The following is a 47140-nucleotide window of genomic DNA, read 5'->3' as shown; positions in this document are numbered from 1 at the left end:
AACGCAACATTCAATGTGAACACGAGCAAACTAAACCTTGCCCCCGTTCGCACAAAAGATCATCTTCTCCTAACAAACCCGGCCCAAAGCCATAAAAGGGCCGCTCAACGCGGCCCTTTCTGTCTTTGAGACAACACATGTCGGTACACCGGCATCGACTTCCGCGGGGTGGAGCAGCCCGGTAGCTCGTCAGGCTCATAACCTGAAGGCCGCAGGTTCAAATCCTGCCCCCGCAACCAAACCAAAACAAACCCAAAAGCCCGCAATGTCGCAAGACAAGCGGGCTTTTTGTCGTTCGGGGGACACGGATGTCGGGATGGTGAAGGCCGGTCAGGCAAGGTAGTGCTTCAGGTAGACTGGACCGAGCAAGCGACTGAAGTCCAACACCCAAAACAAAATCAAACAGCAGCCCGCTGCCATGCACAGGTTGAGTTCCTAAGGCGACGGCTAGAGGGAGCGGGATATTGTTGGCGCCCCTTCGACCGCAGACCGGTATTGCCTCCGTCCTTGCCACGACGACGTTCATCCCGTACATTGAGGCCATCGATCTTGCTGGACGAATTTTGTTCCCGCGCACCGGCGCCCGAACTCCCTTTCAACATCGGTCTCCAATACCGTCGGGCTGTGCCCGCGGTTCTTCTTCTATGTCAGCCAAAAAGGAAGATCGTCGTGGCTACAGGTACAGTCAAATGGTTCAATGCAGCAAAGGGCTTCGGATTCATTCAACCGGACGACGGCTCTCAGGATGTGTTCGTTCATATCTCGGCAGTGGAGCGGGCTGGCATGAGTAGCCTGAGCGATGGTCAGAAAATTTCCTATGAACTGACGCGCGACAAGAAATCCGGCAAGATGTCGGCTGATACGCTGCAGTCCGTCTGACGAAAACTTTGACGCGCGCCGGCGACGCGACGTCACTGCGCGAGAATATTGGCTGAAACGGGATTGCCGTTTCTTCCGCCGCTGCAGTTCAACCCAACGAAGGAAATGCGGCATGCCAAAGAGTGGCAAGGACAATTTGTTTAACCCGGAAAAGATTGCCAAGCGCGAAAAGGCGGCTGCCGATAATCCACCGTTTCGGGCAATCGCAAGCGAAGAGATGGCCGCACGTCTCAAGAAGACCGCGCACTTGAAGGAGTTGCGGCTACAGAAGGAAGCTGAAGAGGCGCTCCTCGAGCCTGCTCAAAAGACCAAGGCTGCTCCGGCAAAGCGCGCAACCAAGCGCTGATCCGCACGCACGGCAGTATCGAGCGTGACGAATACCGGAGCGATATCCGGTTAAAGAATAGCCCGCGATCAAACATGATCGCGGGCTATTTTCATCTGCGGCAACACCCGAGTGGGCCGCGAGTGTTAGAATACGTGGCGCAGCATCACGAAGAGAATGAAGGCCAGAGCAATCGACGCCGGCAGCGTCAGGACCCATGCCATCAGCATATTGCGAACGGTAGACCACTGCAGACCGGAGCCGTTGGCGGCCATCGTGCCGGCAACGCCTGAGGAGAGGACATGCGTCGTCGAGACCGGAAGGCCGAGATGGTCGGCGGCGCCGATGGTGATCATCGCCACTACCTCTGCGGCAGCACCCTGACCATAGGTCAGATGTGACTTGCCGATCTTCTCGCCGACGGTAACGACGATGCGCTTCCATCCGATCATCGTCCCTAGGCCGAGTGCCAGCGCGACCGCGACCTTGACCCAGAGCGGAATGAACTTCGTCGCGTTGTCGACCGACTTGTGATAGGCAGTGACCGCCTGCAGATCGGCGGGGTTCATCGGCAGCAGCTTCTGCTTGTCGATCAGCTTCAATGCTTCGCCGATCAGATAGATGTCATTGCGGATATTGCCGACCAGGCCGTTCGGAAGCCTTTCGATCGTCGGGTATCCCGAAACCTCTTCACTTGTCGAATGAATATAGGCCTGCAGCGCCGGCGTTGTTGCATCCGACCAGGTCTTGTTCTTGACGGCATCGCTGACAGCGGCCTTCGGATCGGCCGGAGCTGCAACACCCGGCTTCACATATTTTCCAAGAGCTGTCTCGACCTGTGCGGACGTCGACTTGTACGCGTCGAGATAGTTGATATCGGGGGTGCGATTGAGCGCGAAAGCAGTAGGTACAAGGCCGATCAGGATGAGCATGATGAGACCCATGCCCTTCTGACCGTCGTTGGAGCCATGTGCGAAACTGACACCCGTACAGGTGAAAATCAACAGCGCGCGGATCCAGAGCGGCGGCGGAGCGTTCGTCTTGGGGGCCTCATAGAGCGCCTTGTTGCGAACGAGAGTTTTCATCACCAGCAGAAGAACGGCCGAAAGACCGAAGCCGATGACAGGCGAAATCAGGAGTGACAGACCGACATTGCTGACCTGCCCCCATTCGACGCCGCTTGTGGCACTGCCAGTGGGTGCAAGAAACTGATTGGCGAGACCGACGCCGATGATCGAGCCGACAAGCGTGTGCGAGCTGGAGGATGGGAGGCCGAGATACCAGGTGCCGAGATTCCAGACGATCGCGGCGATCAGCAGCGCAAAGACCATGGCGAGACCGGAGCCGGAGCCGACCTGCAGGATCAGCTCGACTGGAAGCAGCGCCAGGATGCCGAATGCGACAGCGCCGCTGGACGTCAATACGCCGAGGAAGTTGAAGAAGCCTGACCAGATGACCGCCAGTTCGGCCGGCATCGAGCGCGTGTAGATGACGGTCGCAACGGCGTTGGCGGTGTCGTGGAAACCATTGACGAACTCGAAGCCGAGCGCGATCAGGAGAGCCAGGCCGAGCAGAATCCACGGAACGGCGCTGGCCGTTGCAAGGTCGCGGCCGAGCGCGTAGGCGATGTAGCCAAGTCCACCCACCACCACCAAACCGAAGAGCGGAAGGAACCATTTAGGCGAACCGCCTGATCGGTGGACTGGATGCGAAGCCTCGCTGCTTCCACTACTGCCCGAAACGACGTCAACCATGACCAGTTCCCCATATGGTAAATAACATTTTTCACTTAAACCCGATTGATGAAGCTGTTGTGACGCTACAACGCCTGCGATCAAATCCTTGCCCGCCATCATAGAACGGGTAGTGACTATGACCTTGATTTCGCCACGAAAATGTCAATTTTGGTTCAGCCTCGGTTCATGCATCCGGGCTTTTACTGGATGCCGCAAGGGACTAAGGATAAAGGGTCTACCAAGATGAAATCGTCCGTGATTGTCAGCGCTGTCCTGTTGGGTGGACTGGCCGCCACTTCTGTCGAGGCCATGCCGATCGCCAAATCCGCCACTACCGAAAGCGTATCCTCCGTCGTGACGGTCGACTACGCCTGTGGCCGTGGATGGCACGCAACCCCTTGGGGCGAATGCCGTCCGAATGCCTGGCGTGGCCCGCCGCCGCGCTATTGGGGACGTCGCCCGCCGCCGCCTTACGGCTGGGGCTACTACCGTCCGCGCTACTACGGTTGGCACTACGGGCCGCGCTGGTAACAAATTCAGACTGGAAGCTGGACACCGCTGTCGCAAGACGGCGGTGTCGTCGTTTCAGGACCTCGTGCGGCGCCGTTCGGAGCGAACGAGATAGACGGTCATCCCCAGCGTCATCGCCGCCATGCCGAACCATGTGATGGCGTAGACAAGATGGCTGTTCGGAAAGACCAGCTGCGTCAGGCCGCCAACCGGAAGCCCGCCGATATTGGGCGTCGCATCTGCGTCCATGAAATAGGGCGCGACGTTTGTCAGGCCTCGGCTGCGGGCAATCGCCGCGACGTCGCGTGAATACCAGCGCTCGGCGGCGGGCACGTTGGACCGCAGCAGCGTGCCCAAGGGTTCGCTGAGGCGCAGCAGGCCGGTGATGGTGACCTGGCCAGACGGGTTGCCGTCCGTTCGCTTTGCTCGGTCTCGACGATCGGTCGGCACGAAGCCGCGGTTGATAAGGATGATCGTACCGTCGGCAACCTTCAAAGGTGTCATGACCCAGTAACCCGGTCCGAGATCGGTGACGGCGTAGACCTGCGCCTCGTCATCGTTCAGCAGCGTGCCGGTCGCCTGGATGCGGCGATACTCGTCGTCTTTGGCATTGACGGACGGCCATTCCGACGGCCCGGGTGCCGGCTGCGGCGGCGCATGCACACGTGCGTCGACCCGCGCGATCAGGTCGAGCTTCCAGTGTAGCCGCTCCACCTGCCAGACGCCGAGTGCGATCAGCACGGCAGTGAGCACGAGCAGCGAAGCGACCCATATTCCAAGCGTGAGCAGCGAACGGGATCGGGATTGAGCAGCGGTGGATGGGGGACTGTCTGTCATTATGCGCGAGGCTCCGTCGGAGGCGCGGGCCGGACGGCATCGGCCGGGGGGCGAGCGGCGGGCGATTTGTAGTCGCCCGCGCCATCTTCAAGGCACGTTGCGCATCATCTCGGGAGACATCGGCATCATGTTGACGTTGAGGTTGTGCATCACCCAGAGGGAGCCGCTGAGTGCGATCACCACGAGCACCACCGTGAAGATCAGGGCCATCATGTTCCAGCCGCCTTCGGACTTGGTGTCCATGTGGAGGAAGTAGATCATGTGCACGACGATCTGGATGGCGCCGAGCGCCATCACCAGCGCCGCAGTGGTGACGGGGCTTTCGAATACCTTGGCCATGACCAGCCAGAAAGGAATGGCGGTCAGAATGACGGAAAGCACGAAGCCCGTCATGTAGCTCTTGAACGTCCCATGGCTGGCCTGATGGCCATGCGCGTCGTGCCCATGCGTATCGTGAGAATGGCCGTCGCCCGAATGATGTGGCGTGTGTGCGTTCGAGCTCATCCGAGGACTCCCATGAGATAGACGAAGGAGAAGACGCCGATCCAGACGACGTCGAGGAAGTGCCAGAACATCGACAGACACATCAGGCGGCGCTTGTTTTCGGCAATCAGCCCGCGCTGCCCGACCTGGATCATCAGCGTGATCAGCCAGACGATGCCGACGGTAACGTGCAGGCCGTGGGTCCCGACCAGCGTGAAGAATGCGGACAGGAAGGCGCTGCGCTGCGGGCCTGCACCCTCCTGGATAAGGTGCCAGAATTCGTTGAGCTCGAGCCCGACGAATGCGGCACCGAAAATCCCCGTGACGGCGAGCCAAAGGAGCGTCGCCTTCATGTTGTTCTTCTCCATCGTCAGCATGGCAAAGCCATAGGTGATCGAGGAGAGCAGCAGCATCGAGGTGTTGACCGCGACGACCGGCAGCTCGAACAGATCGGCCGGAGAGGGGCCGGCCGCGTAGCTGCGGCCGAGCACTGCGTATGTGGCAAAGAGCACCGCGAAGATCAGGCAGTCGCTCATGATGTAGATCCAGAAGCCGAGCATGGTGCTCCCCTCCGGATGGTGCTCTTCCGTCAGATAGAAGGCCGGGGCTTCGCCCTCTGCGGTCATGTCAGCATGCGTTGTCGTCATCGTCCTATACCTGTCCTGCCAGCAGCTTCGTGCGCGCATTTTCGGTTCTGACGACATCGTCGACAGGAATGTAGAAGTCGCGCTTGTAGTTGAAGGTATGCCCGATCGCGATTGCCAGCATGGCGACGAAGCACAGCCCGGCCAGCCACCAGATGTGCCAGATCATGCCGAAGGCGAAGGCAACGCTGAGGCCGCCGAGGATGATCCCCGTGCCGGTGTTCTTTGGCATATGGATCGGCAGATAGCCTCCGGTCGGACGAACGTGCCCGCGGTTCTTCATGTCCCACCATGAATCGTGATCGTAGACGATCGGCGTCATGGCGAAATTATATTCCGGAGGCGGCGAGGAGGTCGACCATTCGAGCGTTCGGCCGCCCCAGGGGTCGCCGGTGAAGTCGCGCAGGGCTTCGCGGTTCTTGATGCTGACGTACAGCTGGATAATGAACGAACCGATGCCGCATGCGATCAGAACAGCGCCGAAGGCAGCGGTGACGAAGTAGATCTGCAGCGAGGGATCGTCGAACTGGCTGACGCGGCGGGTGACGCCCATCAGGCCGAGGACGTAGAGCGGCATGAACGCGAAGTAGAAGCCGGTCAGCCACAACCAGAAGGACATCTTGCCCCAGAAGGGATCGAGCTTGAAGCCGAATGCCTTCGGGAACCAATAGGTGATGCCGGCAAACATCCCGAAGACCACGCCGCCGATGATGACGTTGTGGAAATGGGCGATGAGGAACAGGCTGTTGTGGAGCACGAAGTCGGCCGGGGGAACGGCGAGCAGCACGCCCGTCATGCCGCCGATGACGAAGGTCACCATGAAGCCCATCGTCCAAAGCATCGGCACCTCGAAGCGGATGCGGCCGCGATACATCGTGAAGAGCCAGTTGAACATCTTGGCCCCCGTCGGGATCGATATGATCATCGTCGTGATGCCGAAGAACGAGTTGACGCTTGCACCCGAGCCCATCGTGAAGAAGTGGTGGAGCCAGACGAGATAGGAAAGGATGGTGATGACGACGGTGGCGTAGACCATCGATGCATAGCCGAACAGCCGCTTGCTGCAGAAGGTGGCGACCACTTCCGAAAACACACCGAAAGCCGGAAGGATCAGGATGTAGACTTCCGGATGGCCCCAGATCCAGATGAGGTTGACATACATCATCGGATTGCCGCCGAGATCGTTGGTGAAGAAGTTCGTGCCGGCGTAGCGGTCGAGCGACAGCAGGGCGAGCACGGCGGTCAGCACCGGAAAAGCGGCAACGATCAGCACGTTGGTGCAGAGCGCGGTCCAGGTGAAGATCGGCATCTTCATCATGGTCATGCCGGGCGCACGCATCTTGACGATGGTGGCGATCAGGTTGATGCCCGAGAGAAGAGTGCCGATACCGGCGATCTGCAGGCCCCAGATGTAATAGTCGACACCGACATCAGGGCTGTACGCGGCTTCCGAAAGCGGAGGGTAGGCAAGCCAGCCCGTGCGTGCGAACTCACCGATGAACAGCGAGATCATGATGATGATCGCGCCCGCTGTCGTCATCCAGAAGCTGAAATTGTTGAGGAACGGGAAAGAAACGTCGCGGGCGCCGATCTGCAGCGGCACGACGAAGTTGATCAGTCCGGTCACCAGCGGCATCGCCACGAAGAAGATCATGATGACGCCGTGCGCCGTGAAGACCTGGTCATAGTGGTGTGGCGGCAGGAAGCCGTCGGAGCCGTTGAAGGCCATCGCCTGCTGCAGGCGCATCATCAGCGCGTCGGAAAAGCCGCGCAGCAGCATGATGAGCGCGAGCACGACATACATGATGCCGATCTTCTTGTGATCGACGCTGGTGAACCACTCGCTCCAGAGATAGCCCCAGAGGCGGAAATAGGTGAGCGCACCGAATACCGCAGCTCCGCCGATAGCCACGGCGATGAACGTGCCAACGAGGATAGGCTCGTGGTAGGGAAAGGCATCGAGCGTCAGCTTGCCGAAGATCAGTTTCAAGAGGTCCGGGTTGGAAAACATGGATTGCCTCTGTCCTTATGAATGTCTTGTTCTTGATTGCACGACGAGATCAGTTGCTCGGCTTGGCGGGGGCATCGCCGCCCATCTTCATGCCAGATCCCATGTCCATGCCTGGCATCGAATGGTCGTCGTGTTGCGCCTCGCCGGCAGCGGGCGTGATACCGCCAGCGTCCGCGTCGCGATTGTCGTAGATCAGCCGGGCGCGGTTATGCTCGCTCTCCTTGCCGCCGCCGCCCTTCATGTCGATCATCATCATCTCGTTCATGCACATCTTGTTGGGATCGGCACACATGTTGAGGATCGCGTTGTAGAGGCCGTCGTCGACCGTGGAGAAATAACGAACCGGCACCCTCTCGCTCGGCTTGGCCAGCTCGAGGTATTCCGGGCGACCAAGGGCAGACCCCTCCGACTTGGCCTTCTGAACCCACTGGTCGAACCCAGCCTGGTCGAGACCGTGGAACTTGAAGCGCATGTGCGAGAAACCGGCGCCGCTATAGTTCGCCGACAGCCCCTCGAATTCGCCGGGCTTGTTGATGACCGCATGCAGCTTCGTTTCCATGCCCGGCATCGCGTAGATCTGGCCTGCGAGCGCCGGAATGAAGAAGGAGTTCATGACAGCGGAAGACGTGATCTTGAAGTTGATCGGCGTGTTAACGGGTGCCGCCATCTCGTTGACGGTGGCAATGCCGAGGTCGGGATAGAAGAACAGCCATTTCCAGTCGAGCGCCACGACCTCGACGGTCAGAGGCTTGACGTCCTGCGCCAGAGGCGTCGTGGAATCGATACGGTCCAGCGGCCGGTAGGGATCGAGCTTATGCGTGCTGATCCAGGTAACGGCGCCAAGCGCGATGATGATCACCAGCGGCGCAGACCAGATCACTACCTCGAGACGGGTCGAGTGGTGCCATTCGGGATCATACTTCGCATCCGTGTTCGCCTGGCGGTATTTCCACGCGAAGAACAGCGTCAGGAAGATCACCGGGATGATGATCAGCAACATCAGCACCGTCGAGATGATGATGAGGTCACGCTGCTGAACGGCGATATCGCCAGATGGAGCCATGACCACCATGTTGCAGCCCCCGAGCAGAAACAGCAGGGACAGAACGGAAAAACGGCTTAAAATCTTTGATACTCTGGGCACGTCTCAAAGCTCTTTTTGTTTCGACCTCACGGCGACTAAAGGACCGGGGTCATGAACGATATGAGGTGTTTCGTCGCACCGCAGCAAACATACTGCAATGCGGTAACTCCGAATTTTCGGACGTACCGACAAAATCCTGAAAAATCCAGAAGGATTTATCCAGGCGATAATTGTTCCTGGAATGCTAATATATCCGCGTCGACGAAAATGGCTACCGGCAGGCTGCGAACAAACTGAGGCCGGGCAAAAAGTCAAAAACATGGGAGCCAGGGACGAAATTTGTGAACTATTTCCGGCCTCAACACTTGATAAGCCTGTAGCTTAGTTCAACATCTCTCTTGGTGGTGGATTCTTGGAGGGATCCACCTCAGCAGGGGAGGCTTTTTATGGCAGCAGTAACACATCAGTCCGTGGAGCCGACATCGTCCGGCTTCGAGCGCGATGCGCGCAAGATCCATTCCGACAAGCCGGTAGCGCCTGGCAACATTGCCATCGGCGTGGTGATTGGCCGCACCTCGGAATTCTTCGATTTCTTCGTCTATGGCATCGCGTCGGTGCTGGTTTTCCCAAAACTGTTCTTTCCCTTCGCTGATCCCCTGCATGGCACGCTTTATTCGTTCCTGATCTTCTCGTTGGCCTTCATCGCCCGCCCGATCGGTTCGGTGATTTTCATGGCGATCGACAGGACCTATGGTCGCGGCGTCAAGCTGACGATCGCCCTCTTCCTGCTCGGTGGCTCGACGGTCTCGATCAGCTTCCTTGGCGGATATAACGAGCTCGGAACTTCGGCAATCGGCCTGCTTGCGGCCTTCCGTATCGGCCAGGGCCTGGCGCTGGGCGGCGCCTGGGATGGCCTGGCCTCCCTCTTGGCGCTGAATGCGCCTTCGAAGCATCGCGGCTGGTACGCGATGATCCCGCAGCTCGGCGCGCCGATCGGCTTTATGATCGCGAGCGCCCTGTTTGCCTATTTCGTCTTCAGCCTATCGGATGCCGACTTCCTCGAATGGGGTTGGCGCTACCCGTTCTTCTGTGCGTTCGCGGTGAACGTCGTTGCACTTTTCGCACGTCTTCGCATCGTCGCGACGCCGGAGTTCGGCGCGCTGCTCGAGCGTCACGAATTGGAAGCGACCCGCGTCATCGACATGCTGCGGGCCCATGGCCGCGATGTCGTGATCGGCGCCTTTGCCCCGCTCGCGAGCTTCGCGCTCTTTCACCTGATGACGGTTTTTCCGCTCGGCTGGGTCACCCTCTATAGCGAGCAGACGCCTGCAGCCTTCCTCATGGTCGAGTTTATCGGCGCGATATTCTGCATTGCCGGTATCGTCGTTTCCGGCCTGGTGGCCGACCGCATCGGCCGTCGCGGCCAGCTTGCCGTCTGTGCGGTACTGATCGCGATCTTCAGCTTCATTGCCCCGTTGTTGCTGAGTGCGGGTCAGACCGGCCGATACACCTATGTTATCGTAGGCTTCTCGTTGCTCGGCCTCTCTTTCGGCCAGGCTGCCGGTGCACTGGCGTCGCGCTTCGGCCAAACCTATCGCTATACGGGCGCCGCCATGACGTCGGACCTTTCCTGGCTGATCGGGGCGGGCTTCGCGCCTTTCGTGGCGCTTAGCCTCTCCAGCCAGTTCGGCATCGCATTTGCCGGCTACTACCTTTTGTCCGGTGCTCTCTGTACATTGGCCGCACTCGCTTTCAGTCGCAAACTCGAAACGCTCGACAGCTGATCGAGCGTCGTTACACAGCAAAAAAGCCGCGGCGCCGGAAGTGCCGCGGCTTTTTGCTGTCTGGCTTACTGTCAGTTGATGATCGTGACGCTCGCTGTGCGCCCCGCGACCAGGGCCGTATCGGTAGGCATGGCGTCCAGTGCCACCCGCACAGGAATACGCTGGGCGAGGCGCACCCAGGTGAATGTCGGGGTGACATTGGCAAGGGAGCTCGCCGTATCGCTGCGCTCGCGATCCTCGATGCCGCCGGCAACGCCGACGACGTGACCCTTCAGGCCGTCCCTGCTGCCCATCAGGTGGATGACGGCAGCATCGCCGACCTTGATGCGATCCAGCTTGTTCTCCTCGAAATAGCCGGCAATGTAGTAGCTGTCGGCGTCGATCAACGCGGTCACGGCACTGCCTGCGGTCACATAGTTGCCGGGCTGCAGCGAGAAGTTGGTGAGGATGCCGTTGACGGGCGCGCGGATGGTCGAACGGTCGAGGTTCAGCTGAGCCGTGTCGCGGCTGATGACCGCCTGTTCGTATGCAGCCTGGTCCTGCGCGACGGTCGTCTGCGCCTGCTGCAGCTTCTGGCGTGTCACGGAGCCGTCGCCGAGCCTCTGGTAAAGGTCGACGTCGCTCTTGGCCATGTCGAGAGCGGCTTGCGCGCTGTCGATCTGCGATTGCGCCTGGCGCAGTGCGAGTGCAAAGCGGGCCTGGTCTATGCGGAAGATCACATCGCCTTTCTTGACAGTCTGGTTGTCCGTGACCGCGACATCGCTGACGAAGCCGGAGACATCGGCGGCGATGTGCACGACATCGGCGCGCACCTTGCCGTCGCGGGTCCAGGGTGCGTTCATGTAGTAGTCCCACAGGTGCCATCCGAGCACGCCGGCGAGCACAAGCACGACGCCGGTCAGCATAAAGCGACCGGAAAGGGCAAGAAGCGATTTCATAGCGGTATCCGATTGATTGAAAGCGTCAGTGCGCCAAACAGGCAAAAATACATTGCCGTGTCGAACAGCGGTCGATGCCAGACAAGGCGGTAGAAGCCGATGCGAGCCAGCAGCCGCCTGACGACGACGTTGAGGAAGAAGCTGAAGAAGGCGATAGCGCCGAGCGTCGGGACAAAGACGCCATAAAGGTTGAGTTCCGGGCTCATGCTGCTTTTTCCTTCGCATCAATTTCCCCGACAGGCTGGTTCTCATTGGCGGCGAATATGATTGCCTCGGGGAAAAGGCTGTAGCGCAGCCCGGTCAGTGCGCGCCGGGTGCTCGCAAGGGCCGGCGAATCCTCGCTTTTGCCAAGGGCGACGAGCGATCGATCGAGCGCGGCAAGAAAGGCGTGGCCCGGATCATTCGCAGCCTTTCGGCGCTTGCCGTCGTAGTAGGCCGCAACCGAATCGAGCACCTCGTCGACTGCGGCGCGATCGTCGCGGGACAGAAGCGTCTTGTGTCGTTGCAGCTCAACGGTGTTGAGACCGTTTCGAAGATCCTTCAGCACATCGCTTTGCGCGACATATGAGCCGGCCGGGATGGCCGCAAGCCGCGGTGCGATCAACCCCAGCCGATCGACCATGCGGTGAAGCAGTCCGGTGATATCGTCGCCTTTCGGTTTGCGGGCAGCGGCTGCGACGTCCGACCAGCCGGCGCGCAGCAGGCGATGCGCGCTCCATTCCGCACCGACGGAGCGAACCAGGGCGGTGGTACCGCAGGCGATCACAAGGCCGGTAATGAGTGCGATATTGGAATTGACGAAAGTCTCGAAATCCAGGTTGAGCCGGCCCTGCAGCGAAAGCATGTTCGGCAGGTTGACGCAGAATCCCATGCCAAGCAGCATGGTTGACGGACGTGCCATGAAAACCCCGGCGGGGATAAGAACGAGACCGAGCGCCGCGGCGAGAGGCAGATAGCCGTGGAGCAGCGGCATCAAGCCGAATTCGAACGCGAAGGCGGCAGCGACCGCAACAAGGCTCGCGATCAGAAAGCCGCGCATTGCCGGAACAGGATCGTCCATGGAGGAAAAGATGCAGCAGAGGACGCCCGCCATCATCGCCGCTGCAGCGCCCTGCGGCCAACCGGTCACGATCCAGAAGGCAGAGGCCACGAAGGTGGCGAGCATCGCGGAAAGACCGGAGTGCAAGGCCATGCCGTAGTCTCTGTGCATCGGCCGCCTGTCGAGCGACGTGCCGAACCTCTGCCAGCGCAGATCGTGCCGCGAGCCCGAAACGATATCGCTTTTCAGGTCGACGCAATCGCTCCAGATCTGAATGAGGTCCCGTATCCGGGCAACGACGTTCTGAACCAGAAGCCGGTCCCATTGCAGCATCGGGACGGCTTCGATTTCAGCCTTCGCCATCAGATCGAGAAATGCCTGGCGCTTGTCTTCCAACAGCGGCGTGCCGCTTTCGAGCCAAGGGGAGGTCTCCTCGATCAGCCGGCAGATCGCCGGCGTATAGGAACCTCCGGTTGCCCGGGAAAGCGTCGACAGCACATCGGCAAGGCCGGAAGCGATCGGCAACATTGCCACCATGCGCCGTTGCAGCGTGCGCGCAAGACCGACGATCTCGCGATGACCCGAGGTGTCGTAGGAGACGTGGGTGGTAAAAGTTCTGAGGTCGACCGCGTCGGCGGCAAGCTTCTGGACCAGGCAGGTAAGTGCCGGATCATGATGGCGCCCATCCAAGGTGCCTATCGCCAACGCAGCACCATCCTTCAGCCAGTTGTCTATACGGTTCGCAAGGACCGGTCCGGCATGTCGCGGAAACACGACCCGGCTGACAACTGCCGCGCAGATGATCCCGAGCGCAATCTCGATGACCCGCGCTGTCACATAAGTGAATGCGGTATCCGGGCTCGCGACGATGGGAAAGCCGGTGAGCGCTGTCGTATATCCCGCCAGCATGAAGGTATAGCTGCGCGGCGTCCGGTCGAGCAGGCTGATAGCCAGGCAGACACCCATCCACACCGAGATAGCAAGGGTCAGCAGTTCAGGTGAATTGATCAGGTTCGGTACCAGAACGACGGTCATGGCACCACCTATTCCAGTGCCGAGAAGCCGGTAGATCGCCTTCGACGTACTGGCGCCGGAGAGCGGGTGCGAGACGATGTAGACCGTGCCGACCGCCCAATAGGGGTTTTGCAGGTCGAAGCAAAGCGCGATGAACAATGCCAGCATCGCCGCGGCGAATGTCTTCAGCGAAAAGACCACATCCAGGAATTCGGGTCGGAGCGGAGAAATCGCAGATATGCTCTTAGTCGTCATTGTCCTCAGTCCCGGTGAAGGCGGCTGCCTTGGCCGCAACGCTGCGCATGACCTCGAGCGCGGCGTGCATTTGCTCGGGTTCGATGTCCCCAAGCATGATCTTGCGCAGTTCGGCAGCGCAACGTTCGCAGCGTTCGGCAACCTTGGTGCCTTCGGCCGTCAATTGAACCAGTTTAATGCGGCGATCGGCGTCATCAGGAACGCGGCAGATCAGGCCGTCGCTCTCCAGTCCGTCCAGCACCCGCACCAGCGTCGGCCCTTCGACCCCGACCCGCTCGGCAAGGACACCTTGCGGGACCAGGTCTCCATGCCGCAGCAAGGTAATCAGCGGTGCAGCCGTAGCATCGGAAAGATTGTGCTCCGTCAGCATTATGTTGAGCGCCCGTCGCCATCCCCGCCCGCAAATGACCAGCAGCGGCGCGAATTCGGCCCACGATGTCTTCAGATCCGTTTCCATGCTATTCGTTAGCATTCTATTGATTTGAATACAATGCTTTTCGCATTCCTAATGTTTCCGGGTCGGGTTCCGCCGCCTCAAAATTTCGTGATGTCCTGTAACGCGAAGAAACTTGAAAAGAATAATCATGTTAAATATAGGCTAACCCGTCGCCGTCGATGACGGGGTGTTACTAGCAAGAGGACGTCCATGACATTTTCATTTTCGCATTTCTCCGGTGCTTTCGCACTGGCGGTCGGCCTAGCTGCCGCTCCGCTCCTTTCGACTGCTGTTAACGCCGCGGACAGCGAAGGCATCGTCGTCTATAACGCCCAGCATGAATCGCTGGCAAAGGCCTGGGCTGATGGCTTCACCAAGGAAACCGGCATCAAGGTCACGGTTCGCAACGGCAGCGACATGCAGTTTGCAAATCAGATAATCGAGGAGGGCGCTGCCTCTCCCGCCGACGTATTTCTGACGGAAAATTCCCCCGCGATGACCCTCGTGGACGCCTCGGGCCTGTTCGCGCCGGTCGATGCCGATACGCTTGCCCAGGTGCCGGAAACCTTCAAGTCGGCCGACGGCAAGTGGACCGGCGTTGCCGCCCGTTCGACCGTCTTTGCCTATGACAAGACCAAGCTCAAGGAAGCCGACCTGCCGAAGTCGCTGCTCAATCTCGCCGATCCCAAGTGGAAGGGCCGCTGGGGCGCATCTCCCGCCGGCGCCGATTTCCAGGCGATTGTCAGCGCTCTGCTCGAATTGAAGGGTGAGGATGCCACGGCCGCCTGGCTGAAGGCCCTGAAAGAGAACGCGACCCCATACAAGGGCAACAGCGTCGCCATGAAGGCGGTCAACGCCGGTGAAGTCGAAGGCGCGGTGATCTACCACTACTACTGGTTCGGCGATCAGGCCAAGACCGGTGAAAACAGCAAGAACGTCGCGCTGCATTACTTCAAGAACCAGGATCCGGGCGCGTTCGTCAGCATTTCGGGCGGCGGCGTGCTCGCCTCCAGCCAGCACCAGAAGGACGCCCAGGCATTCCTGAAGTGGGTTACCGGCAAGGGTGGACAGACCGTGCTGCGCGATGGCGACAGCTTTGAATACGCCGTGGGCAATGGCGCACAGTCGAACCCCAAGCTCACCCCTCTCGCAGACCTTCAGGCACCGAAGGTCGAGCCCTCGAAGCTGAACAGCAAGAAGGTTACCGACCTGATGACGGCCGCAGGCCTCATCTGATAGGTCTTGCGCGAGGATCGCCTGCCCTGCTAGAGCATTTTCCGGGAAGACGGACGCCGGTTTCTCGATAGAAAATGCGACAAAACAAAAGGTTAGAGTTTCCGATTTGACAGTATCAAATCGGAAATGGCTCAGGGGCAGCGATAGCCGATCGCGACCATATGAAAACGGCAATCGCCCTTCCCTGGCGGTTGCCGTCGTGTTTCCGGGAATGAGAGGCAGCCAGGACTTGCTGCAGAAGAACACATATGCCGGACAGGCCGGCCATGCCGCCGTGGCTCACTTGCCTCATGCCGCGCCGCGCGCCGGTTTTCCGCATGCGTCCCTGATCGCCATTGCTTCGGTCGTTTCGCTTCTGAGCCTCGTCCCGCTCGGTTTCATCATCTGGGTCACCATCCGGACCGGCTGGACCGAAGTCGTCGCGTTGGTCTTCCGAGGCCGCGTCGGCGAACTTCTGATCAACACCGTCCTTCTTGAAGTCTGCACCATCCCGCTTTGCATCCTCCTCGCCGTCGCGCTCGCCTGGCTGACGGAGCGAACCGATATTCCCGGCGCCCGCCTCTGGTCGTGGCTCGCCGTAGCGCCGCTCGCCGTCCCGGCCTTCGTGCACAGCTACGCCTGGGTCAGCCTCGTCCCCGGAATGCGAGGGCTCTGGAGCGGCGTGCTGGTTTCGGTGCTTGCCTATTATCCTTTCCTCTACCTGCCTGTCGCCGCTGCACTCCGCCGTCTCGATCCGGCGATCGAGGATGCAGCCGCTTCGCTTGGCCTTGGTCCGCGCAGCGTGTTCTTCCGCGCCGTGCTGCCGCAGCTGCGCCTCGCGATCTGCAGCGGCTCCCTTCTGATAGGACTGCACCTGCTGTCCGAATACGGCCTGTTCGTCATGATCCGCTTCGACACGTTCGCCACTGCGATCGTCGATCAGTTCCAGTCGGCCTATAACAGTCCCGCCGCCAACATGCTCGGCGGCGTGCTCGTCCTCTGTTGCCTGCTGCTGCTCGGCTTTGAAGTGTTGGTCCGCGGCAATGAACGCTACGCCCGCGTCGGCTCAGGAGCCGCCCGCCCTGCAGACCGCCGGCGGCTGGGCTGGATGATGCTGCCCTGTATCGCGCTGCCGGTTGCGACCGCCGCACTGACGCTCGGCGTGCCTTTCGTGACGCTGGCACGTTGGCTGTTCATCGGCGGCATCGGCATATGGCAGACGGAAACCGTTGGCTCCGCCTTTCTCCAGACGATCGTGCTCGCAGTCGCCGGTGGCATGCTGGCGACGATCGCGGCAGCGCCGATGGCCTGGCTTTCCGTCAGGGCCCCTGGCCGGCTGCAGCGCCTGCTGGAGGCCTGCCACTACTATGTCGGGTCGCTGCCGGGGGTGGTCGTGGCGCTTGCACTGGTGTCTATCACCGTGAAGCTGTTCCTGCCGCTCTACCAGACTTTTGCAACCCTATTGCTCGCCTATGTCCTGCTATTCCTGCCGCGCGCCATGGTCGGGCTCCGCTCCAGCATCGCCCAGGCGCCTGTAGAGCTTGAACGTGCCGCCATGGCGCTCGGCCGGACGCCAGGACAGGCGGTGCGCCAGGTCACCATGCGGCTCGCCGCACCCGGCGCTGCCGCCAGCATGGCGCTCGTCGCCCTCGGTATCACCAACGAACTGACCGCGACCCTGATGCTTTCGCCGAACGGCACGGTAACGCTGGCCACGAAATTCTGGTCGCTGACCAGCGAAATCGATTATGTCTCGGCGGCACCCTATGCCTTCATGATGGTCGTGCTATCGCTGCCGCTGACACTCCTTCTCTACGTGCAATCCAAGCGGACGGCCGGCCAATGACTTTCCTGACGATCAAAGACATCAGCAAGCGCTACGGACCGGTGCTGGCATTGGACCGCATCGATCTCGACGTCGTTGCCGGCAGCCGCACGGCGATCGTCGGCCCATCCGGTTCGGGCAAGACGACCCTCCTGCGCATTATCGCTGGTTTCGAGCAGCCCGATGTCGGACAGGTCGTCCTTGAGGGTGAGACGCTGGCAGATGGTCCGGCGATCGTGCCGGCTCATCGCCGCGGCATCGGTATCGTTTCGCAGGATGGCGCGCTGTTTCCGCATCTGAGCGTCGCCGACAACATCGGCTTCGGCATGGAGCGCGGTACCCCCAATCGCGAAACCCTGATCCATGATCTTGTCGACATGGTCGAGCTCGACCGCACTATGCTCGATCGGCGACCGCACCAGCTTTCCGGCGGCCAGCAGCAGCGGGTGGCCCTCGCCCGCGCGCTCGCCCGCAAGCCGCGCCTGATGCTGCTTGACGAACCCTTCTCGGCGCTCGACACTGGACTGCGCGAAAACATGCGCAAGGCTGTCTCCCGTGTGCTGCAGAATGCCGGCATCACTGCCATATTGGTGACCCACGACCAGGCCGAGGCGCTATCCTTCGCCGATCAGGTTGCGGTGCTTCGCGACGGAAGGCTGGTTCAGGCCGGAACCCCGCAGACGCTCTATCTGAACCCCGTCGACCGCGAGACGGCGACCTTCCTCGGCGATGCGATATTGATGCAGGCCGAAGTCGCCGACGGTTTTGCCGATTGCCTTCTTGGCCGCATTGAAGCGGATACAAAAGATCGACGAGGCAGGGCCGACATCATGCTGCGCCCCGAACAGCTTCGCCTGACGGCGATGATCGAAGGGCCTGAACCACTCCAGACCTGCTCCGCCAAGGTGGTGGACGTGGAATTCGGCGGCGCCGTTTGCGCGGTGACGCTTGCGCTCGGCGGCGCGCCGCTGGTCGTCAAGAGCTCCGGTGTCGGTCTTCCCGCAGTCGGCAGCACGGTGCAGGTTGCCGTGCTCGGCAAGGCTCATGTCTTCAAGGCTGTGGCCAGCTAGGGCAGCTTCAGCTCAGCTTCGCACCACATGCACGGTGCGCGGCAGCGATGAGAGTATTTCAGGGCCGTCCGCGCGCAGGATGACAATATCTTCCAGTCGGATTCCGAAGCGGCCGGGCAGGTAGATTCCCGGCTCGATCGAAAAGACCATTCCTTCATCGAGAACCGTCTCGGATGTCGAGGTGATATAAGGCGGCTCGTGGATGTCGATCCCGAGGCCATGTCCGGTGCGATGGACGAAATACTCGCCATAGCCGGCATCCGAGATCACCTTGCGGGCGGCCTCGTCGACCTCGCGCGCCAGTGCGCCGGGCCTGGCGGCCTTGAGTGCGGCCTGAACGGCCTTTTCGACGATCACGTGGATCTCACCATAGCCTTCCGGCGGCAGGCCAATCACCGCCATGCGGGTCATGTCGCTCGGAAAGCCCCGGCTGCGGCCCCCGATGTCGATGACCACGGCATCGCCCTCCGCAATGACGCGGTCGCCGGTTGAGTGATGCGGGAAGGCGCCGTTCGGGCCGGAGCCGACGATCCAGAAGGCGGGCGCAGCGCCTTCCGACAGGAAATGCGCGCGAATCTCGGCTGCAACCTCTTTCTCCGTCATTCCCGGGCGGATTTTGGCGAAGGCCGCCAGCATCGCCCGGTCCGCGATCGCCGCGTTCGCCTTCAGCACCTCGTACTCGCCGCTACTCTTGCGCATCCGCAAAGCGCCGAGCGTAGGGTGCGTAAAATCCCGCTCCACCTCTGGAAGTGCGTCGAGCAGCAGCAAGGCGAAATCGGCGCGCATGGTCTCGTCGAGCGCAACACGCCCGGGATCGGACGCATCGATGGCATTCAGCGCTTCCTCGAGCGCAGCGTTCGGGCCTTCCGCATCCGACCAGTTGAAGAAGGCTATGTCGGTCTCGGCCCGCGTTCCCTCGGCATTCAGCGCGGGCATCAGAAACGCCTCTTTCTCCGCCGCGATCAGCAGCAGGCAAGGTCGCTCGTCTGGATGCGGATGGAAACCGAGGATCCATTCCATATGCGATCCCGGCGCGACCGCGACGAGGCCCGTACCGGTTTCCCTCATCTTTGCCCGCAATGCCGCAAGCCTTGCTTCTGTCTGATTGCTCATGTCAAATCCTGCTCCGATTGCGATTGCTCGGCGACTACGCTGCGATGGCGTCGCCCCAGATCGAGGTCTGCCATAGCGCCGACTGAGTGCGTTGCCAATCCCGAGCTACGGCAATCGACAGCGGCGAAACTGGTTGTATCCACTGGCTTTTTCTTAAATAAAGAAACATTGCCCTTATACGCGGAACGGATATTCGTGCCGCAACCAGGAATATCCTTTGATGACTATTGCCAATCGGACTGCCGGCGAGCTCACGTTCCTGACCGCACTGCGCCGCGATCTGCACGCTCACCCGGAACTCGGCTTCGAGGAGGAGCGCACAAGCACAATCGTCGCCAACCTCTTGGCGGAAGCCGGTATTGCAGTTCATCGCGGCCTCGCCAAGACCGGCGTGGTCGGCACGCTGCAGGTCGGAAACGGAACGCGGGTCATCGGATTGCGGGCGGACATGGATGCCCTCGCCATGCCGGAAAAGGCGGACCGTCCTTACAGCTCGACGGTGCCCGGCAAGATGCATGCCTGCGGCCATGACGGGCACACGGCGATGCTCGTCGGGGCTGCCCGCCGGCTGGCTGCGACGCGTAACTTTTCGGGGACCGTGCATTTTATCTTTCAGCCGGCGGAGGAGGGAAGGGGCGGCGCAAGGCGCATGGTCGAGGAGGGCCTGTTCGAGCTCTTCCCATGCGACGCCGTATATGGCCTGCACAATATGCCGGGGTTGGCGACCGACGAAATGGCTGTTGTCGAAGGGCCGCAGCTTGCCTCCTCTGACAGCTGGCGCGTCACTTTTCGTGGCACCGGCACCCATGGTGCCAAGCCGCATCTGGGCAAGGATCCGATAACTGCCGCCGCAACGTTCCTCTCGTCCCTGCAGACGATCGTCGGCCGCGTCGTCGACCCGCTGCAGCCGGCCGTCGTCAGCACCTGCTCGCTGCAGGCCGGAAATCCTGAGGCGTTGAACGTCATTCCCGACACAGTGGAGATCGGCGGCACCGCGCGAGCCTATACGTCTGAGGTCCGCGACCAGCTGGAGCAGGAAATTGGCCGCCTGGCCCGTGGCACGGCAGTCATGTTCGGCATGGAAGTCGACTACGAATTCGAACGGAGGATCTCACCCGTTGTCAACGATCCGGATGCGACGGCGCGGGCACTTGCTGCCGCGACTGCGGTCTTTGGCAAGAAGGTGCTGACGCGGTTTCCGCCTTCGACCGCCGGAGACGACTTTTCCTTTTTCGCGGAGAACGCGCCCGGCTGCTACGTCTGGCTGGGCAACGGCCCCGCCGTCGACGGCGCCCTGCACCACAACACCGCCTACGATTTCAACGATGACGCCATCGCCTCGGGCGTTGCCTTCTGGACAGCGCTGGTCGAGCAGGAATTGAATGTGAACGCCTAGGAGGCAGGGATATCCGGCACACCTGCTGAGAGCGACCGGGGTGAGACCTATTCGTGTATCACCGGGCTTGCCAGCAATCTCCCTGCCGCAACGTCTGCGATCCCCAGATCGGTCTGGTGCGGGCCGATGTTGCAGGCGAGCGTGGCGCCGAAGCAGGCCTTGAAGACGAGATAAGGCGGCTTCCAGTCGACGACTTTCTCCATCGCCTTGCGCAGGGCACGGAACGCCAAGGCCGTATCCCTGAGCGACGCTTCCGTGATGAGCCCGGACAGAGGCAATGGCAAGATGGCCTCGATCCACCCGTTCGAGGCAACGGCCATGCCACCTCCCGCAGCGATCACGGCATTGGCGGCAAGCGTCATGTCGCGGACGTTGCCGCCGAATACCGTCAGGTTGTGGCTGTCATGCGAAACCGTGGTGCAGAAGGCGCCCCGCCATTCGCCCCAACCTCTGAGAAAACCGACGCGAGGGCGGCCGTCTGCCAAGCCATGGCGGTGGGCGACGGCAATCATCGTCGCGTCGTCGGGCGGCGTGATGAACCCATCCTCGACCTTCGCATCCATCTCGCCCCATTGCGTAAAGCGCGGCCTGTCGATCGTCGCGATGCGCACTTGTCCGCCTGCCGCCGGCACCCGGAAATCGTCCTCCGAAAACGCTGAAAGCTTGACAGAATGGCGAAGCGGCGTGGCATCGAGCGGGACTGCCGAAAAGGTGGCCTCGCCTCCCCGGGCAACGACTTTGCCATTGGCGATAACCTTGTGCGCCTTGAAATCCCGGAGGTCCTCGAAGAGCACGATGTCGGCGCGGCGACCAGCGGCGATCAGGCCGAGGTCGGGACGCTGGAGCCGCATGGCGGCATTCAGCGTTGCCGCCCGCAACGCCCATTCCGCCTTCAATCCGTCGCGCACCAGCCGCCGGACTACGTCATCGAGGCCGCCGTCGAAAAAAAGCTCGTCGGGAAACACGTCGTCGGTGCAGAGCGTGACAGTTTGCGGCATGTGGCCGAGACCGTTGATGACCTCGACGAATTGCGTCAGCAGATGGTCGTGCGAGCCACGCAGTTCGATTGTCAGGCCGGCGGAAAGCTTGCTCAGCAGATCGGTGCCGGAGGTCAGTTCGTGGTCGGAGGTCACGCCGGCCGCCATGAAGGCGTTGAGATCGGCGCCTTCAAGCCCACGCGCGTGTCCGAAGACCGGCTTGCCTGAGGCAAGACCGGCATTGACGATTGCAGTCATGCGCGGATCGCCGTCGATGACGCCGCGCATGTTCATCACTTCGGCGACGCCGCCGATCTCGGGTCTGGAGAGTATCTCCTCAATCTTCGAGGCGTCGAAATCCGCACCCGCCAGCTCCAACCCTGGCGCCGAGGGCACGCAGGAAGGCGCCAGCGGAATGACCCGGAGGGGAAGCGACCGCGTCGCGTCGATCGCCCAGCGCACGCCGGCGAGGCCATGGACATTGCCGAGCTCATGCGGATCCCAGACGATCGTCGTCACGCCACGCGGCATCACGGCCTCAGCATAGGCCGCCGGGGTAATCATCGAGCTCTCGATATGCATGTGCATGTCGATCAAACCCGGAGAAACGAAGGTACCTGATGCGTCGATCGTCTCTGTCGCGTCCTGACGCGTGCCGGATGCGTGGACGCTGGCAATCAGTGGCCCGACGATGCCGATGTCGGCGTCGCGGACTTGCCCCGTGACCATGTCGACGATCTTGCCGCCAGTGATCAGCAGGTCGAAAGGCGCGTCGCCGCGCGCTGACGCAACGGCACGGGCTCGCAGCTCGGGAATATTGAGGTCAACGGGTTCTCGGAGAGAAGGATCGTTCATCGGCGCGCCTCGTTGACAAGTGCGCCGAGGATGATGACGCGAGCCATCTCCGCATCGATCTCGGCAGCGTAATGGGCATTGAACGTCGCGTGGGAAGCCCGCGTCTCGACGACGGTACGCCCGCGGGTGTGTTGACCCTGCAACTCGACGTCGACCTGGGCATGGCGGAAAGTGGCAATCTCCGGGGCAATGAAGATGGCGGCCGCGGTCGGATCATAGATCGCCATGGCGGGTCGTCCCCGGCTGATGGCGATGTCGATATAGCCGGCAAAGAGGTCTGCCAGCAGCTCGGCGTTCTTGCCGGGCACCTGGCGGATCGGGTTTGCGTCCTCGGGCTTCGCCAGTACCCGGCGACAGATATCGAGGTCGACCATTCTGAGCGGAAGCCCGTGTGCAAGAACGATGGCCAATGCCTCGGGGTCGGCATAGGCGTTGAACTCTGCGGACGCAGTGTGGTTGCCTGATGTGACGGCGCCGCCCATCCAGGTGAGCTCGGTGATGCGGCGGGCAAGATCTGGTCGCGCCAGTGCCAGCGCTGCGATATTGGTCAGCGGTCCGAGCGCCAGGATGCGCCGCGGCCCGAAGCTGCCTTCGAGCCAGGAGCAAAGTGCCGAGAAGGCATCGCTCGTCGCAAGCTCGGCTGCCGGCGGCAGGCTGCGGCCTGTGGTCGGAATGCCGCTGTCACCAAGCACCCGCTGCGCCGTCTCCAGCCTGCACAGCACCGGCAGCTCGCGCCCGCTGTGAATTGGGAAGTCCCAGCCGAAGGTTGACGCCGCACCTGCCGCATTGGCGCGAACCTGTGCTAGCGGCGCGTTGCCGCAGACCAGCGAAACACCGTCGATCGCTAGGTTCGAATGCGCCACCACGAGAATGGCCGCGATATCGTCGAACCCCATATCGGTATCGATCCAGACTCCCATAGTCTCACCCAAACCTTTTCAAGGGGGCCGCGGAAGCGACAGGAAGATCGAACAAGAGCGTGCTACCCATTGCGTGGGCGCCAAGTGCCGCATCCACCTCGGCCTTGATCGGGCCGAGCGCCGTGTCGAGCAGATATTCGCGGGTGTTGCCGGCAAAGGACGTGCCGCGCACAGTACCCTGGAAAGGGCCTGAGCCCAGAGTGACCGCACGCGGCCGCCAGGCAAGGCCCGCTGTATCGCTTGGTGTCGGCTCGGAAAGCGTCACCGGCCCGTTCGTCGTCTTCAGCTTGCCGCCCTCCAGTGCAAAGACGTTCTCGAAGCCGACGAAATCGGCAACAAATGCCGAAATAGGCCTGTTGTAGATATCCTCGGGCGTACCGATCTGCTCGATGCCGCCGTTCAGCATGACTATGATGCGATCGGCCAGTGCCAGCGCCTCGACCTGGTCATGCGTTACGAAGATCATCGTGACGCCGGTTTCCTTCTGCACGCGCTGCAGCTCGGTGCGCATTTCGAGGCGGAGGCGGGCGTCCAGGTTGGACAACGGTTCGTCGAGCAGCAGCACTTTCGGTTCCATCACCATCGAGCGGGCGAGGGCGACACGCTGCTGCTGGCCGCCCGAGAGCTCACCCGGCTTGCGACCCGAAAGGTTGGCAAGGCCCACCGATCTCAATCCGGCGCCGACGCGGGCGTCGAGATCACCGCCGCGCATGCCCTTCAGCCGCAGGCCGAAGGCGACGTTCTCATAGACGGTGAGGTGCGGAAACAGCGCGTAGGACTGGAAGACGAGGCCGACGGAGCGCTTGTTGGCGGAAACACGCGTGATGTCGGCACCGTCGAGACTGATCTTGCCCGAGGTTGGCGCCAGCAATCCGGCGATCGCCCGCATCGTCGTGGTCTTGCCGCAGCCCGACGGGCCAAGCAGCGCCACCAGCTCGCCCCTGCCGATCGAAAGGTCGAGGCCTTTCACGGCGACGGTGTCGCCATAGGCAAGCGTCAGCCTTTCGAGGGTAAGATAGGCGGGATCAGACATAACGGGAGAATCCTAGGAAGCGTTCGGCGAGAAAGACGATGCCCACCGAAAGGAAGGCAAGCAGGGCGGATAGAGCTGCAACGGAAGGATCGTAGGTGGTCTCCATATAGCCGAGCATGTTGATCGGCAGGGTCTGCACGCCGGGGCCGGAGAGGAAGAGCGATACGGGCACCTGGTTGAAGCTGGTGACGAAGCCGAGAATGAAGGCGGCAAGCACGCCGCCGCGGATATTGGGCAGCACCACGCGGAAGAAGGCGCCCGGGCGCGACGAGCCGAGCAGAACCGCGGCCTCCTCGATATCGGCCCGCAGGTTGTCGAGGCTGGCCGAGACGACACGCACGGCATAGGGAAGCACCAGCGCGGTATGAGCGAAGAACAGCGCCACCGTGACGCTGAACGCAAAAGGCACGACCAGATACCGCAGGATGGCAAGGCCGACGATGATGCCCGGCACGATGACCGGCGCCGACACGATGGTTCGGATGGTCTCCCCGAACGGCAGCTTGTAGCGCGACAAGGCATAGGCGGCAGGCACGCCGAGGATCAGCGCAAAGAGCGTGCCGCCGATGGCGAGCATCATCGACATCGCGAAACTGCTGCGGAAGCTGTCGATGGTGAAGACCTTGGCGACCCAGCGCAGCGACAAGCCCTGCGGCGGAAAGGCGAGCGTCTCGCCGCCCGAAAGCGACGCGGCGACGATGATCACGAACGGACCGATCAGGAAGACCAGCACGAGAAAAAGGACGAACGGTGAAAGCAGGCGTCGGGTCATGTCCTGCCCCTCGCAGTGGCAAGACGTTTAAGCACCAGGTTGGCGCCGAAGCTCATGACGATGAGGATGAATGCAATGACGCTGGCGGAGACGAAATCGTTGGAAACGGTGACGCGCTGGTAGAGTAGGGTTTCCAGCATCAGCACCTTTGAACCGCCGAGGATGGCAGGGGTGATATAGGCGGTGAGCGAGCCGGTGAAGACGAGGGTGCCGCCGATCACCAGCCCTTCGCGCGTCAGCGGCAGGATGACCTTCCAGAATACCTGGAGCCAGTTGGCGCCGAGCACTCGCGCCGCCGGTATCGCATCCCTCGGCAGGTTTTCGAGCGCGCTGATCAGCGAGAGGATCATCAGCGGCAGGAAAAGCTGCAGCAGGCCGATGAAGACGGCGGTTTCGCTGAATAGCAGCCGCAGCGGCGTGTTGGTCAGGTGCAGCGCGATCAGCGCCTGGTTGACGATGCCGGTTTGGCCGAGGATGACGATCCAGGCGTAGGTTCTGGCCACCGGCGAGATCATCAATGGAAGGACCACGAGGCCGACCATGCGCCCTTTGCCCTTCGGTGGCATGTTGACGATGGCGAAGGCTGCGGCATAGCCGATGACGGCGGAAACCGCCGTGACCTCAAGCGCCAGCCGCAGCGTCCGCAGGAAGACCGTGCGGTTCAAGGTCTCGGAAAAGAATGTGGTATATGATGCAAGAGACCAGTCGCCGGCGGACGAGTGGAATCCTTCCGCCAGCAGCATGATAACAGGGACGAGGAAGACCACCGAGGCAAACAGCGCCGCGGGGACGGCAAGCGCCAGAGCTTCGGTCCTGTTCTGGAACATTCAACCTAACCTTCCTGGGAGCATGGACCGATGGGCGATGCCGGCCCGACTTGCTGACGACTACTTACTGACCGACTGTCTCGTTCCATTCCTTGACCCAGGTGTCGCGCTGATCGAGTGCCACGGCTGAGGGGATAAGCTTCAGGCTCTTGGCGGTATCCTCGCCATAAGTCAGGTTGTTGGCGACATCAGGCGGCAGCTTCACCTCCTTGTTGGCGGGGCTATCGACCAGCTTCTGGCCGAGTGCGCTCTGGACATCGGTGGAGAGCCAGAAATCCATGAACTGCAGAGCCAGATCCTGGTTCTTGGACCCCTTGGTCATCACCATGACGTTCATGCCGCCGGTCTGGCCCTCCTTGGGCGTCGCCCAGGCAACGGGAACGCTCAGCTTGGTAAAGCCGGCCCAGGAAAAGCGCCCGATAGGGGCAGCCCAGATCTCTTCTTGCTGCATCAACTGCACCAGCTGTGAGGATTTCTCGTAGAAGGTGACGATATCGTCCTTGCGCTCGCCGACGGCTGTGATGGGTGCCTTTAGATCGGGCGTATTCTTGCCGATGGCCTCGCCGAGCATGTAGAGCGCCGGGGGGCCCTGGTTTGTCGTCACGTTCGGGAAGGCGACATGCCCGACATATTCGGGCTTCAGGAGGTCGGCCCAGGATTCGATCTTCATCTTGTCCGGCCGATAGGCGATCGAGGTGGCGTAAAACGTATAACCAACGCTCATCCCGTCGCCATTGGGATCTTTGGCAAGATCATAGAGCTTGTCGAAGTTGGAAAGTTTCGAGGTGTCGATCTTGTCGATCAGGCCGGCACGAGCTGCCTGCAAGGCGTCCGCCATCGAGACGACCGCCATGTCGATGACGGGGTTTGCCTTGTTGGCTTCCATCTTGGCCAGTCGTTCGACGCTATTGCCCGTCTCCACCACGAGATTGCAGCCGCATTTGGCTTCGAACGGGTCGTAGACCAGTTTCTTGTAGTCGTCCTGAGCGAAGGCATAGACCGAAATGGTCAGCGTTCTATCGGCAGAACTGGCAGCAGCAGGGAGGAGCGAAAGCAGCGCCGCAGACGCAATAAGCAGTCTTTTCATTTGGGGAGTTCTCCATCTGAAGGGTCTGTTTTTCCCGGTTTTGCAGGGCCGGAAGATTGACGGACAATCAGTTGCATCGGGACCCGAGACACGGTCGCCGTTACGATCCTGCGTATGCCGGACAGCAGCTCGTCCTCGGACGTTTCCCCTGGGGCCCTTTTTTCAATCGCCTCCACGAGTGCGGCAATCGCGATCTCGGCGATCGTTGCCATGTCCATCCGCATGGTGGTCAGCGCTGGGGTCACGACGGGCGACCAGATCAGATCGTCAAAGCCGGTAACGCTGACGCAGCCCGGAACACTGACCCCGGCCCGTTGCAATTCGGTGAGCGCCCGCAGCGCCGGCAGGTCGGAGACGGCGGCAAAGGCAGTGAAGCCGTCCCTGGCTTTGTCGGCGAGCCCAAGCGGACACCCGGCGCCGTCGCGCTCCTCGATCTTTTCGATCCAGAGGACTTCGACCCTGGACGATCCGTCAAGGGCGGATTTGATTCCGCCGATGCGGTCGTTCTGCACGTTGGAGGCGGGGTTGTTGCCGAGGAGCAGGAAGTCACGATGACCGAGATCGTGGAGATATTTGGCGATCTGCCGCCCGCCCTGCCAGTGATCGGCCGAAACGGTGTTGCCGGGCGTCGACGGCGTATCGACCACCGCGACAGGACAGCCGATATCCGCGATGCGCGTGCCACGCCGCGGGACGATGATCATGCCGTCCACGCCACGTTCAAGCAGACGGTTGATTGCCTCGGTCTGTCGGGCGACATCGCCTCGACTGTCGGCGATCAAAACTCCATAGCCGGCAATGGAAGCTGCATATTCCATCGCCTGGGCGATCTGCGGAAAAAGTGGATTGGAAATATCCGGCAGGACCAGTCCGAGCACGCCGCTGCGGCCAGTCCTCAGCGCCCGCCCCGCCTGGCTCGGGACATATCCGAGCGCGCTGGCGGTTGCCCGGATGCGCTCGCCAAGTTCCGCCGAGACGCGCCCCTTGCCCGAAAGCGCGTTCGATACGGTCGCCACTGAGACGCCAAGCGACGCGGCGATCCTGCTGAGATTTGGTCCGGGACGGTTGGAGGCCATTGGTTTCGCAACAACTGATTAATCGTTTAATCAAGTGTTACATTAGCCCGGGCCACTTGTCGAATCCAAATTGGCCTGAAATCAAACTTTGTGCCTGATTGGTAGAAAAGGCAAGTCTTCCCTAAAATTCGAGGGATTTCCTGCCTTTCGAGTGCTTTTGGATGTGGATATCGCCTGCCATTGCCTCGGTGGGCGTCAGGCTGCGAGCGCGTCGAGGATGCGCACCCAGGAGCGAATGCCCTTATGGTAGGAGGTCAGGTCGTATTTTTCGTTCGGCGAATGGATTCGGTCGTCGCTGAGGCCGAAGCCGACAAGCAGCGATTCCATGCCGAGCATCTTCTGAAAGTCGCCGACGATCGGGATCGAGCCGCCCATGCCGATGACGACGGCAGGGTTTGGCCATTCGGCAGACAGCGCGACCTTGGCTTTGCCGAGCAACGCCGAATCATACGGAAGCTGGATGGCTGGCGAGCCGCCGTGCTTGTGGAATTCCACCGTGCAGTCGGCGGGGATCTTCGACTGGACATAGGCGCGGAAGCTCTCGCGGATTGCCGCCGGGTCCTGCTGGCCGACAAGGCGGAAAGAGACCTTTGCCGAAGCCTTCGAGGCGATCACTGTCTTGAAACCTTCGCCGGTGTAGCCGCCGATGATGCCGTTCACTTCCGCCGTCGGCCGCGCCCAGGTCAGCTCCAGGATCGAGCGGTTCTTTTCGCCTGACGGAACCGAAAGGCCGACATCGCTCAAAAAAGCTTCAGAGGCTGCATCGAGCTTCTTCCAGGCCGCCTTGACGTCGTCGGGCGTCTCGGCAACGCCATGGTAGAAGCCTGGAAGCGTCACCTTGCCCGTGGCATCATGCAGGCCAGCCAGAATGTCAGAGAGAATATGGATCGGATTGGCGGCCGCACCGCCGTACATGCCGGAATGAAGGTCGCGATCGGCAGCGGTGACGACGATTTCCTCGCCGACAAGACCACGCAGACCGGCCGAGATCGCCGGTGTCTTGCCGTCCAGCATGCCCGTATCGCACACCAGGGCATATTCGGCCTTGAGCTCGCCGGCATTGGCCTCGAGAAAAGGCTTCAGCGACGGCGAACCGGATTCTTCCTCGCCCTCGAAGAGGATGGTGACGCGGCAGGGAAGCGCACCATTGATATCCTTGAAAGCCCGGCAGGCTTCGACGAACGTCATCAGCTGCCCCTTGTCATCCGAGGTACCGCGCCCCGTGATAACCTTGCGGCCGTTGCCGATGTCCTTGACGGCGGGCTCGAATGGGTCGTTTTCCCAAAGTTCGATTGGATCCACGGGTTGAACGTCATAGTGGCCGTAGAACAGAAGATGCGGTGCACCGGCGCTTGCGCCGTCATGATGAGCGACGACCATCGGATGCCCCGTCGTATCGCGCACGGAAGCCGTGAAACCGATCGACGTCAGGTAGGCTTTCAGCCACTCCGCTGCCTTGCGGCACTCAGGCTTGTAGGCAGGGTCCGTCGAGATCGACTTGATGCGAAGCAGTTCGAACAGCCTGTCGAGGCTCGATGGGAGGTTCGCGTCAGCGCGGTCGAGGACGGGCGATATGTCTGTCATATCCAGTTCCTTCTGAATTAGGGCGTCGAAATTCGCGCGGACGATAGACTAAAGCCGCTTCTGTTTCGAGGATGAAACCGCGAAAATTTGAGATCGTTTGCGACAGGCCGGATGAGCTAGAGTCGCTTGGCATTTTCGAGGATGCGACGGATGTATTCGATCAACAATGCGCGCTCGAAAGCACGGAAGCCCTTGAACAGGTCCTGATCCGCGGCGATCGCCGCCTTGATCGCCTCCGTCTGCATCGCCATCGCCCTGCTTGTCAGGAAAATCAGTTGGGCGCGTTTGTCGGATGGATGCGGCCTGCGCTCGATCAGCCCGTCGCGTTCCATGCGGGACAAGGTGTTGGCCATTGTCGCCTGTTCGATATCGACCCGCTCGAGCAGTTGCTTCTGCGTCAGCCCGTCTTCCGACCAGAGTTCAAGCAGGATTGGGAATTGTCCGGGCGAAAAACCGAGCCCCGCCGCTCGTTGATGCAACGATCGGGAAAATCCCTTCGCCAGTTGGCTGGCAAGGTAAGCCGCGGAATCCATCCGATTAAATCCCATGATTGTAGCTATGCGCTATTTTCCGCCAAAAACAATCGATAAATCGCAGGCGATTTAACCGGAAAAGCCCATTTTTGCGGATTGGCGGAGCGATTTTCCTTCCGCAAGGGAAAGTGGCCCTTTGAAAGGAAAAAGCCGCCATGGCCTGGAGGAACCATGACGGCTTCAAAATGGGGACAAAGGCCCGGAGAGGGGATGAGGCCTTTGTCCAAGTCTGATGCGGCGGGGGACAAGCCGGCTATCAGACCCTCGGCGTTTGTTACGCGCCGGTGATTAAGAGATGAGAACGCCAGTAAGGATTTTCAAGGGATGCAGCGATCGCGGACGATTACAAATCGGTAACAGTTTGGTGAGCGGGTCGACCTATTGCTTCGGCTTCCGCCGATCGAAGAGGAAGAAGCCCATGTTCCAGGCCGTCATGAAGGTTGCCATCGCCAGGAAGATGGCCAGCGACTTGACGATGCTGACCGCCTCGAAGGGACCGACCGACATGATGAAGCCGGACACCGTCAGGGCGGTCAGGAACTGGAATTCGGTCTGCGTTCCAACCCCGCGGATATCGTCGTTACCCTGCGGGAAATAGGTTCTAAGCCCGCGCATCGCCAGCAGGAAGACAGGCGCCAAAAGCACCTTTCGGAAGATCACGGAGCCGCTGTCGCCAAGCCCCCAATAGGAAAGCGCGAAAATTCCGGCGGTAAAGGCAAACGAGGCTGCGTAGGCCACGAGGATCGGGTGGCTTTTCATTGATAAACTCGATCTTTAAAAAAACTGACAGGATGCAATAACTTAAACAGGTAGAACGGAGGAATTTAACACGCGAAAATCAACGCCGCAATGGACCTTTCGATCGCGCCGCGCTATCCATTCTCCCCATGAAAAATGGTGATCATCTCTTTCTTGTCGACGGGTCTGGGTTCATCTTCCGGGCCTTCCACGCCTTGCCGCCGCTGACGCGCAAATCCGATGGCTTGCCTGTCGGCGCCGTTTCAGGCTTCTGCAATATGCTCTGGAAGCTGTTGACTTCGGCCCGCGACACCTCGGTTGGCGTGACCCCCACGCACTTCGCGGTCATCTTCGATTATTCGTCGAAAACCTTCCGCAAGGATATCTACGACGCCTACAAGGCGAACCGCTCGGCCCCGCCTGAAGAGTTGATCCCGCAGTTCGGCCTGATCCGGGAGGCGACCCGCGCCTTCAACCTTCCTTGCATCGAGACGGAAGGCTTCGAGGCGGACGACATCATCGCCACCTACGCCCGGCTGGCGGAAGCGACCGGCGCCGACGTCACCATCATCTCGTCCGACAAGGACCTGATGCAGCTCGTAACGTCGACCGTTCATATGTACGACAGCATGAAAGACAAGCAGATCGGCATTCCCGATGTCATCGAGAAATGGGGCGTGCCACCGGAAAAGATGATCGATCTGCAGGCCATGACCGGCGACTCGGTCGACAATGTACCGGGCATTCCGGGCATCGGCCCGAAAACGGCGGCCCAGCTTCTCGAAGAATTCGGCGATCTCGACACGCTTCTCGCCCGCGCCGGCGAGATCAAGCAGGAGAAACGCCGCGAAAACATCATCGCCAATGCCGATCTGGCGCGCCTGTCGCGACAGCTGGTGGCGTTGCGCACCGACGTGCCGCTCGACATGGAGCTGGATGCGCTCGTGCTTGAAAAGCAGGACGGTCCGAAGCTGGTCGGCTTCCTGAAGACCATGGAGTTCACCACATTGACGCGCCGCGTCGCCGAGGCCTGCGAATGCGATGCCGCCGCGATCGAGCCTGCCTATGTCAAGGTCGAATGGGGCAGCACCGCCCACGGTCCCGACCTTGACGTCGGCGAGGCTGGAGGTCTGGTTGCCGGTGCGCCGGCTGATCTTGAGGGCCCCGCCGTATCCGTCCCGGACAAGAAGAAATTCCGGAATGCTAGTGAGGACGCCTCGGAACCCGGCGAACTGGTGAAATCGAGATCGGCCGCCTTCACCGCCCTGCCGATCGACCATTCGACCTATGTGACGATCCGCGATCTCAAGACGCTCGACGCCTGGATTGCCGACGCCCGCGAGACCGGCCTCGTCGCCTTCGATACGGAAACCACGTCGCTCGACGCCATGCAGGCCGAACTCGTCGGCTTTTCGCTGGCGCTTGCGGATAATTCGCGTGATCCATCCGGAACCGCTATCCGCGCAGCCTACGTGCCACTCGGCCACAAGACCGGCGTCGGCGACCTGCTCGGCGGCGGACCGGCCGAAAACCAGATCCCGATGCGCGACGCCCTGCAGCGCCTGAAAGACCTGCTGGAGGACAGCTCGATCCTCAAGGTCGCGCAGAACATGAAATACGACTACCTGCTGATGAAGCGCTACAAAATCGAGATCAAGGGCTTCGACGACACGATGCTGATGTCCTACGTGCTTGATGGCGGCGCCAACGCAACGCATGGCATGGACGGTCTCTCGGAACGCTGGCTCGGCCACAAGCCGATCGCCTACAAGGACGTTGCCGGCAGCGGCAAATCCAATGTCGGCTTCGATCTCGTCGATATCGACAAGGCGACTGCCTACGCGGCGGAGGACGCCGACGTGACGCTCCGGCTCTGGATGGTGCTGAAGCCTCGCCTGGCAGCCGCAAAGCTGTCGCGGGTCTATGAGCGGCTGGAGCGCCCGCTGGTGCCCGTGCTGGCCAACATGGAGGAGCGCGGCATCACCGTCGATAGGCAAATCCTGTCGCGGCTTTCCGGGGAACTGGCGCAGGGCGCTGCTGCTCTGGAGGATGATATCTACAAGCTTGCCGGCGAACGCTTCAACATCGGCTCGCCCAAGCAGCTCGGAGATATCCTGTTCGGCAAGATGGGGCTGGCCGGCGGCAGCAAGACCAAGACCGGGCAATGGTCGACCTCGGCGCAGGTGCTGGAAGACCTCGCTGCGGCCGGGTTCGACCTGCCCCGCAGGATCGTCGACTGGCGCCAGCTGACGAAGCTGAAGTCCACCTATACCGATGCGCTTCCGGGCTATGTCCACCCTGAGACCAAGCGGGTCCACACGTCCTATTCCATGGCGTCGACCTCGACCGGGCGTTTGTCGTCCTCGGAACCGAACCTGCAGAACATACCGGTGCGCACCGCCGAGGGCCGCAAGATCCGCACGGCCTTCGTTTCGACGCCGGGCCACAAGCTGATTTCCGCCGACTACAGCCAGATCGAGCTGCGGGTGTTGGCGCATGTCGCCGAGATACCGCAGTTGAAGCAGGCTTTCTCCGACGGCGTCGACATCCACGCCATGACGGCATCGGAGATGTTCGGCGTTCCGGTCGAAGGCATGCCCGGCGAAGTCCGCCGCCGCGCCAAGGCGATCAATTTCGGCATCATCTATGGCATTTCCGCCTTCGGCCTTGCCAACCAGCTATCCATCGAACGCTCGGAAGCCGGCGACTACATCAAGAAATACTTCGAGCGCTTCCCCGGCATCCGTGACTACATGGAGAGCACCAAGGCGTTCGCCCGCGACAAGGGTTACGTCGAGACCATCTTCGGTCGGCGGGCTCACTATCCCGAAATCCGCTCGTCCAATCCCTCGGTGCGGGCCTTCAACGAGCGTGCCGCGATCAACGCACCGATCCAGGGCTCGGCTGCCGACGTCATTCGCCGGGCCATGATCCAGATCGAACCCGCTCTGCAAAAGGCGGGGCTAGGCGAGCGCGTCCGAATGCTGCTTCAGGTGCACGACGAGTTGATTTTCGAGGTTGAGGGCAGCGATGTCGAGCGAACCACGCCAATCATCGTCTCTATCATGGAAAACGCTGCGATGCCTGCCGTCGACATGTCCGTGCCGCTGAAGGTCGACGCCCGCGCCGCAACCAATTGGGACGAGGCCCACTGATACCTGTCGGCCAAACGCGCGAAACGGCATCGATACGCGACGTGCTCTAGCGGCTGCAGCCCTGCCGGGCGATGATCGCGTCGAGCGCTTCGACGACGGCACGGGAAGCCTCCGCCAGCGCGCCGCTATTGTCGATGTCGATGACGTCGTAACGCCCTTTTATGACCGGCGTTTCTCGCGCCAGCCTCTTCAGGATATCGTCCCGGGTCTCACGTCCGCGCGCTTGCAGCCGTTCCGCCAGCACATCAGGTCGAGCGGTGACGTTGATCACCGTCATCCGGGGAAAGACCGCAGCGAAGCGATCGAGCACCGAACGCGAGCCGTTCGCGATCACAAGACGGCCCTTGGCAAGTTCTTCCAGGACCGATGCCGGGATGCCGTACTTCAGCCCGTGCGCGCTCCACCAGACCGCAAAGCTCGCCGCCCGCTGCATCGCGTCGAAATCGTTTTCCGAAACGCTCCGGTGATCTTCCCCACCGGCGTCGACATTGCGGGTGATGACACGGCGGACGAAGTGAACATCAGCGCTTCCGGCAAAATGCCTTGCGGCAAGTGCCATCAGAGTGTCCTTGCCAGCGCCGCTCGGACCTACGACGACAACCATCGTTCCCGCCGCAACACGTCCATCCTTAGCCGGCTTTGCCTCGACTTCAGACATTAGGCCACGCGCCGCCCTTCGCGCCAGACCGAGCGCGTGACCGGAACGCCGTGGTCGCGGCGGACGCGAACCAGGTCGGCGCGCAGGCCAAGCGCGATCCGCCCCCGGTCGTCGAGGCTGACCGTGCGGGCCGGCGTCGACGTCACCATGGCGATGGCTCGCGGCAACGAAATGCTTTCGACCTCGTCGGCGATGATGAACGGCGCGTGCAGCAGGCTAAGCGGCACGTAGTCGGATGAAAGGACGTCGAGCACACCCATTTCCGCCAGGTCCCGGGCGGCGATATTGCCGGAATGCGACTTGCCGCGCACGATGTTCGGCGCCCCCATGAGAACGCTCATGCCGGCGCCGTGCGATGCCTTCGCGGCATCGACGCTCGTCGGGAATTCTGCCAACCGCACGCCGTAGGCGATCGCCTCGTCGACATGCTCCATCGTCGCGTCGTCATGGCTCGCCATCGTGATGCCGCGCTCAGTGCAGACCTTGGAAATGGCATCGCGGTGCGGCGTCGCGTATTTCGCCGAATCCTCCTGGCGCTTGGCGACGAAGCGGGCGAAGACCTCGTCGCTGAGGCCGCGCTTCTTCTGGTAGTAGAAGATGTACTGCTCCATCGTCTGGAACTGACGCTGCCCCGGCGCATGGTCCATCAGCGACACGAGACGGACGAACGGATCCTGTTTGAAGTCTTCGAAGTGCTCGAGCACATTGTCCGACGACACCTCGCAGCGCAGGTGGATGAGGTGGTCGGCACGCAACCTGTCTTCCCGTTGCGCGGACTGGATCGCGTCGGCCATGTCGCGCATCTCGCCGCGCTCGAAGCCGCCATCCTCGTCGGAGCCCATTCGCAGGCAATCGAAGACGGTGGTGATGCCCGACGTGACGATCTGCGCGTCGTGTGCCTGGATCGCTGCCGTCTTGTTCCAGCGAACGCCGGGTCGGGGCGAGTAATGCTGCTCCAGATGGTCCGTGTGAAGCTCGACCAGGCCGGGCAGCAGGTAGTCGCCCTCCATATCTTCGCCGACCGTCGAGTTCCCTTCGGAAATGTCGGCGATCTTGCCGTCACGCATCAGGACCGAACCGGAGACGATGTCGTCCTCGAGGATGATACGGGCGTTCGAAAGGACGGTCTCTTTGGTCATGTCAGAAAGTCTTTCAGCTTGGAGCGCCGCCGAGCGGCAGCCAGGAACGGACGATAAAAGGAGCGCCGCGCGTCTCCTCGACGAATATGGCAAGGCCGGAAACGGAAAGCGGTCGCCCGATATGAGCGGCGAACGTTTCACGAAGGACCGCGCTGATCGCAGACTGCCGCTCTGCCTCGACCGGCCCGGTCAGCGTCATGTGGAAGCGGAACTCATCCATGACATAGGGATAGCCCCATCGCAACAGATTGGCGCGGTGCGCTTCGGTCAGTTCCTCCGGCTTTCGGCGAGCGATGTCGGACGCGGTAAGTGCCGCGCGCAGCGGCTCGAAGGCCCGCACGACGCTGGCCGAGAAATCCTGAAGTTCGGAATAGAGATTGGCAGGCACCAGGGCGAAAAAATGACCGAGTTGGCCGAGCACCAGTTCGGATATCGAGAAAGGTGCCGCGCGCGCCGCAAAATCGCCGGCGATCTCAATGAGATCGTTCTCGGTGACCGACGCGGCAAGTTCGAAAGGTGCCTTCAGTGTCGCGTGAAATCCATAGCGGCGCGGATCCGCGGTCACGGCATGCTGCTCTTCCGCGTTGACTTCGCCATAGGACGATGCCGCGAACGTCTCGCCCGTATAGGCGTCCCGGCCGAGCCAGCGGCTGGCCAATCCGTTGAGGGGATCGTCTTTCGGTGGCGTAAAATAGAGAGCGTAGCGCAAGGCGAATCCTTGGGGGGTAGTGGGGGTGCCGCACAGTGCCGCGATTTTCCGGCCGGCGGCAAGACTGGCCCTGCGCTAAAAGATTTCCATGACAGAATGATGATGAAAAACGCTGGGGTGTGCCTTTATTGCGGGTTTTGCGTTCCCATGAGGCGCGTCCGCAACGCATTGGAAGCGGCGTCGAACAGGATGACGACAGCCAGCGTCAAAAGCACCATGTAGGCGACGTTCTCCCAGTTCTTGTTGGTGCGCATCGCCTCCCAGAGCTTTAGCCCGATGCCACCCGCGCCGACGGCACCGATGATGGTCGCCCCGCGGACGTTGGACTCCCATTGATACAGCGTCTGGCTGACGATGATCGGCACGATCTGCGGCATGATGCCGTAGCGTTGCACCAGCATCTCGGGCGCCCCGGTCGACTTGATACCTTCGCGCGGCTTGTCGTCGATGTTCTCCAGTACCTCCGAATAGATCTTTCCAAGCGTACCCGTCTCGGTAAAGAAGATCGCGGCACTGCCCGCAAGCGGTCCGGGGCCGAAGGCGCGGGTAAAGAACAGCGCCCAGATCAGCATGTCCATCGAGCGGAGGAAATCGAAGAACCGTTTGAAGATGTGGTTGACGATGCGGCTGGAGGTGATGTTGCGGGCGGCAAGAAAGGCCAGCGGAAAACTGACGATGGCGCCCAGAAGCGTACCGAGGAAAGCCATGACGACGGTCTGCAGCAGCTTCGTCAATACGTCGCCATGTTGCCAGGTATTGTTGTTCCAGAAGTCCTGAAAGGCCAGCGACCAGTTCGATTGTCCGGCGACCAGTTGCGGCCCGCTGACCAAAAGCGTCGCGACCTCAAGCGGTGATTTCTGGAAGAACTTTGACTGGGTATCGAAGATGAAGTTGGGCCAGCCGAGGAACCTCTTGCGGATCTTGACGCGATCGTTGTCGATGCTGACGTCGCCGGCAAAGCCGAGATTGGCAAGCACATTGTCGTCATAGACGGTCATCCAGGCGGGGACTGGCCCGAGTACCTTCGGCTGGCCGCTTGAAAGCGATACCGCGACGCTCTGGCCGTGAGCAACGACGGTAACCTCCGATTTGGAGATCGTGACCGTTTTACTCTCGCCGGCGACTTCGACCTTCACTGTGCCATCGCCGCGCTGCAGTACCCAATCGGGATGCGGATCATCGCCCAGCGGTGAAAAGCGCGGATAGTGAATGCTGATATCGCTATCGGAAAGCCGAAACTCCGGCTGCACGTCGTAGCTGATCCACTGGCTGAGAAAGATGCCGACACGCTCCCAATGCGCTTCGGCCATAAGCTTCGGCAGGTCGAAGAACCAGACCGAGTAGATGCCGTAGAGAAGCAGCGCGATCAGTGTCAGCAGCGAGCCGAAACGCTTGACTAGCGGTGGGTTGAACGCTTCCGGGAAGCGCTCCTCGATGGATGCGGCATGGCTCGCGACGGTCAGCGTCATGACGTCCTCAATGTTGCAGCAGGAAGGCGTGGTCGCCCACGAGCCGTCGTCTCAGCCAGGCGGAGAACTGGTCGACGGCAAGGATGGTGATGAACAGCAGCAGGATCAGCGCCAGCGTCTTGGCCCCGAAACCGCGCGAGATCGAAAGCTTCAGTTCCTCGCCGATGCCGCCGCCGCCGACCGCGCCGATAATGGTCGAAGCGCGGACGTTGATCTCCACGCGCAGCAGCGCATAGGACATGAAATTCGGCAGGACCTGGGGAAGTGCTGCAAACCGGACGCGCTCGCTCCAGCTGGCGCCGACCGATTTGACCCCCTCGTCAGCCTTCATGTCGACATTTTCGACCGTCTCGTAAAACAGCTTGCCAAGCGCGCCGATCGAGTGGAGGCCGACAGCGATGATGGCCGAGACCGGCCCGATCGAGATGATGGCGGCAAAAAGCCCGGCGATCACGATCTCCGGAAAGGCGCGGAGGATTTCCATGAACCGCTTGACGACGATCCGCAGCGGCTTGGACGGCGTCAGGTTTCGTGACGCGATGAAGGAAAGCGGCACCGCAAAGATGAAGCCGATGATCGTCGAGACCAGCGCCACGTTGAAAGTGATGAGCATCAGCTCGAAATATTCGGGGATATAGAAACCGCCCCAGATATAGTGGCGGCCAAGCGCGAAATTATATTCCTCGCCACCGGTGCCCGGGTCGTTCGGGCTCGGCAGATCGAAAAGCGCACGCCAGACGTCGCCCCAGTTCTTCGGGATCAGCCAGCTTAGAAAGTCGAACAGATGCGGCAATCGCTCGAAGAAATGGCCGGCATTGCTCTCATTAGCGAACTGGACGGAGGAGATGAACGCCGCAAGCAGCACGATCAGGCCGAAGATCGTGTAGATCCGTCGCCGGGCGACCTGCCTGCTCCACGCGTCGCCGATCTCATGGGCGCTAGGTAGTTGCGGATGAAGATCGGCAATGGTCATGGATGGTTTACGCTCGTCCGTGAAACTGAAAATGCCAGACAGAAAAAGGGCGGCCGGCAAAACCGACCGCCCTCGATTATGAGATCAACCGCCGATGGCGTTCTTGCGAACGTCGATGATGGCGTTGTAGAAATCAGGCTTCACCGGAACATAGCCCTTGAAGTCGCCGCCTTCGACAGCGTCGAAGCACTTCTTGTCAGTGGTCGGCAGCTTGGTGAAGAAGTCGGCCAGCTTTGTCTGCCATTCGGCGCCGAGCGCGGTGCGCACGACCAGCGGGCCGTTCGGGATCAGCGGCGAACGCCAGACTTCGACGAGCTTGTTCGGGTCGACGGCGCCCTTGTCGACTTCCTTGCGGAACGTGCCGGACGTGAAGCCATCCTTGAAATTGCCGATGCCGGAGGAATCGTCGACAGCGACGTCGACCTTGCCGTCATAAGCTGCAAGCAGGTTGTTCTCGTGACCGCCGTTGAACTGGGTCGCTCCGAAGAACTTGTCGTTCGGCACGCCGGTGGTCTTCGGGATCTGCGTCAGCGGAACGAGATAGCCCGAGGTGCTGTCCGGGTCGGCGTAGCCGAGCTTCTTGCCCTTGGCGTCCATGATCGTCTTGATACCGGAAGACTTCAGCGCGAGGCCGATCGAATAATAGCCGGTCGAACCGTCCTTCTGCTCTGTCGTCAGGATCGGGGTTACGGCCTTCGGGTCCTTGATGTAGGTGGCGGCATAACCGGAAGCACCGAGCTCGGCGAAGTCGAGAGTGCCGCCGAGAAGACCCTGGATAACGCCGTCATAGTCGGCGGCGGGGAACAGCGATACCTTTTCGAAACCGAAGGTCTGCTTGAGGTGATCGGCAAGGCACGCATAGTTGCGCAGGCGGTCGGCTTCGTTCTCGCCACCGAGGATGCCGACGCGGAATTCCTTTAGATCGGCGGCAGATGCCGAGCCGACGAGCGCAAGAAGCGCCGCGGCTGCAAGAAGGGTCTTCTTCAACATGGGTTCGTCTCCTGATTAGCCGGTTTCCCCGGCTGTGTTCGGTCTGAAGAGATGTGCCCTTGACGCGGGCTGTCGATCCCGGTCTCTCCCTCAGAGACCGGCGAGTGCCAGCGGTTGCACGCCGGCAGATGCTTGTGCCGCGACGGACGCGGGAAGATCGGAGGTATTGATGCTGGTCGAGGTCATCGTCTCGTCGATGCCGGCGCCGTCCTTGTCGGTGCCGTAGATCGCGTTGACCGCCTCGGCTGTCAGCCTCGAAGGCGCACCATCGAAAACAACGCGACCGGCCGCCATGCCGATGATCCGCTCACAATAATTCCGTGCCGTGTCCAGCGTATGAAGGTTGGTGATGACGGTGATCCCGTCGCGCTCGTTGATGTCGCGCAACGCATCCATGACGATCTTTGCGTTCAGCGGGTCGAGCGAGGCGATCGGCTCGTCCGCAAGCAGCATCTTCGGCTTCTGCATCAGCGCACGGGCAATTGCCACACGCTGCTGTTGGCCGCCCGAAAGCGTACCCGCCATCTGCATCGCAGTCTGCTCGATGCCGAGGCGCTCCAGCGCCATGATGGCGTCGATCCGCTCCTCGCGGGTGAAGACGCTGAGCAGGCTCAAAGTGGTCGAGCGATGGTTCAGCCGGCCGAGCATGACATTCGTCAGCACATCGAGGCGCGGCACGAGGTTGAACTGCTGGAAGATCATCGCGCAATCACGCTGCCAGTTGCGCAGTGCCTTGCCGCGCAGCGCCGAGACTTCCGTGCCGGCAAAATGGATCGAGCCTGAAGACGGCACCGCGAGATGGTTGATCATCCGCAGCAGCGTGGATTTTCCGGCACCTGATCGGCCGATAATGCCGACCATCTGGCCTTGGGGAATGTCCAGCGTCACAGAATCGACAGCGAGTTTGCTTCCGAATTTGCGCGTCACATTCCTCAGTTCGAACATCATGCTCTTCCTCAGTAAATTGACCCAGCGTCTGAGTAGGCATTAGTCCTGCTTCGTGAAGCTCAAATGTCACTTTTGTGTAAGAGCTGTCACAAAGGGCCTCTCCACCGTCACAAAAGCGTTGCTTAAAGTAGACGGTGATCATCAATGCGAGGGCGCGAACACGCCTCAAGCGTCGTAGCGCGACAGGAAGTCCTCGGCCGAGAGTGCGCGAAAATCGGCAAGGGCGGTGCGCAGCCGGTCATGTTCCCAGTCCCACCAGGAGAGCCTGTCCATGCGCTCGCCGATTTCCCTCGGAAAGCGTTCGCGGATGAGCTTCGCAGGGACGCCACCGACGATCGTGTAGGGAGCAACATCCTTGGATACGACGGCGCCGGCACCGATCACCGCCCCGTTGCCGACGGTGACGCCGGGAAGAACCGTCGCCCCATGACCGATCCAGACGTCATTGCCGATGACAACGCGATGGTCGCGGCGCCAGGCGAAGAAATCCGTCTCCATATCGGCATCCGGCCAATAGTCGGTGGCACGATAGGTGAAATGATGAAGCGTCGCGCGCCAGGTCGGATGGTTGGTGGCGTTTATGCGCACTGCAGCGGCGATGTTGACGAACTTGCCGATCGTCGTGCACCAGATGCCGCCGTCCTGCATGACATAGGAATAGTCGCCGATCTCGACTTCGTCGATGCGGCAACGCTCGGACACCTCGGTGTAGCGGCCAAGCGTCGAATTGCTGACGCGCGCTGTCGGATCGATATAGGGCTGCTCGCCAAGTTGTCTGGTCATGATGGGCCTTTCGGACATGGGTTCTCGACGATGGCATCGGCTTCGGCCGACATCATGCGAAAGATTGGACAGGGTGGACGATGCGGTCTTAGGCGCCGACGGCGACGCGCGATGTTCTCGGAGAAAATTCGCTGACGTCGAGGATGCGGTCGGCGACGGCCTCGCGAACTTCCTCGTCGTGGAAAATCCCGAGCAATGCGACGCCGGCCCTCTTCTTGGCCTCGATCAGTTCGACCACGACCTTGCGATTGGTAGCATCGAGCGACGCAGTCGGCTCGTCGAGCAGCAGGATCGCATGGTCGGTGATGAAGCCGCGAGCAATGTTGACGCGCTGTTGTTCGCCGCCCGAAAACGTCGCCGGCGGCAATTGCCAGAGTTCCTCGGGCAGGTTGAGCCGGGACAGGAGCTCGGCGGCCTTGTCGCGGGCAAAGACCGGGGTCTCGCCGCGGGCCAGAAGCGGCTCAGCCACCACGTCGATGGCCGCGACGCGCGGCACCGTGCGCAGGAACTGGCTGACATAACCCATCGTGTGGCGACGCACGTCGATGACGGTGCGCGGATCGGCGGTCGCGAGATCGACGATGCGCCCCTTGTGGTTGACAAGGATCTGGCCGCCGTCGACGGCATAGTTGCCGTAGGTCATCTTTAGCAGCGAACTCTTGCCGATGCCGGAGGGACCTCCAAGCACGACGCACTCGCCGCTCGCAACGGAGAAGGAAACATCGGCGACAACGGGCAGGCGAATGCCGTCGCGCAAATGCATGATGAAGCTCTTGAAGACTTCGGAAACGACGAGGGGCGTTGCCATGGCTTTTGTTCCCTTTTGTCCGTCTCAGACTTGCAGGATCGAGGAGACGAGAAGCTGCGTGTAAGGTTCGCGCGGATCGTCGAGCACCCGGTCTGTCAGACCATGCTCGATCACCAGCCCGTCCTTCATCACCATCATCCGGTGCGACAGCAGACGGGCGACCGCAAGATCATGGGTGACGACGATCGCCGATAAACCCAGATCCTGGACGAGGCCGCGGAAAAGATCGAGCAGGCGGGCCTGCACCGAAACATCGAGGCCGCCGGTCGGCTCGTCCATGAAGACCAGGCGTGGTGCGGTCACAAGATTGCGGGCGATCTGAAGGCGTTGGCGCATGCCGCCGGAAAAGGCGCGCGGCTGGTCGTCGATGCGGTCGGCATCGATTTCGACGCGATCGAGCCAGTCGATCGCCGTCGCACGAATATTGCCATAGTGCCGGTCGCCGATCGCCATCAGCCGCTCGCCGACATTGGCGCCGGCCGACACAGTCATGCGCAGTCCGTCCGCAGGGTTCTGGTGGACAAATCCCCAGTCGGTGCGCATCAGGAACCGCCGTTCCGCCTCGCTCATGCGGAACAGGTCGCGATAGTTGCCGTCGCGCATATGGTATTCGATGCTGCCGGTGGTCGGCATCAATCGTGTCGAGATGCAGTTCAGCAAAGTCGTCTTGCCCGAACCGGATTCGCCGACGATGGCCAGCACTTCGCCCGGCCAGAGATCGAAGGAAACGTTGCGGCAACCCGTGCGGCTGCCGTAGAATTTCGAAATGTCCTTGACCCTCAGGAGTGGCGTCTCGCTCATTCCGCAGCCTCCTTGTTCTCGGCCAGCAGATGGCCGACATGGCCATGCGCGCGGCGATCCTCGCAGTGATCGGTGTCGGAGCAGACGAACATCCGCCCGCCCTTGTCGTCGAGAATGACTTCGTCGAGATAGACGTCTTCGGCGCCGCAGAGCGCGCAGGGCTTGTCGAAATGCTGGATCGTGAAAGGATGATCTTCGAAATCGAGGCTCACCACTTCGGTATAGGGAGGCACGGCATAGATCCGCTTCTCGCGCCCCGCGCCGAAGAGCTGCAGCGCATCCGACATGTGCATTTTCGGATTGTCGAATTTCGGCGTCGGCGACGGATCCATCACGTAACGGCCCTGCACCTTGACCGGATAATCATAGGTCGTGGCGATATGGCCGTTGCGCGCGATGTCCTCGTAGAGCTTCACATGCATGAGGCCGTATTCCTCAAGCGCGTGCATCTTTCTGGTCTCCGTCTCGCGCGGTTCGAGGAAGCGCAGCGGCTCCGGCGTCGGCACCTGGTAGACCAGCACCTGATTGGCCGCGAGCTTTTGCTCCGGTATCCTGTGGCGCGTCTGGATGATCGTCGCTTCGCCCGTACGCGTCGTCACCGCAACATTGGCGACCTTCTGGAAGAACGCGCGGATCGAGACGGCATTGGTCGTGTCGTCCGCCCCCTGGTCGATGACCTTGAGTACGTCCTTCGGCCCGATGATCGAGGCTGTTACCTGCACGCCGCCCGTTCCCCAGCCGTAGGGCATAGGCATCTCGCGCGAGGCGAACGGTACCTGGTAACCGGGAATGGCGATCGCCTTCAGAATCGCGCGGCGGATCATCCGCTTGGTCTGTTCGTCGAGATAGGCGAAATTATAGGATGCGAGTTCGCTCATTCGGCAGCCTCCGGCATGGGTTCCTTGCCGCCCCTGCGGGCAGCATCGAATTCGCGGCGCATGCGACGGACCAGATCGAGCTCGGCCTGAAAGTCGACATAGTGCGGCAGCTTCAGATGTTCGACGAAGCCGGTCGACTGCACGTTGTCTGAATGCGAGATCACGAATTCCTCGTCCTGCGATGGCGCGGTGATATCTTCGCCGAGCTCCTCGGCGCGCAATGCCCGGTCGACCAGCGACATCGCCATCGCCTTGCGTTCGCTCTGGCCGAAGACCAGGCCATAGCCGCGGGTAAACTGCGGCGGCGCCTTGGCGGACCCCTTGAACTGATTGACCATCTGGCATTCGGTGACCTGTATGGTCCCGAGCGACACTGCAAAACCGAGTTCCGGCACGTCGAATTCGACCTCGACCTCGCCGATGCGGATTTCGCCGGTGAAGGGATGGTTCCGGCCGTAGCCGCGCTGTGTCGAATAACCGAGAGCCAGCAGAAAACCCTCGTCGCCGCGGGCAAGCGCCTGAAGCCTGAGATCGCGCGCCATTGGAAATTCCATCGGCTCGCGGGTCAGGTCGCCGGTCTCATGGTCGACCGGAAGGTCGCCGTCGGCCTCGATTAGGCCTTCCTCGGCAAGAATCTCGGAAACGCGCATGACACGGCCCTCTTCGGCCGGCTTTTGCGCCCCTTCCTCGACGGCCTCGTCGGTCAGCAGCGACGGGTCGAGCAGACGGTGGGTATAGTCGAAGGTCGGTCCAAGAAGCTGGCCGCCGGGCAGATCCTTGTAGGTCGCGGAAATGCGCCGCTCGATCTTCATGTCAGAGGTGTCGAGCGGGTTGGAATAGCCGAAGCGTGGCAGTGTCGTGCGATAGGCGCGCAGCAGGAAGATCGCCTCGATCATGTCGCCGCGCGACTGGCGGACGGCGAGAGCTGCGAGCGTGCGGTCGTAAAGCGATGCCTCGGCCATGACGCGGTCGACGGCGAGCGCCAACTGTTCGACGATCTGCTCGATGCCGATGGCAGGCAATGAGCGGTCGCCGCGACGGCGGTCGGCAAGCAGCCGGTGGGCATTTGCGATAGCGGCTTCGCCACCCTTGACGGCAACATACATGGGTCACATCTCCGTTGCGGTGATTTTGGTCGTGCGCGGCAGGCAGACGAAACGCCGGCCGGCCGTCAGGATGACGTCGACGCCCCTGGGGAAGATCGCGCGATTGTCGCTCCACAGCCTCTGGAAAGTCTCGGGCAACCCGACGGGTGCGATCATCTGGATGGTCTTGATACCAGGGCCGCTCAGCGCCAGTTCCTTGCCGCCGTCGAGAGCTGCGATCTCGAGTATCAACGTCACCGAGCGATCCGGATATTCCTGGCTTCCGAGCGAAAACTGATTGAACGACGACAACATCGCGCTCGCCTCGAAGAAGGCGAACCGGGCTTCGAGCTTGTCAGTCGTCATCGGCGCGCCGGAGTGAAATCCGAGCCATGCCGGCGCCGAGGACTTGGCGAGATTGGCCGATAGCCAGACCGGCGTGTCGTGGTCGCAGAGTGTCAGGCCAAGTGCGCCGGCAGCGGCTCCAAGCGGTGCCGGTGGCGAGATCTCCAGATCGACGGTCTGGACAGTACCCGGCCGCGCCATTCCGTCCATCGCCGCCTTGAAGACGCTCTGAGCGTTGAAAACGGGCTCTTGAAAGCCGCCGACGAGAGCTTCGGTGTTCAGATTCATTTGTCTTCTCCGCGAACCATGGTGAAGAAATCGACGCGGGTTGCCGCAGTCTCAACGGCCTTCTTGGCATCTGCCGCCGCGATGCGTTCCGCAACCGGCGCAAGGATCGTCCGCTCGACGAAATCCTTCGTGCCCGGCTCCTGCCACAGCGCATCGAAGATAGCCGCCAGCCGCGACCTCTGCTTGTCGGTACCGAGCGCATGCCCGTGGCCAACCTTGCCGGAGGCGAGCCGTACGGTCGTCCGTGTCACCGTCACCTCACCGAGATTGAAGGGCGAGCCGCCGCCGCCGATACGACCGCGCACCATGACAAGCCCGGTTTCGGGTCCGCGAACGGGTTGCGCCACCGGCTTTTCGGTAAGTGCTTCCCACGCCGCGTCAAGCTCTTCCCGCTCCGCTCGGGCCAGCAAGTCGGTCACGCGCTTGCGTTCACGCATTTCCATCGCTGCGACCTCGTGCCTCTGTGCTGAATTCATCGCCCGGTCCTCTAAATGTCTATTGATATAGACAACCATACAATATAGTCTTATCCATAGTGATGGCAGATGACAAGCGTGTGACGCAGTTGGGGCAGGATGGTCGGACAGAAGCAGATACAGCGTCAAACCGGTGTCGCCTTGTGGCGGCAGATTGCCGACCGCATTCGTGCGTCGATCAATCACGGGGATTTTGACGGAACGGGCATGGTACCGGCGGAGACGGTGTTGGCGCTGCAGTTCGGCGTCAACCGGCACACGGTCAGAAGTGCGCTTGCCGCATTGGGCCAGGAAGGTGTCGTCCGCGCCGTGCAGGGTCGCGGAACCTTGATCGAGCGCAAGGAAAAGCTGAATTTCCCCATCTCGAAACGCACCCGCTTTTCGCAAGGTATCGGCGATCAGGTGCGTGAAGCGCGTGGCTTGCTTCTGGATTTGGCAGAGGAACCGGCGAGCGCCGAGGTGGCGCGGTGGCTGAAGCTGCGGGAGGGCACCAATGTCATCCGCTTCGAGACGATCGGGACAGCGGACAAGCGACCGGTCTCGCGTGCCACAAGCTGGTTTCCGGCCGATCGCTTTGCCGGCATCGGCGAGGCCTACAGAAAGGCCGGTTCGATTACCAAGGCTTTTCGGGAAATGGGC

Annotated in this window: 45 protein-coding genes and 1 tRNA gene (1 of these 46 only partly in view); 11 read left to right on the top strand and 35 right to left on the bottom strand. The window is 61.3% G+C overall.

What is annotated here, in order from left to right; translation table 11 throughout:
- Positions 1–162 precede the first annotated feature (162 nt).
- The 3 genes from CPY51_RS05340 to CPY51_RS05330 all read left to right on the top strand — a co-directional run bounded on the left by CPY51_RS05340 (position 163) and on the right by CPY51_RS05330 (position 1225).
- Positions 163–239, top strand: a tRNA-Met gene (locus tag CPY51_RS05340).
- Between the two features lie 430 nt (positions 240–669).
- Entirely contained in the window at positions 670–879 is a 210-nt protein-coding gene (locus tag CPY51_RS05335; RefSeq protein ID WP_111159100.1) for a cold-shock protein, read from the top strand.
- A gap of 112 nt (positions 880–991) precedes the next feature.
- Positions 992–1225, top strand: a complete 234-nt coding sequence (locus tag CPY51_RS05330; protein ID WP_111159098.1) for a hypothetical protein — start codon at positions 992–994, stop codon at positions 1223–1225.
- A gap of 125 nt (positions 1226–1350) precedes the next feature.
- Here the strand turns inward: CPY51_RS05330 and CPY51_RS05325 are convergent, their stop codons facing one another.
- Positions 1351–2958 (bottom strand): inorganic phosphate transporter, encoded by a 1608-nt coding sequence (locus CPY51_RS05325; RefSeq protein ID WP_111159096.1) that lies wholly within the window; start codon positions 2956–2958, stop codon positions 1351–1353.
- A 225-nt stretch (positions 2959–3183) separates the two neighbouring features.
- Here CPY51_RS05325 and CPY51_RS05320 point away from each other — a divergent pair, with 225 nt between their 5' ends.
- On the top strand, positions 3184–3471 hold the full coding sequence (locus CPY51_RS05320) for a GCG_CRPN prefix-to-repeats domain-containing protein (RefSeq protein ID WP_111159094.1): 288 nt from the start codon (positions 3184–3186) through the stop codon (positions 3469–3471).
- 54 nt (positions 3472–3525) lie between these two features.
- Here the strand turns inward: CPY51_RS05320 and CPY51_RS05315 are convergent, their stop codons facing one another.
- The 5 genes from CPY51_RS05315 to cyoA all read right to left on the bottom strand — a co-directional run bounded on the left by CPY51_RS05315 (position 3526) and on the right by cyoA (position 8569).
- Positions 3526–4287, bottom strand: coding sequence for an SURF1 family protein (locus CPY51_RS05315; RefSeq protein ID WP_111159092.1), 762 nt, complete (start codon positions 4285–4287; stop codon positions 3526–3528).
- 87 nt (positions 4288–4374) lie between these two features.
- A complete protein-coding gene (gene cyoD / locus CPY51_RS05310; protein WP_111159090.1) occupies positions 4375–4791 on the bottom strand; it encodes a cytochrome o ubiquinol oxidase subunit IV in 417 nt (138 codons plus the stop codon).
- Entirely contained in the window at positions 4788–5417 is a 630-nt protein-coding gene (gene cyoC / locus CPY51_RS05305; protein ID WP_111159088.1) for a cytochrome o ubiquinol oxidase subunit III, read from the bottom strand. The genes cyoD and cyoC overlap by 4 nt, the downstream gene beginning before the upstream one ends.
- A gap of 4 nt (positions 5418–5421) precedes the next feature.
- On the bottom strand, positions 5422–7425 hold the full coding sequence (gene cyoB, locus CPY51_RS05300) for a cytochrome o ubiquinol oxidase subunit I (protein ID WP_111159086.1): 2004 nt from the start codon (positions 7423–7425) through the stop codon (positions 5422–5424).
- Between the two features lie 49 nt (positions 7426–7474).
- Entirely contained in the window at positions 7475–8569 is a 1095-nt protein-coding gene (gene cyoA / locus CPY51_RS05295) for a ubiquinol oxidase subunit II (RefSeq protein ID WP_111159084.1), read from the bottom strand.
- 386 nt (positions 8570–8955) lie between these two features.
- On the opposite strand from cyoA, the gene CPY51_RS05290 reads away from it, so the two are divergent.
- Positions 8956–10293 carry an MFS transporter gene (locus tag CPY51_RS05290; protein WP_111159082.1) on the top strand — a complete coding sequence of 446 codons (1338 nt, stop codon included), beginning with the start codon at positions 8956–8958 and terminating at the stop codon, positions 10291–10293.
- Between the two features lie 71 nt (positions 10294–10364).
- Here the strand turns inward: CPY51_RS05290 and CPY51_RS05285 are convergent, their stop codons facing one another.
- The 4 genes from CPY51_RS05285 to CPY51_RS05270 are packed head-to-tail and all read right to left on the bottom strand — an operon-like array spanning position 10365 to position 13996.
- Entirely contained in the window at positions 10365–11231 is an 867-nt protein-coding gene (locus tag CPY51_RS05285; protein ID WP_111159080.1) for an efflux RND transporter periplasmic adaptor subunit, read from the bottom strand.
- Positions 11228–11437 (bottom strand): DUF1656 domain-containing protein, encoded by a 210-nt coding sequence (locus CPY51_RS05280; RefSeq protein WP_111159078.1) that lies wholly within the window; start codon positions 11435–11437, stop codon positions 11228–11230. Before CPY51_RS05280 ends, CPY51_RS05285 begins: the two co-directional genes overlap by 4 nt.
- Positions 11434–13524: an FUSC family protein gene (locus tag CPY51_RS05275; RefSeq protein WP_195909430.1), complete on the bottom strand. Its 2091-nt coding sequence runs from the start codon at positions 13522–13524 to the stop codon at positions 11434–11436. Before CPY51_RS05275 ends, CPY51_RS05280 begins: the two co-directional genes overlap by 4 nt.
- A 4-nt stretch (positions 13525–13528) precedes the next feature.
- Positions 13529–13996, bottom strand: a complete 468-nt coding sequence (locus tag CPY51_RS05270; protein WP_111159075.1) for a MarR family winged helix-turn-helix transcriptional regulator — start codon at positions 13994–13996, stop codon at positions 13529–13531.
- A gap of 189 nt (positions 13997–14185) precedes the next feature.
- Here CPY51_RS05270 and CPY51_RS05265 point away from each other — a divergent pair, with 189 nt between their 5' ends.
- The 3 genes from CPY51_RS05265 (at position 14186) to CPY51_RS05255 (ending at position 18085) form a co-directional block, all read left to right on the top strand.
- Entirely contained in the window at positions 14186–15211 is a 1026-nt protein-coding gene (locus tag CPY51_RS05265; RefSeq protein ID WP_111159073.1) for an iron ABC transporter substrate-binding protein, read from the top strand.
- 211 nt (positions 15212–15422) lie between these two features.
- Entirely contained in the window at positions 15423–17036 is a 1614-nt protein-coding gene (locus tag CPY51_RS05260) for an ABC transporter permease (protein ID WP_195909429.1), read from the top strand.
- Positions 17033–18085, top strand: coding sequence for an ABC transporter ATP-binding protein (locus CPY51_RS05255; RefSeq protein WP_111159071.1), 1053 nt, complete (start codon positions 17033–17035; stop codon positions 18083–18085). Before CPY51_RS05260 ends, CPY51_RS05255 begins: the two co-directional genes overlap by 4 nt.
- Positions 18086–18097: 12 nt before the next feature.
- On the opposite strand, the gene CPY51_RS05250 is transcribed toward CPY51_RS05255, so the two are convergent.
- Positions 18098–19198, bottom strand: coding sequence for a M24 family metallopeptidase (locus CPY51_RS05250; RefSeq protein WP_111159069.1), 1101 nt, complete (start codon positions 19196–19198; stop codon positions 18098–18100).
- Positions 19199–19418: 220 nt separating this feature from the next.
- Here CPY51_RS05250 and CPY51_RS05245 point away from each other — a divergent pair, with 220 nt between their 5' ends.
- Entirely contained in the window at positions 19419–20594 is a 1176-nt protein-coding gene (locus tag CPY51_RS05245) for a M20 aminoacylase family protein (protein WP_111159067.1), read from the top strand.
- 47 nt (positions 20595–20641) lie between these two features.
- On the opposite strand, the gene CPY51_RS05240 is transcribed toward CPY51_RS05245, so the two are convergent.
- From CPY51_RS05240 to CPY51_RS05195, 10 genes are all read right to left on the bottom strand, one after another.
- Complete coding sequence (locus tag CPY51_RS05240; RefSeq protein ID WP_111159065.1) at positions 20642–22426, bottom strand: adenine deaminase; 1785 nt, start codon at positions 22424–22426, stop codon at positions 20642–20644.
- The gene (locus CPY51_RS05235) at positions 22423–23346 is read right to left on the bottom strand and encodes a nucleoside hydrolase (RefSeq protein ID WP_111159063.1); all 924 of its coding nucleotides are present in this window, start codon (positions 23344–23346) and stop codon (positions 22423–22425) included. The genes CPY51_RS05240 and CPY51_RS05235 overlap by 4 nt, the downstream gene beginning before the upstream one ends.
- A gap of 4 nt (positions 23347–23350) precedes the next feature.
- Positions 23351–24379 (bottom strand): ABC transporter ATP-binding protein, encoded by a 1029-nt coding sequence (locus CPY51_RS05230; RefSeq protein ID WP_111159061.1) that lies wholly within the window; start codon positions 24377–24379, stop codon positions 23351–23353.
- Positions 24372–25151 (bottom strand): ABC transporter permease, encoded by a 780-nt coding sequence (locus CPY51_RS05225; protein WP_111159059.1) that lies wholly within the window; start codon positions 25149–25151, stop codon positions 24372–24374. Before CPY51_RS05225 ends, CPY51_RS05230 begins: the two co-directional genes overlap by 8 nt.
- The gene (locus tag CPY51_RS05220) at positions 25148–25978 is read right to left on the bottom strand and encodes an ABC transporter permease (protein ID WP_111159056.1); all 831 of its coding nucleotides are present in this window, start codon (positions 25976–25978) and stop codon (positions 25148–25150) included. The genes CPY51_RS05225 and CPY51_RS05220 overlap by 4 nt, the downstream gene beginning before the upstream one ends.
- A 64-nt stretch (positions 25979–26042) precedes the next feature.
- Positions 26043–27065 (bottom strand): polyamine ABC transporter substrate-binding protein, encoded by a 1023-nt coding sequence (locus CPY51_RS05215; RefSeq protein ID WP_111159054.1) that lies wholly within the window; start codon positions 27063–27065, stop codon positions 26043–26045.
- Positions 27062–28141: a LacI family DNA-binding transcriptional regulator gene (locus CPY51_RS05210; RefSeq protein ID WP_111159052.1), complete on the bottom strand. Its 1080-nt coding sequence runs from the start codon at positions 28139–28141 to the stop codon at positions 27062–27064. Before CPY51_RS05210 ends, CPY51_RS05215 begins: the two co-directional genes overlap by 4 nt.
- Positions 28142–28336: 195 nt before the next feature.
- Entirely contained in the window at positions 28337–29725 is a 1389-nt protein-coding gene (locus CPY51_RS05205) for a M20/M25/M40 family metallo-hydrolase (RefSeq protein ID WP_111159050.1), read from the bottom strand.
- A gap of 116 nt (positions 29726–29841) precedes the next feature.
- Positions 29842–30258, bottom strand: coding sequence for a MarR family winged helix-turn-helix transcriptional regulator (locus CPY51_RS05200; RefSeq protein WP_111159048.1), 417 nt, complete (start codon positions 30256–30258; stop codon positions 29842–29844).
- A 378-nt stretch (positions 30259–30636) separates the two neighbouring features.
- Positions 30637–31017, bottom strand: coding sequence for a hypothetical protein (locus CPY51_RS05195; RefSeq protein ID WP_111159046.1), 381 nt, complete (start codon positions 31015–31017; stop codon positions 30637–30639).
- A gap of 128 nt (positions 31018–31145) precedes the next feature.
- Here CPY51_RS05195 and polA point away from each other — a divergent pair, with 128 nt between their 5' ends.
- Complete coding sequence (polA, locus tag CPY51_RS05190) at positions 31146–34151, top strand: DNA polymerase I (RefSeq protein ID WP_111159044.1); 3006 nt, start codon at positions 31146–31148, stop codon at positions 34149–34151.
- 46 nt (positions 34152–34197) lie between these two features.
- Here the strand turns inward: polA and phnN are convergent, their stop codons facing one another.
- The 14 genes from phnN to phnG form a co-directional block, all read right to left on the bottom strand.
- Positions 34198–34809, bottom strand: a complete 612-nt coding sequence (gene phnN, locus CPY51_RS05185) for a phosphonate metabolism protein/1,5-bisphosphokinase (PRPP-forming) PhnN (RefSeq protein WP_244598452.1) — start codon at positions 34807–34809, stop codon at positions 34198–34200.
- Complete coding sequence (locus CPY51_RS05180; RefSeq protein ID WP_111159042.1) at positions 34809–35948, bottom strand: alpha-D-ribose 1-methylphosphonate 5-triphosphate diphosphatase; 1140 nt, start codon at positions 35946–35948, stop codon at positions 34809–34811. Before CPY51_RS05180 ends, phnN begins: the two co-directional genes overlap by 1 nt.
- Before the next feature lie 13 nt (positions 35949–35961).
- A complete protein-coding gene (locus tag CPY51_RS05175; RefSeq protein ID WP_111159040.1) occupies positions 35962–36657 on the bottom strand; it encodes a DUF1045 domain-containing protein in 696 nt (231 codons plus the stop codon).
- A gap of 125 nt (positions 36658–36782) precedes the next feature.
- Positions 36783–38126: a phosphonate ABC transporter, permease protein PhnE gene (gene phnE, locus CPY51_RS05170; RefSeq protein WP_111159038.1), complete on the bottom strand. Its 1344-nt coding sequence runs from the start codon at positions 38124–38126 to the stop codon at positions 36783–36785.
- Positions 38127–38133: 7 nt separating this feature from the next.
- Positions 38134–39099 (bottom strand): phosphonate ABC transporter, permease protein PhnE, encoded by a 966-nt coding sequence (gene phnE / locus CPY51_RS05165; protein ID WP_111159116.1) that lies wholly within the window; start codon positions 39097–39099, stop codon positions 38134–38136.
- Between the two features lie 84 nt (positions 39100–39183).
- The gene (gene phnD / locus CPY51_RS05160) at positions 39184–40089 is read right to left on the bottom strand and encodes a phosphonate ABC transporter substrate-binding protein (RefSeq protein WP_111159036.1); all 906 of its coding nucleotides are present in this window, start codon (positions 40087–40089) and stop codon (positions 39184–39186) included.
- Positions 40090–40179: 90 nt separating this feature from the next.
- Positions 40180–41034 (bottom strand): phosphonate ABC transporter ATP-binding protein, encoded by an 855-nt coding sequence (gene phnC / locus CPY51_RS05155; RefSeq protein WP_195909427.1) that lies wholly within the window; start codon positions 41032–41034, stop codon positions 40180–40182.
- A gap of 168 nt (positions 41035–41202) precedes the next feature.
- Positions 41203–41820, bottom strand: coding sequence for a DapH/DapD/GlmU-related protein (locus CPY51_RS05150; RefSeq protein WP_111159114.1), 618 nt, complete (start codon positions 41818–41820; stop codon positions 41203–41205).
- A gap of 88 nt (positions 41821–41908) precedes the next feature.
- Positions 41909–42628 (bottom strand): phosphonate C-P lyase system protein PhnL, encoded by a 720-nt coding sequence (gene phnL / locus CPY51_RS05145; protein ID WP_111159032.1) that lies wholly within the window; start codon positions 42626–42628, stop codon positions 41909–41911.
- 24 nt (positions 42629–42652) lie between these two features.
- Positions 42653–43429, bottom strand: coding sequence for a phosphonate C-P lyase system protein PhnK (gene phnK, locus CPY51_RS05140; RefSeq protein WP_111159030.1), 777 nt, complete (start codon positions 43427–43429; stop codon positions 42653–42655).
- Entirely contained in the window at positions 43426–44307 is an 882-nt protein-coding gene (locus tag CPY51_RS05135; RefSeq protein ID WP_111159028.1) for an alpha-D-ribose 1-methylphosphonate 5-phosphate C-P-lyase PhnJ, read from the bottom strand. Before CPY51_RS05135 ends, phnK begins: the two co-directional genes overlap by 4 nt.
- Complete coding sequence (locus CPY51_RS05130) at positions 44304–45413, bottom strand: carbon-phosphorus lyase complex subunit (RefSeq protein WP_111159026.1); 1110 nt, start codon at positions 45411–45413, stop codon at positions 44304–44306. The genes CPY51_RS05135 and CPY51_RS05130 overlap by 4 nt, the downstream gene beginning before the upstream one ends.
- A 3-nt stretch (positions 45414–45416) precedes the next feature.
- Positions 45417–46025 (bottom strand): phosphonate C-P lyase system protein PhnH, encoded by a 609-nt coding sequence (gene phnH / locus CPY51_RS05125; RefSeq protein WP_111159023.1) that lies wholly within the window; start codon positions 46023–46025, stop codon positions 45417–45419.
- Positions 46022–46501 (bottom strand): phosphonate C-P lyase system protein PhnG, encoded by a 480-nt coding sequence (phnG, locus tag CPY51_RS05120; protein WP_111159112.1) that lies wholly within the window; start codon positions 46499–46501, stop codon positions 46022–46024. Before phnG ends, phnH begins: the two co-directional genes overlap by 4 nt.
- 99 nt (positions 46502–46600) lie before the next feature.
- On the opposite strand from phnG, the gene phnF reads away from it, so the two are divergent.
- Positions 46601–47140: the 5' portion of a phosphonate metabolism transcriptional regulator PhnF gene (phnF, locus tag CPY51_RS05115; protein ID WP_111159021.1), read on the top strand. Its footprint extends 198 nt past the window's final position; the window shows 540 of its 738 coding nt (coding positions 1–540); it begins with the start codon at positions 46601–46603; the stop codon falls past the right edge of the window.

Origin of the sequence: Arminella tubonensis (genome assembly GCF_003240585.1) — a bacterium.
GTDB classification, from domain to species: domain Bacteria; phylum Pseudomonadota; class Alphaproteobacteria; order Rhizobiales; family Rhizobiaceae; genus Rhizobium; species Rhizobium tubonense.
Note: the sequence above shows the minus strand (reverse complement) of the source record. Positions and strands in the feature narration are given on the sequence as shown.

What these genes read in the sequence shown, in the direction of transcription:
- CPY51_RS05330 (WP_111159098.1), top strand. Translation starts at nt 992, where the DNA reads ATGCCAAAGAGTGGCAAGGACAATTTGTTTAACCCGGAAAAGATTGCC.
- CPY51_RS05325 (WP_111159096.1), bottom strand. Translation starts at nt 2,958, where the DNA reads ATGGTTGACGTCGTTTCGGGCAGTAGTGGAAGCAGCGAGGCTTCGCAT.
- CPY51_RS05320 (WP_111159094.1), top strand. Translation starts at nt 3,184, where the DNA reads ATGAAATCGTCCGTGATTGTCAGCGCTGTCCTGTTGGGTGGACTGGCC.
- CPY51_RS05315 (WP_111159092.1), bottom strand. Translation starts at nt 4,287, where the DNA reads ATGACAGACAGTCCCCCATCCACCGCTGCTCAATCCCGATCCCGTTCG.
- cyoD (WP_111159090.1), bottom strand. Translation starts at nt 4,791, where the DNA reads ATGAGCTCGAACGCACACACGCCACATCATTCGGGCGACGGCCATTCT.
- cyoC (WP_111159088.1), bottom strand. Translation starts at nt 5,417, where the DNA reads ATGACGACAACGCATGCTGACATGACCGCAGAGGGCGAAGCCCCGGCC.
- cyoB (WP_111159086.1), bottom strand. Translation starts at nt 7,425, where the DNA reads ATGTTTTCCAACCCGGACCTCTTGAAACTGATCTTCGGCAAGCTGACG.
- CPY51_RS05290 (WP_111159082.1), top strand. Translation starts at nt 8,956, where the DNA reads ATGGCAGCAGTAACACATCAGTCCGTGGAGCCGACATCGTCCGGCTTC.
- CPY51_RS05285 (WP_111159080.1), bottom strand. Translation starts at nt 11,231, where the DNA reads ATGAAATCGCTTCTTGCCCTTTCCGGTCGCTTTATGCTGACCGGCGTC.
- CPY51_RS05280 (WP_111159078.1), bottom strand. Translation starts at nt 11,437, where the DNA reads ATGAGCCCGGAACTCAACCTTTATGGCGTCTTTGTCCCGACGCTCGGC.
- CPY51_RS05270 (WP_111159075.1), bottom strand. Translation starts at nt 13,996, where the DNA reads ATGGAAACGGATCTGAAGACATCGTGGGCCGAATTCGCGCCGCTGCTG.
- CPY51_RS05265 (WP_111159073.1), top strand. Translation starts at nt 14,186, where the DNA reads ATGACATTTTCATTTTCGCATTTCTCCGGTGCTTTCGCACTGGCGGTC.
- CPY51_RS05260 (WP_195909429.1), top strand. Translation starts at nt 15,423, where the DNA reads ATGAGAGGCAGCCAGGACTTGCTGCAGAAGAACACATATGCCGGACAG.
- CPY51_RS05255 (WP_111159071.1), top strand. Translation starts at nt 17,033, where the DNA reads ATGACTTTCCTGACGATCAAAGACATCAGCAAGCGCTACGGACCGGTG.
- CPY51_RS05250 (WP_111159069.1), bottom strand. Translation starts at nt 19,198, where the DNA reads ATGAGCAATCAGACAGAAGCAAGGCTTGCGGCATTGCGGGCAAAGATG.
- CPY51_RS05245 (WP_111159067.1), top strand. Translation starts at nt 19,419, where the DNA reads ATGACTATTGCCAATCGGACTGCCGGCGAGCTCACGTTCCTGACCGCA.
- CPY51_RS05240 (WP_111159065.1), bottom strand. Translation starts at nt 22,426, where the DNA reads ATGAACGATCCTTCTCTCCGAGAACCCGTTGACCTCAATATTCCCGAG.
- CPY51_RS05235 (WP_111159063.1), bottom strand. Translation starts at nt 23,346, where the DNA reads ATGGGAGTCTGGATCGATACCGATATGGGGTTCGACGATATCGCGGCC.
- CPY51_RS05230 (WP_111159061.1), bottom strand. Translation starts at nt 24,379, where the DNA reads ATGTCTGATCCCGCCTATCTTACCCTCGAAAGGCTGACGCTTGCCTAT.
- CPY51_RS05225 (WP_111159059.1), bottom strand. Translation starts at nt 25,151, where the DNA reads ATGACCCGACGCCTGCTTTCACCGTTCGTCCTTTTTCTCGTGCTGGTC.
- CPY51_RS05220 (WP_111159056.1), bottom strand. Translation starts at nt 25,978, where the DNA reads ATGTTCCAGAACAGGACCGAAGCTCTGGCGCTTGCCGTCCCCGCGGCG.
- CPY51_RS05215 (WP_111159054.1), bottom strand. Translation starts at nt 27,065, where the DNA reads ATGAAAAGACTGCTTATTGCGTCTGCGGCGCTGCTTTCGCTCCTCCCT.
- CPY51_RS05210 (WP_111159052.1), bottom strand. Translation starts at nt 28,141, where the DNA reads ATGGCCTCCAACCGTCCCGGACCAAATCTCAGCAGGATCGCCGCGTCG.
- CPY51_RS05205 (WP_111159050.1), bottom strand. Translation starts at nt 29,725, where the DNA reads ATGACAGACATATCGCCCGTCCTCGACCGCGCTGACGCGAACCTCCCA.
- CPY51_RS05200 (WP_111159048.1), bottom strand. Translation starts at nt 30,258, where the DNA reads ATGGATTCCGCGGCTTACCTTGCCAGCCAACTGGCGAAGGGATTTTCC.
- CPY51_RS05195 (WP_111159046.1), bottom strand. Translation starts at nt 31,017, where the DNA reads ATGAAAAGCCACCCGATCCTCGTGGCCTACGCAGCCTCGTTTGCCTTT.
- polA (WP_111159044.1), top strand. Translation starts at nt 31,146, where the DNA reads ATGAAAAATGGTGATCATCTCTTTCTTGTCGACGGGTCTGGGTTCATC.
- phnN (WP_244598452.1), bottom strand. Translation starts at nt 34,809, where the DNA reads ATGTCTGAAGTCGAGGCAAAGCCGGCTAAGGATGGACGTGTTGCGGCG.
- CPY51_RS05180 (WP_111159042.1), bottom strand. Translation starts at nt 35,948, where the DNA reads ATGACCAAAGAGACCGTCCTTTCGAACGCCCGTATCATCCTCGAGGAC.
- phnE (WP_111159038.1), bottom strand. Translation starts at nt 38,126, where the DNA reads ATGACGCTGACCGTCGCGAGCCATGCCGCATCCATCGAGGAGCGCTTC.
- phnE (WP_111159116.1), bottom strand. Translation starts at nt 39,099, where the DNA reads ATGACCATTGCCGATCTTCATCCGCAACTACCTAGCGCCCATGAGATC.
- phnD (WP_111159036.1), bottom strand. Translation starts at nt 40,089, where the DNA reads ATGTTGAAGAAGACCCTTCTTGCAGCCGCGGCGCTTCTTGCGCTCGTC.
- phnC (WP_195909427.1), bottom strand. Translation starts at nt 41,034, where the DNA reads ATGTTCGAACTGAGGAATGTGACGCGCAAATTCGGAAGCAAACTCGCT.
- CPY51_RS05150 (WP_111159114.1), bottom strand. Translation starts at nt 41,820, where the DNA reads ATGACCAGACAACTTGGCGAGCAGCCCTATATCGATCCGACAGCGCGC.
- phnL (WP_111159032.1), bottom strand. Translation starts at nt 42,628, where the DNA reads ATGGCAACGCCCCTCGTCGTTTCCGAAGTCTTCAAGAGCTTCATCATG.
- phnK (WP_111159030.1), bottom strand. Translation starts at nt 43,429, where the DNA reads ATGAGCGAGACGCCACTCCTGAGGGTCAAGGACATTTCGAAATTCTAC.
- CPY51_RS05135 (WP_111159028.1), bottom strand. Translation starts at nt 44,307, where the DNA reads ATGAGCGAACTCGCATCCTATAATTTCGCCTATCTCGACGAACAGACC.
- CPY51_RS05130 (WP_111159026.1), bottom strand. Translation starts at nt 45,413, where the DNA reads ATGTATGTTGCCGTCAAGGGTGGCGAAGCCGCTATCGCAAATGCCCAC.
- phnH (WP_111159023.1), bottom strand. Translation starts at nt 46,025, where the DNA reads ATGAATCTGAACACCGAAGCTCTCGTCGGCGGCTTTCAAGAGCCCGTT.
- phnG (WP_111159112.1), bottom strand. Translation starts at nt 46,501, where the DNA reads ATGAATTCAGCACAGAGGCACGAGGTCGCAGCGATGGAAATGCGTGAA.